Source organism: Streptomyces sp. NPDC056734, from assembly GCF_042790455.1.
GTDB lineage: Bacteria > Actinomycetota > Actinomycetes > Streptomycetales > Streptomycetaceae > Streptomyces.
This window is the reverse complement of the sequence record NZ_JBHTZD010000031.1, coordinates 1-52,711: the sequence shown is the minus strand read 5'-3', so window position 1 is coordinate 52,711 and position 52,711 is coordinate 1. Positions and strand designations below refer to the sequence as shown.

Annotated in this window: 41 protein-coding genes, 2 tRNA genes and 1 pseudogene; 37 read left to right on the top strand and 7 right to left on the bottom strand. The window is 72.2% G+C overall.

What is annotated here, in order from left to right:
• Positions 1 to 330: 330 nt before the first annotated feature.
• The 5 genes from proB (at position 331) to ACFRFC_RS33815 (ending at position 5,710) form a co-directional block, all read left to right on the top strand.
• Positions 331 to 1,437 (top strand): glutamate 5-kinase, encoded by a 1,107-nt coding sequence (proB, locus tag ACFRFC_RS33835; RefSeq protein ID WP_382689228.1) that lies wholly within the window; start codon positions 331 to 333, stop codon positions 1,435 to 1,437.
• A gap of 347 nt (positions 1,438 to 1,784) precedes the next feature.
• A complete protein-coding gene (locus tag ACFRFC_RS33830; protein WP_382688944.1) occupies positions 1,785 to 2,279 on the top strand; it encodes a hypothetical protein in 495 nt (164 codons plus the stop codon).
• Between the two features lie 269 nt (positions 2,280 to 2,548).
• Positions 2,549 to 3,835: a glutamate-5-semialdehyde dehydrogenase gene (locus tag ACFRFC_RS33825; RefSeq protein ID WP_382688947.1), complete on the top strand. Its 1,287-nt coding sequence runs from the start codon at positions 2,549 to 2,551 to the stop codon at positions 3,833 to 3,835.
• Between the two features lie 14 nt (positions 3,836 to 3,849).
• Positions 3,850 to 4,479 carry a hypothetical protein gene (locus tag ACFRFC_RS33820; protein WP_382688950.1) on the top strand — a complete coding sequence of 210 codons (630 nt, stop codon included), beginning with the start codon at positions 3,850 to 3,852 and terminating at the stop codon, positions 4,477 to 4,479.
• A gap of 154 nt (positions 4,480 to 4,633) precedes the next feature.
• Entirely contained in the window at positions 4,634 to 5,710 is a 1,077-nt protein-coding gene (locus ACFRFC_RS33815; protein WP_382688953.1) for a hypothetical protein, read from the top strand.
• Positions 5,711 to 6,606: 896 nt separating this feature from the next.
• On the opposite strand, the gene ACFRFC_RS33810 is transcribed toward ACFRFC_RS33815, so the two are convergent.
• The gene (locus ACFRFC_RS33810) at positions 6,607 to 7,743 is read right to left on the bottom strand and encodes a M48 family metallopeptidase (RefSeq protein WP_382688956.1); all 1,137 of its coding nucleotides are present in this window, start codon (positions 7,741 to 7,743) and stop codon (positions 6,607 to 6,609) included.
• 105 nt (positions 7,744 to 7,848) lie between these two features.
• Here ACFRFC_RS33810 and ACFRFC_RS33805 point away from each other — a divergent pair, with 105 nt between their 5' ends.
• From ACFRFC_RS33805 to ACFRFC_RS33765, 9 genes are all read left to right on the top strand, one after another.
• Entirely contained in the window at positions 7,849 to 8,010 is a 162-nt protein-coding gene (locus tag ACFRFC_RS33805) for a hypothetical protein (RefSeq protein WP_382688959.1), read from the top strand.
• Positions 8,011 to 8,140: 130 nt separating this feature from the next.
• On the top strand, positions 8,141 to 8,305 hold the full coding sequence (locus ACFRFC_RS33800; protein WP_382688962.1) for a hypothetical protein: 165 nt from the start codon (positions 8,141 to 8,143) through the stop codon (positions 8,303 to 8,305).
• Positions 8,306 to 8,349: 44 nt separating this feature from the next.
• Complete coding sequence (gene nadD / locus ACFRFC_RS33795; protein WP_382688965.1) at positions 8,350 to 8,976, top strand: nicotinate-nucleotide adenylyltransferase; 627 nt, start codon at positions 8,350 to 8,352, stop codon at positions 8,974 to 8,976.
• Between the two features lie 16 nt (positions 8,977 to 8,992).
• The gene (locus tag ACFRFC_RS33790; RefSeq protein ID WP_382688968.1) at positions 8,993 to 10,726 is read left to right on the top strand and encodes a LytR C-terminal domain-containing protein; all 1,734 of its coding nucleotides are present in this window, start codon (positions 8,993 to 8,995) and stop codon (positions 10,724 to 10,726) included.
• Between the two features lie 300 nt (positions 10,727 to 11,026).
• Positions 11,027 to 11,470: a ribosome silencing factor gene (rsfS, locus tag ACFRFC_RS33785; RefSeq protein WP_382688971.1), complete on the top strand. Its 444-nt coding sequence runs from the start codon at positions 11,027 to 11,029 to the stop codon at positions 11,468 to 11,470.
• Entirely contained in the window at positions 11,461 to 12,150 is a 690-nt protein-coding gene (locus ACFRFC_RS33780; RefSeq protein ID WP_382688973.1) for a histidine phosphatase family protein, read from the top strand. The genes rsfS and ACFRFC_RS33780 overlap by 10 nt, the downstream gene beginning before the upstream one ends.
• Positions 12,151 to 12,267: 117 nt before the next feature.
• A tRNA-Ala gene (locus ACFRFC_RS33775) sits at positions 12,268 to 12,340 on the top strand.
• Positions 12,341 to 12,591: 251 nt separating this feature from the next.
• Positions 12,592 to 12,768 carry a hypothetical protein gene (locus ACFRFC_RS33770; protein WP_382688976.1) on the top strand — a complete coding sequence of 59 codons (177 nt, stop codon included), beginning with the start codon at positions 12,592 to 12,594 and terminating at the stop codon, positions 12,766 to 12,768.
• Positions 12,769 to 12,771: 3 nt separating this feature from the next.
• Positions 12,772 to 13,005 (top strand): hypothetical protein, encoded by a 234-nt coding sequence (locus tag ACFRFC_RS33765; RefSeq protein WP_003976229.1) that lies wholly within the window; start codon positions 12,772 to 12,774, stop codon positions 13,003 to 13,005.
• Here ACFRFC_RS33765 and ACFRFC_RS33760 read toward each other — a convergent pair.
• A complete protein-coding gene (locus ACFRFC_RS33760) occupies positions 12,984 to 14,240 on the bottom strand; it encodes a glycosyltransferase 87 family protein (RefSeq protein WP_382688979.1) in 1,257 nt (418 codons plus the stop codon). The genes ACFRFC_RS33765 and ACFRFC_RS33760 overlap by 22 nt on opposite strands.
• A 140-nt stretch (positions 14,241 to 14,380) precedes the next feature.
• Here ACFRFC_RS33760 and ACFRFC_RS33755 point away from each other — a divergent pair.
• A tRNA-Ala gene (locus ACFRFC_RS33755) sits at positions 14,381 to 14,453 on the top strand.
• A gap of 106 nt (positions 14,454 to 14,559) precedes the next feature.
• Here ACFRFC_RS33755 and ACFRFC_RS33750 read toward each other — a convergent pair.
• Positions 14,560 to 16,170: an NADH-ubiquinone oxidoreductase-F iron-sulfur binding region domain-containing protein gene (locus ACFRFC_RS33750; protein WP_382688982.1), complete on the bottom strand. Its 1,611-nt coding sequence runs from the start codon at positions 16,168 to 16,170 to the stop codon at positions 14,560 to 14,562.
• Positions 16,167 to 17,447 (bottom strand): cytochrome b/b6 domain-containing protein, encoded by a 1,281-nt coding sequence (locus ACFRFC_RS33745; RefSeq protein ID WP_382688984.1) that lies wholly within the window; start codon positions 17,445 to 17,447, stop codon positions 16,167 to 16,169. Before ACFRFC_RS33745 ends, ACFRFC_RS33750 begins: the two co-directional genes overlap by 4 nt.
• Positions 17,448 to 17,895: 448 nt before the next feature.
• Between ACFRFC_RS33745 and leuS the strand changes: the two genes are divergently transcribed.
• From leuS to ACFRFC_RS33695, 10 genes are all read left to right on the top strand, one after another.
• Positions 17,896 to 20,769, top strand: coding sequence for a leucine--tRNA ligase (gene leuS, locus ACFRFC_RS33740; RefSeq protein ID WP_382688987.1), 2,874 nt, complete (start codon positions 17,896 to 17,898; stop codon positions 20,767 to 20,769).
• A 334-nt stretch (positions 20,770 to 21,103) separates the two neighbouring features.
• Positions 21,104 to 21,862: a hypothetical protein gene (locus ACFRFC_RS33735; protein ID WP_382688990.1), complete on the top strand. Its 759-nt coding sequence runs from the start codon at positions 21,104 to 21,106 to the stop codon at positions 21,860 to 21,862.
• A 72-nt stretch (positions 21,863 to 21,934) separates the two neighbouring features.
• Positions 21,935 to 22,780 (top strand): DegV family protein, encoded by an 846-nt coding sequence (locus ACFRFC_RS33730; RefSeq protein ID WP_382688993.1) that lies wholly within the window; start codon positions 21,935 to 21,937, stop codon positions 22,778 to 22,780.
• A 107-nt stretch (positions 22,781 to 22,887) separates the two neighbouring features.
• Positions 22,888 to 23,970, top strand: coding sequence for a ComEA family DNA-binding protein (locus tag ACFRFC_RS33725; RefSeq protein ID WP_382688995.1), 1,083 nt, complete (start codon positions 22,888 to 22,890; stop codon positions 23,968 to 23,970).
• Positions 23,967 to 26,483 carry a ComEC/Rec2 family competence protein gene (locus tag ACFRFC_RS33720; RefSeq protein ID WP_382688998.1) on the top strand — a complete coding sequence of 839 codons (2,517 nt, stop codon included), beginning with the start codon at positions 23,967 to 23,969 and terminating at the stop codon, positions 26,481 to 26,483. The genes ACFRFC_RS33725 and ACFRFC_RS33720 overlap by 4 nt, the downstream gene beginning before the upstream one ends.
• A gap of 4 nt (positions 26,484 to 26,487) precedes the next feature.
• A complete protein-coding gene (locus ACFRFC_RS33715; protein WP_382689000.1) occupies positions 26,488 to 27,321 on the top strand; it encodes an arylamine N-acetyltransferase in 834 nt (277 codons plus the stop codon).
• Between the two features lie 266 nt (positions 27,322 to 27,587).
• On the top strand, positions 27,588 to 28,475 hold the full coding sequence (locus ACFRFC_RS33710) for a YceI family protein (RefSeq protein ID WP_382689231.1): 888 nt from the start codon (positions 27,588 to 27,590) through the stop codon (positions 28,473 to 28,475).
• 87 nt (positions 28,476 to 28,562) lie between these two features.
• Positions 28,563 to 28,808 carry a hypothetical protein gene (locus ACFRFC_RS33705; RefSeq protein WP_382689001.1) on the top strand — a complete coding sequence of 82 codons (246 nt, stop codon included), beginning with the start codon at positions 28,563 to 28,565 and terminating at the stop codon, positions 28,806 to 28,808.
• A 78-nt stretch (positions 28,809 to 28,886) separates the two neighbouring features.
• The gene (holA, locus tag ACFRFC_RS33700) at positions 28,887 to 29,873 is read left to right on the top strand and encodes a DNA polymerase III subunit delta (RefSeq protein WP_382689003.1); all 987 of its coding nucleotides are present in this window, start codon (positions 28,887 to 28,889) and stop codon (positions 29,871 to 29,873) included.
• Between the two features lie 353 nt (positions 29,874 to 30,226).
• A complete protein-coding gene (locus tag ACFRFC_RS33695; protein WP_382689005.1) occupies positions 30,227 to 31,153 on the top strand; it encodes an RNA polymerase sigma-70 factor in 927 nt (308 codons plus the stop codon).
• Positions 31,154 to 32,401: 1,248 nt separating this feature from the next.
• On the opposite strand, the gene rpsT is transcribed toward ACFRFC_RS33695, so the two are convergent.
• Complete coding sequence (gene rpsT / locus ACFRFC_RS33690) at positions 32,402 to 32,668, bottom strand: 30S ribosomal protein S20 (protein WP_382689008.1); 267 nt, start codon at positions 32,666 to 32,668, stop codon at positions 32,402 to 32,404.
• A gap of 448 nt (positions 32,669 to 33,116) precedes the next feature.
• Between rpsT and lepA the strand changes: the two genes are divergently transcribed.
• The 5 genes from lepA (at position 33,117) to ACFRFC_RS33665 (ending at position 41,664) form a co-directional block, all read left to right on the top strand.
• Entirely contained in the window at positions 33,117 to 34,979 is a 1,863-nt protein-coding gene (gene lepA / locus ACFRFC_RS33685; RefSeq protein WP_382689010.1) for a translation elongation factor 4, read from the top strand.
• Between the two features lie 265 nt (positions 34,980 to 35,244).
• Positions 35,245 to 37,119: an AMP-dependent synthetase/ligase gene (locus ACFRFC_RS33680; RefSeq protein WP_382689013.1), complete on the top strand. Its 1,875-nt coding sequence runs from the start codon at positions 35,245 to 35,247 to the stop codon at positions 37,117 to 37,119.
• Positions 37,120 to 37,454: 335 nt separating this feature from the next.
• On the top strand, positions 37,455 to 39,362 hold the full coding sequence (locus tag ACFRFC_RS33675) for a SpoIIE family protein phosphatase (protein WP_382689016.1): 1,908 nt from the start codon (positions 37,455 to 37,457) through the stop codon (positions 39,360 to 39,362).
• Between the two features lie 370 nt (positions 39,363 to 39,732).
• Positions 39,733 to 40,965 (top strand): radical SAM family heme chaperone HemW, encoded by a 1,233-nt coding sequence (gene hemW, locus ACFRFC_RS33670; protein ID WP_382689019.1) that lies wholly within the window; start codon positions 39,733 to 39,735, stop codon positions 40,963 to 40,965.
• 120 nt (positions 40,966 to 41,085) lie between these two features.
• Entirely contained in the window at positions 41,086 to 41,664 is a 579-nt protein-coding gene (locus ACFRFC_RS33665; protein ID WP_382689022.1) for a Uma2 family endonuclease, read from the top strand.
• Here ACFRFC_RS33665 and ACFRFC_RS33660 read toward each other — a convergent pair.
• A complete protein-coding gene (locus ACFRFC_RS33660) occupies positions 41,642 to 42,460 on the bottom strand; it encodes a DUF3097 domain-containing protein (RefSeq protein ID WP_382689024.1) in 819 nt (272 codons plus the stop codon). The two genes, ACFRFC_RS33665 and ACFRFC_RS33660, sit on opposite strands and share 23 nt — an antisense overlap.
• Before the next feature lie 42 nt (positions 42,461 to 42,502).
• On the bottom strand, positions 42,503 to 43,234 hold the full coding sequence (locus tag ACFRFC_RS33655; RefSeq protein ID WP_382689027.1) for an MBL fold metallo-hydrolase: 732 nt from the start codon (positions 43,232 to 43,234) through the stop codon (positions 42,503 to 42,505).
• Positions 43,235 to 43,411: 177 nt separating this feature from the next.
• Here ACFRFC_RS33655 and hrcA point away from each other — a divergent pair, with 177 nt between their 5' ends.
• The 7 genes and pseudogenes from hrcA (at position 43,412) to ACFRFC_RS33620 (ending at position 52,299) form a co-directional block, all read left to right on the top strand.
• Positions 43,412 to 44,428 carry a heat-inducible transcriptional repressor HrcA gene (hrcA, locus tag ACFRFC_RS33650; protein WP_382689029.1) on the top strand — a complete coding sequence of 339 codons (1,017 nt, stop codon included), beginning with the start codon at positions 43,412 to 43,414 and terminating at the stop codon, positions 44,426 to 44,428.
• The gene (gene dnaJ / locus ACFRFC_RS33645) at positions 44,429 to 45,562 is read left to right on the top strand and encodes a molecular chaperone DnaJ (RefSeq protein WP_382689031.1); all 1,134 of its coding nucleotides are present in this window, start codon (positions 44,429 to 44,431) and stop codon (positions 45,560 to 45,562) included.
• A gap of 557 nt (positions 45,563 to 46,119) precedes the next feature.
• Positions 46,120 to 47,196, top strand: coding sequence for a nitronate monooxygenase (locus tag ACFRFC_RS33640; protein ID WP_382689033.1), 1,077 nt, complete (start codon positions 46,120 to 46,122; stop codon positions 47,194 to 47,196).
• Positions 47,193 to 47,936 carry a 16S rRNA (uracil(1498)-N(3))-methyltransferase gene (locus ACFRFC_RS33635; RefSeq protein ID WP_382689035.1) on the top strand — a complete coding sequence of 248 codons (744 nt, stop codon included), beginning with the start codon at positions 47,193 to 47,195 and terminating at the stop codon, positions 47,934 to 47,936. Before ACFRFC_RS33640 ends, ACFRFC_RS33635 begins: the two co-directional genes overlap by 4 nt.
• Positions 47,937 to 47,956: 20 nt before the next feature.
• Positions 47,957 to 48,346: pseudogene (locus ACFRFC_RS33630) on the top strand (VOC family protein).
• Between the two features lie 112 nt (positions 48,347 to 48,458).
• Positions 48,459 to 49,031, top strand: coding sequence for a hypothetical protein (locus ACFRFC_RS33625; RefSeq protein ID WP_382689038.1), 573 nt, complete (start codon positions 48,459 to 48,461; stop codon positions 49,029 to 49,031).
• Positions 49,032 to 49,122: 91 nt separating this feature from the next.
• A complete protein-coding gene (locus ACFRFC_RS33620; RefSeq protein ID WP_382689040.1) occupies positions 49,123 to 52,299 on the top strand; it encodes a S41 family peptidase in 3,177 nt (1,058 codons plus the stop codon).
• The last annotated feature ends 412 nt before the right edge of the window (positions 52,300 to 52,711 follow it).

The window sequence follows — 52,711 nt, the reverse complement described above, 5'->3', positions numbered from 1 at the left end:
CGGCGTGCGGGTGGGCTCGCCCTCGGTGTGTGGCGGGTGCGGTGGTCCGGGGGTGCCTGGGGATGCGTGCGGGTGGGCTCGCCCTCGGTGTGTGGCGGGTGCGGTGGTCCGGGGGTGCCGGGGGATGCGTGCGGGTGGGCTCGCCCTCGGCGTGTGCCGGCCGCGGCGGTCCGGGGTGCCGGAGGCCGGAGGTGCCGCCCGGCCGCCGCCCGCCCCGTCCGCTGCGTGAAATCGATGCGCGGCACACCAACCCCTTCGCGTAGATTGCCGGGCGAGGCAGCGGGAGCTACGCGAGAGGCGATCACCAACGTGGCAGGGGCAAGGCAGGCCGTGCGCGAGGCCCGCAGGATCGTCGTCAAGGTGGGTTCCTCGTCGCTGACCACGGCGGCGGGCGGACTGGACGCCGACCGCGTCGACGCCCTGGTCGACGTGCTGGCGAAGGCCCGCAGCGGGGGAGAGAAGGAGATCGTGCTGGTCTCCTCCGGAGCCATCGCCGCCGGACTGGCCCCGCTGGGCCTGCGCCGCCGCCCCAAGGACCTCGCCCGCCAGCAGGCCGCCGCCAGCGTCGGCCAGGGCCTGCTGGTCGCCCGCTACACCGCCTCCTTCGCCCGCCACGGCGTCCGCGTCGGCCAGGTGCTGCTCACCTCCTACGACATGAGCCGCCGCGCCCACCACCGCAACGCCTCACGCGCCCTCGACAAACTGCTCGCGATGGGCGCCCTCCCGGTGGTCAACGAGAACGACACCGTCGCCACCGACGAGATCCGCTTCGGCGACAACGACCGGCTCGCCGCCCTCGTCGCCCACCTCGTCCGCGCCGACCTGCTGGTACTGCTCTCCGACGTCGACGGGGTCTACGACGGCGACCCCGGCAGGCCCGGCACCGCGCGGATCGCCGAGGTCAGCGGCCCGCACGATCTCGCCCACGTCGAGACCGGCAGCGTGAGCAGGGCGGGCGTCGGCACGGGCGGCATGACCACCAAGATCGAGGCCGCCGGGATCGCCGCCGCGGCCGGTATCCCCGTGGTGCTGACCAGCGCGATCCACGCCGCCGACGCCCTCACCGGGCAGGACACCGGCACCTACTTCCGTCCCACCGGCAAACGCTCCGCCGACCGTCTCCTGTGGCTCCAGCACGCCTCCACCCCCCAGGGCGCCCTGATCCTGGACGACGGCGCGGTACGGGCGGTGGTCGAACGCCGCAAGTCGCTGCTGCCGGCCGGGATCGCCGCCGTCGAGGGCGAGTTCAGCGCCGGCGACCCGGTCGAACTGCGGGACACCAGCGGCCACGCCGTCGCCCGTGGCCTGGTCAATTTCGACGCCAGGGAGATCCCGCGGCTGATCGGCCACTCCACCCGCGAACTCGCCCGTGAGCTGGGCCCGGCGTACGAACGGGAGGTCGTACACAGGGACGACCTGGTCGTCCTGCATCCGTAAAAGAGCTGATTCATCCGCCACCGGTGGGGGACGTTCCGTAAAACGGCCCCATGGAGCCTTGCGGCCTGCTCAACTTTGTCAGGGCGACACATTCGCAAGAGCACTGCGTAAGCCACGACCACCGCGTCAGCCACGAGCACAGCACGGGCCGGGAGCAGTGCGTCACCCGGCAGTACCGCGTCAGCGGGCAGTACCGCGTAAGTCGGCAGTACCGCGTAAGTCGGCAGTACTGCGTACGTCAGCAGCACTGGTATGCCACACAGCACTGGGTAGGCCGCGCGGCCCTGGAGCCGCGCGACCACGTAGCCGGACCCGGACGACGGGACCGAGGCACTGAGGAGGCCGCCGTGAGACGAGTGCGTCCTGGGACAGCGGCGTCCCGCGCCGGTGCCGCCGGGGCGGCCTCCCGCCCGGCTGGCGAGGAGCGCGCCCTGACCAGCGTCGCGGCCGGCGACCGCTACCAGCGCGAGAGCGAGCACGAGGGCGAGCGCCCCGGCGACGCACCGCGCCTGTGGCACGTCACCCTCAGCGTCTCCGGCGAGGCCGCCGAGCTGAAGGAGGTCCGCCGCGCGCTCTCGCAGCTCGCCCACGACCACCCCTTCCTGCTGACCAGCCGCTATGCCGTCGATCACGCCGAGATCCGGTACTGGGAGGAGGCCCGCGACCTCCACGACGCCGCCGCCGTCGCCCTGCGCCTGTGGGGCGAACACCGCCAGACGGCCGGCCTCCCGCCCTGGGAGATCGTCGGCCTTGAGGTCATCGACCGCGAGACCTATCACCAGCGCATCGCCGAGGGCTACGGCCCGCCTCCGGCGTCGCCGGTGGGGGTGCATCCGTTCTGAGGGCGGGGCCCGGGGGAGATGCCCGGGTGGCGGGCGAGCCATGGCCTGCGCGAGCCCATTGGCCCGGGCGGCTGGTGCGGTCCCCGCGGTCCAGGTGACGGATGTGACAGGTGCGACAGGTGAGACAGGTGGCACAGGTGTGACGCGTGACGCGCGTGACCGGTGTGACCCCCGTGCCGCCCGGGGCGCCCCCCGGCCCCGTCCGGGTGGATGTCTCGCGGTTCGGGACAAGCGCCGAAACGGTACGCCGGGCGCACTACCCTGCCCTTATGACCACGCTCTCTCCGTACGACTCGATGTCCCCGGTCACCGAGGCCGCCTACCGGGCGAAGGCCGCCGCCGCCGACCTCGCCCCGCAGCCGCGGGCCGCGAAGGACGACGCGCTGCTCGCCATCGCGGACGCCCTGGAGGTCCGTACGGCGGAGATCATCGAGGCCAACGCCAAGGACATCGCCAAGGCCCGCGAGGCCGGCACCAGCGAGGCGATCATCGACCGGCTCACCCTCACCCCGGAGCGGGTGCGGGCGATCGCCGCCGACGTCCGGGACGTGGTCGCGCTGCCCGACCCGGTCGGCGAGGTGGTCCGCGGCTCGACCCTGCCCAACGGCATCGACCTGCGCCAGGTCCGCGTCCCGCTCGGCGTCGTCGGCATCATCTACGAGGCCCGCCCCAACGTCACCGTCGACGCCGCCGCCCTCTGCCTGAAGTCCGGCAACGCGGTGCTGCTGCGCGGCTCCGGCTCCGCCTACGAGTCGAACACCGCCCTCGTGAGGGTGATCCGGGACGCGGTCGGCGGCGCCGGGCTGCCCGCCGACGCCGTCCAGCTGGTGCCCGGCGAGAGCCGGGAGAGCGTGCGTGAGCTGATGCGGGCCCGCGGTCTGGTCGACGTCCTCATCCCGCGCGGCGGCGCCTCCCTCATCCGGACGGTCGTCGCCGAGTCCACCGTCCCGGTGATCGAGACCGGCACCGGCAACTGCCATGTCTACGTCGACGCCCGGGCCGACCTCGACATGGCCGTGGAGATCCTGATCAACTCCAAGGCCCACCGGGTCAGCGTCTGCAACGCCGCCGAGACCCTGCTGGTCCACCAGGACATCGCCGCCGACTTCCTGCCCCGCGCGCTGGACGCCCTCGCCGAGGCCGGGGTGACCGTGCACGCCGACGAACGGGTGATGGCGTACGCCAAGGACTCCCGCGCGACCGTCGTCGAGGCGACGGCCGAGGACTGGGAGACGGAGTACCTGTCGTACGACATCGCCGCCGCGGTCGTGGACTCCCTGGACAAGGCCGTCGAACACATCCGGCTGTGGACCTCCGGCCACACCGAGGCCATCGTCACCACCTCCCAGCAGGCCGCCCGCCGTTTCACCCAACTGGTCGATTCGACCACGGTCGCCGTGAACGCCTCCACCCGCTTCACCGACGGCGGCCAGTTCGGCTTCGGCGCCGAGATCGGCATCTCCACCCAGAAGCTGCACGCCCGGGGCCCGATGGGCCTGCCCGAGCTGACCAGCACGAAGTACATCGTGACGGGGGACGGGCACGTACGGCGCTGACGGGCGCGTACGGCATGACGTCTCGGCAGACGGATGAATTTCCATACGGTCTGCCCAAATTGACCCCCCAGGTCTACTCTGGACATGTGCCGGACGACGTGGGGGGCACGCCGTTCCCGGACGGCTGGATGCCCGACGACCACGACCGCGGAATGTCGGACGAAGAGTTCGCCGCCGTGGTCTTCGACGAGGCCTTCATCAAGGCGGCGGCGGTCCATGAGCCGACCGCGGTCGAACGCCTGCTGGCCGCCGCGCAGGCGAGAGCGGAGGCGTCCGAGGCCGAGGCCCGCCGCGCCCACGCCAGAGGCGAGCACTACGACGACCCCTACGGCGACGGCCGAGAATTCGGCCGCGACCCCGAGCTGGACTACCTCGACGACCTGGACGACGACTACGGCCCGACGGGCTACGGCAAGCAGATCCGCTGGCACCGCGCCGTCGCCTGGCTGCTCGCCCTCGTGATGGGCATCGGCATGGTCGCGCTGGCCTTCGCCGCGGTCTACCGGGGCGCCTCCTCCAGCCGCCAGGACCCGGTCCCGCCACCGGCCACCACCGGAGTCGAACAGGGCGGCCGGGCAGCGGCCCCCTCGGCCTCCGCCTACCACCTCCAGCCCACCGCCTCGGCCGTTCCCCGCACCCCCTGAGGGCCCGCACCGGCGATCCGGTCCACCCCCGAGGGTGACTCTCCGGCACCCTCCCCGTTATGCGGAACGCCCCGACGCATTTTGGTGAGGACCTGTCAGAAGTTGGCGCGTAGCAGGGCGTTTACCGAAGCGCCGGGAGACCTACCCTGAAGATATGGGCGGACCTGGAGACCCACCGCCGGGGACACCCGAAGGCGCCCCCGGCGGTGCGGACGACGAATACCGATCCGTCGTGTTCGACGAGTCGTTCGTCCGGGCTGCCCGGCTCCAGGAGTTCTCCGCGCAGGAGCGGATGGGCGACGACGCCCCCGCCGTCCGCCGCCGCCCGCCCATGCGCCGGGGCCTGCCCCGGCAGGCGCTGATCCTGGTCCTGCTGATCGCGCTCGCCTTCGGCACGGCGGTCTACATGGGCGTCCGCAGCCCCTACGGCAACCAGGCCACGACCGTCGACGACCCCGTCGAGCCACTGCGGATGACCGTCGTCCCGCTCACCCCGACCGGCGAGGTCCCCGGCACCACCGACACCGCCCGGCTGTACGAGAGCAGCCCGGCCGCCGAGTTCCGTGTCGGCGCCGAGGGGATACCGCTGCCGGCCACCCGAAGCACCGAACACTTCTCGGACAGCCAGGTCGTCACCGCCCTGACCACCGCCAAGGACTACCTCGTCCGCTCCTCGCTCTACCCCGAGGTGCTCACCGGCGAGGAGGTGCGGCCCGTACGCGTGATGCTCGACCCGGACCAACTCGACCAGTTCGACGAGAGCTTCGACCGGCCCGCCGCCGACGGCCGGCACGCCGCGACCGGCTGGCTGGTCCGCTTCGACACCGAGGCCGTCGAACTCGCCGACCCCCAGATCCGCGTCCAGGGCACCCTCCGGGCCACCGAGACCGACTCCACCACCCTGGAGGTCGTCTCGGACCACATCTTCGTCTACGCGCTGCGCCCGGCCGGCGCGGCCGCGGACGCCGAGGCGTCGCTGTTCACCGTCCGGCGCGAGCTGCGCTTCAGCTTCGACCTCGACGATCTGCGCCTGCACCAGGCCCGGCTCCAGACGTCGTACGCCCAGGCCGGACCCCTCTCCTGCGCCGACGACTCGGCAAGCCTGCTCCGCCCCCTGCTCGCCGGCCAGACACCCAGGACCGGCGGCCCCGCAGGCACCGACCCCTACGCCACCGGCAGCCCCACGGCCCTGTGCGGCACCTTGGCGGAGCAGACACTGCCGAGGGTTTGAGGGTGGGGTGGGTTTCGCCGGAGGACGGCCGGGGTGGGTGACGCGGATGGATGAGCGGGGTGGGTGACGCGGGTGGGTGACCGGGGTGGGTGGTGCGGGTGAGTGACCGGGGCGTGCGGCGGGGGCAGCGACCGGTCTGTGACCGGGACCGGGCGGGGTAGGGGCGACGGCGGTATGGGGGCGGCGGCATTGTGAAGGGCTGCGGCACGTACGACGGCCGCGACATCGGCGGGACCCGGGGCGGGGCACTGTCCGAGCCCTCACCCGCCTCCGTCTCGCGCCCCCGTCACGACCTCGGTCTCCGGTCCCTGCCCCAGTCACAGCCCCGGGCCACAGACCCCCGCCACACATCCAGGTCTCAGGCCCAGGTCTCAGGCCCCGTCATCGCCCCCGCCGCACAGACCAGCCGCTGGCCCGCCCCAGTGGCGGGACGGAGGAACCCGTCGCTGGTGGACCGCGCCACCGACGGCCCGGTTCGCGAGGTGCTGAGGGCCGCCGCCGTAGCACTGCGGGCCGCCCCTGTCCGCTCCGGCCACCGGGCCTGGTGGGGTCACCCGGCGCTTCCCGGCCCGGCGGGACACCGTGCCGCTTCCGGGCCCGGCGGGACACCGCGCCAGTTCGGCCCGTACTACCTGCTGGCCCGTACTGCCCGCTGGCCCGTGCCGTGCGCCGGACCGCGCTGCCCGTCAGTTCCTTGGCCGGCGAACCCGTTGCCGGGTTGCCGCAGTCCGCGTAGCCGCTCTCCGAGAAGGCCGACAGGCCCTCGCACGCCGCCGCCTCCCGCCGCCGTCAGTCCCTCCCGTCAGCGGCCCGTCACCAACCCGTCAGCCCCCCGTCCGCCAACGTCGCCTCTCCCGGCCCCTCCTCGTCACCCCTGTCCGCCCTCCCCGCTGGCGTCAGTTCTCGTCGCGCGGCGGGTCCTCCGTGCGGGTCGTGCCGTTGGGCGGGGTGTCCTTCGGCGCGGAGCCACCCGAGCCGCCCGAGTTGCCCGAGCCGGTGAAGCCGCCGAAGCCGCGCCGCACCCGGCCGCCCAGGTCGCCGGCGCCGCCCGCGATGTCGGTGACCAGCTTCATCAGCGGGTCCTTGGAGTCCTTCACCTGACTGGCGTAGCTCGTGGCCGACTCGCGGAAGGAGTCGGTGACGGACGTGTTCTTGTCCTCGCCGCGGCGCGGGTAGTGGCCGTCCATGATCCGCTGGTAGTCGCGGGACTCGGCCCACTTCTTCAGCTCGGCCGCGCGGACGGTGGTGAAGGGGTGGGTGCGGGGCAGCACGTTCAGAATCTTCAGTACGGAGTCGCGCAGGTCGCCGCCCGCCTCGTACTCCTCCGCCTGCTCCAGGAACGCGTCCACGTTCATCTCGTGCAGGTGGTTGCCGCCCGCGATCTTCATCAGGCCACGCATCGATGCCTTGAGGTCCTGCCCGACCAGCAGCCCGGCCCGGTCGGCGGACAGCTCCGACTTGCGGAACCACTCGCGCAGGGCCGTCACGATCGCCATGATCGCGACATTGCCGAGCGGGATCCACGCCACGCGCAGCGCCAGATTGGTCAGGAACAGCAGGATCGTGCGGTACACGGAGTGGCCGGAGAGGGCGTGACCCACCTCGTGGCCGACGACCGCGCGCATCTCCTCCTCGTCGAGCAGCTCGACCAGGCCGGTGGTGACCACGATGATCGGCTCGTCCAGGCCGATGCACATCGCGTTGGGCTGCGGGTCCTGGTTGACATACATCGGCGGGACCTTCTCCAGGTCCAGGATGTAACAGGCGTCGCGCAGCATGTCGTTGAGATGGGCGAACTGCCGCTCGGAGACCCGCACCGAGTCGGAGAGGAACAGCAATCTGAGACTGCGCTCGGGCAGCAGGCCGCTGAGGGCCTTGAACACCGTGTCGAAACCGCTCAGCTTGCGCAGCGCGACCAGCGCCGAGCGGTCGGCCGGATGCTCGTACGCCCGCGAGGAGATCCCCGGAAAGCGCGTTCGCTGCCTGCTCGGCACGTTCTCGTGCCCGTCGTTCTGGTGGCCTTCGTCGGACATGTCTTCCCCCATGTGCGTCTGATCGCCCCTGTGCGCCCCCGAAGCGGAGCCCAGCCTGGGCGGGGTTACCGTGGACGGGCACTACAGCGTAAGGAGTCCCCCGTCATGGACCGCATTCCCGCAGCCGCTTGGCTCACCGAGGCCGCGAGCGCCGCCGAGCAGCAGGGTGCGGGCAACCTGCTCAGAGTCGTGCTGATCGTGATGGTCGTGGGCTGTGTGCTGACTGCGTGGATCCTGTTGCGTGGCTACAAGCGGAAAGACGACTGAGCGCCGCCGAAGGTTCCCCCGCCGCCGTGCGGGGTCCCCAACGGCGGAGTCGGCGTGATCGGCGAACGGGCGCCCGCTTACCATGAGCCGACGTCTTTATCCCGCCCACACCGGATAGGTTCTGCCGAAGATGACTTTCCACAGCGCCGCTGCCCAGTTGGTCACCCTTGCCGCCGAAGGCGGGGAGCACGGCGGCAACCACCAGAGCCTGAACCCGTACTTCGTGGGCGGCTGCGCCTTCGTCATCCTGCTGCTTCTGCTGTGGATCACGACTCGTTTCAACCGCGACCGCTGAACCCGGCGGGGGCTTCCCAGGCGGGGCCGGTAGGGTCTGCACGCATGGGAGAGCAGGGCATGCCTACCGGTCCGGCACACACCGGCAAGCGCCGTCTCGGCGTCATGGGCGGAACGTTCGACCCGATCCACCACGGGCACCTGGTGGCGGCCAGCGAGGTGGCCGCCGCCTTCCATCTCGACCAGGTGGTGTTCGTGCCCACCGGGCAGCCCTGGCAGAAGACCCACCGCGCGGTCTCCCCGGCCGAGGACCGCTATCTGATGACGGTCATCGCCACCGCCGAGAATCCGCAGTTCTCCGTCAGCCGTATCGACATCGACCGCGGCGGTCCCACGTACACCGCGGACACCTTGCGGGACCTGCGTGCCATCAACCCGGACACCGACCTGTTCTTCATCACCGGTGCCGATGCCCTCGGCCAGATCCTCACCTGGCGTGACACCGAGGAACTGTTCTCCCTGGCACACTTCATCGGGGTCACCCGGCCCGGCCACGTCCTCGCCGATCCCGGTCTCCCGGAGGGCGGGGTCTCGCTGGTCGAGGTTCCCGCGCTGGCCATCTCGTCCACGGACTGCCGTGCGAGAGTCGCCAAGGGAGACCCGGTCTGGTATCTGGTGCCCGACGGGGTCGTGCGCTACATCGCGAAACGAGAGCTGTACCGCGGCGAGTGAGCCGAGAGGGGCACCGGTGAACGACCGATACGACGCGGGGTACGAGGGCCAGTACGAACTTGTCGGCTACGACGAGTACGGGCAGCCCGTGTACCGGCAGATCCCGTCACAGCAGCCCCAGCAGCAGCCCTACGACCCTTACGCACAGCAGACCTACGGCTACGAACCGTACGCGCCCGGCCAGCAGCAGCCCGCGCCCGTCTATGACGCCTACGGCACCGGTCAGCAGCCCGCGGCCCCGCAGCAGGGCGGTGGCTACGACAGCACCGGCACCTATCCCGGGTACGACGCCTACGACCCGTACGGCCAGACCGCCGCCGCTGGGCAGCAGCCGCAGGTCGCCGAGCAGACCGCCTACATCCCGCAGCAGGCGGGCCCCCCCGAACCGGCCCCCGACCAGCAGCCCGGCGCGCAGGACACCGGCGTGCAGGACTCCGGCACGCAGGACACCGGCGCACGGGGGCCGCGCGAGGACCGCGACTACCGCACCGAGCAGTTCGCCTTCGTCGAGGAGCCCGACGGCGACTCCGAGGACGTCATCGACTGGCTCGCCTTCACGGAGAACCGCACCGAGCGCCGTGAGGAGGCCAAGCGCCGCGCGCGCGGGCGCCTGATCGCCCTGGTCGTCGCCCTGGCGGTGTTCGTGGCCGGCGGCGTCGGCTACCTCTGGTGGGCCGGAAAACTCCCGGGCGTGTCGTCCTCGGACAACGGCGGTGGTACGACGACGGCGGGCGCCCAGAAGCGGAACGTCATCGTCGTCCATCTGCACGACACCCAGGGCGGCGCCACCTCCACCGCCCTGCTGGTCGACAACACCACCACCAAGCAGGGCACGACCGTGCTGCTGCCCAACGCGCTCGCCCTGACCGGCGACGACGGCGCGACCACCCTCACCAAGTCCGTCGAGGACGACGGCTCCTCCGGCACCCGTGAGGCCCTCGACACGGCCCTGGGCACCTCTATCCAGGGCACCTGGCGGCTCGACACGCCGTATCTCCAGAACCTGGTCGACCTCGTGGGCAACATCGAGGTCGACACGGACGCCGATGTCCCCGACCCGGACGCCGAGGAGGGCGCGGCGCCCCTGGTCCGCAAGGGCTCCCAGCAGACCCTCAGCGGCAAGATGGCGGTCGCGTATGCCACCTACAAGGCGTCCGGCGAGACCCAGGAAGTCCAGCTGGAGCGGTTCGGGCAGGTCGTGCAGAGCGTGCTGCGCAAGATGTCGTCCGACCCGCAGGCCGCCACGACCACCGTGCAGACCCTCGCGCAGATCCTCGACCCGTCCCTCACCGACAGCGACCTCGGCGCCTTCCTCGCGGCCCTGTCCGACCTCGCCAAGAGCGGCGAGTACAAGACCGAGCTGCTGCCCCTGGAGACCGACGGCACACTGAACGCGCAGGCCAGCGCCGGTGTCGTCAAGGACGTCCTGGGCGGCACGGCCGAGAACCCCGACGACAGCACCGCCGTCCGCGTCTCCGTCCAGAACGCCACCGGCGTCGAGGACCGCACCGAGGACGCGCGCGTGACCCTCCTCAACGGCGGCTTCACGTTCCTGGAGGGCGGCACCGCCTCCGCCGCCGAGGCCACCACGGAGATCACCTACGCGGACGACGCCGAGAAGGAGAACGCCACCGAGGTCGCCAAGACCCTGGGACTGCCCACCGAAGCGGTCACCAAGGGCGAGGTCTCCTCGAACGCGGACGTGACGGTGATCCTCGGCCAGGACTACGAACCGGCGGGGGCGAGCTAGGGCCTGTCGTTCGGATCATCCTGGCGGTGGGGCTACGTGGCCTTTCGGCCGGCCCGAGCGGGGTGTGGTGCGTGCGGCTGCAAGGCGGAGGAGAGCGTCGACGCGATGGGGGTGCTGCCCCCGCGCGAGCGCAGCCGAGCGTGGGGGAGTCGGCGACCGACGACAACGCGCAGATGCGCGTGCCAGACCCCGCGAAGCGCCCGGATGATCCAAACGACAGGCAGGCCCTAATCGCGTGGGGCGCTGTCGGTGGTCCGTGAGACCCTTGGAGGCAAGTGACCGTCTACGGAAAGCCTTGTAGTGACCGCTACCGACCGCTCCCTGGAGCTCATCAACTCCGCCGCGCAGGCCGCCGCCGACAAGCTGGCCCATGACGTCATCGCGTACGACGTCAGCGATGTCCTGTCGATCACCGACGCCTTCCTGCTCGCCTCGGCGCCCAACGACCGTCAGGTCAAGTCGATCGTCGACGAGATCGAGGAGCGGCTCCAGAAGGAGCTGGGCGTCAAGCCCGTGCGCCGCGAGGGCGACCGCGAAGCGCGCTGGATCCTCCTCGACTACGTCGACATCGTCGTCCATGTGCAGCACAGCGAGGAGCGGGTCTTCTACGCCCTGGAGCGGCTGTGGAAGGACTGCCCCGAGATCGAGCTGCCCGCCGACGCCCGCGCCACCCGCGGCAAGGCGCAGGAACACGCCAGGCACGAGGCCGCCGAGGAGGCCGAGAAGGCGGGTGAGTGGCGTTGAGTGCCGCCGGTGAGGCCGCCGCGGGGTTCTCGTTCGCCGGCGCCCCGCGCGGGCGCCGGCTCATCCTGTGGCGGCACGGCCAGACCGCGTGGAACGTGGAGCGCCGATTCCAGGGCACCACGGACGTCGACCTGACCGAGACCGGCGTCGCCCAGGCCCGGCGTGCCGCCCGGCTGCTGGCCTCGCTCCAGCCCGACGCGATCGTCGCCTCCGACCTCAAGCGGGCCGCGGAGACGGCAGCCGAGCTGGCCGCCCTCACCGGCCTGCCCGTGAGCCGTGACGAAGCACTGCGCGAGACCTACGCGGGCGTCTGGCAGGGCCTGACCCACGAAGAGATCATCGAGCGCTACGGCGACCAGTACGCGGCCTGGAAGCGCGGCGAGCCGGTGCGCCGCGGCGGGGGCGAACTGGAGACCGAGGTCGCCGACCGCGCCGCCCCCGTGGTGCTGCGGCACGCCGAGAAGCTGCCCCCCGAGGGCACGCTCGTCGTGGTCAGCCATGGCGGCACGATCCGCACCACGATCGGCCGGCTGCTGGGCCTGGAGGCCCAGCACTGGGAGAGCCTTGGCGGCCTGTCCAATTGCTGCTGGTCCGTCCTGGGCGAGGGCGCGCGGGGCTGGCGCCTGCTGGAGCACAACGCCGGCACGCTGCCCGAGCCGGTCCTCGGCGACGACACCTGAGCCCCCGGCGGCGCCCGGACCCGCCGGTCGCGGCACCGCCGGGCCCGGATTTCACTTTCCGGCAGGTCGCAGGCTAAAGTTCTTCTTGTTCGCCCCGCCCGGCGGGGGAGAACGCGAGGGGCTATAGCTCAGTTGGTAGAGCGCTTGCATGGCATGCAAGAGGTCAGGAGTTCAATTCTCCTTAGCTCCACAGGATCAAGATCCCGTCCCGCGAGGGGCGGGATTTTTTCGTGTGAGGATTCCCGATCCGGCTTGAGTCACCAGGGGCCCGTGGGGCGTATAGGTCGGTGGAGGCGCTGCGGGCGGGCGCGTGTGCGTCGGCCGGGTGGAACACCGTCTGTCGTGGCCGTACTGGTACCCGGGCGTCGCTGACCGTATTGGTCCGGCCGTGGCAGAATCAAACGGCCGGAAGGGGGCGCGGCCCGACGGGAGGGAGTAGCGATGCCTGCGAGCATCACCGGGGAGGTCGGCCACCTCCTTGGCGAAGCGGCGTTGATACGGGGCACGGCCACCCGGCTCAGCTGCCCTTCCTGCGGTTCCGGGCATGTGGCCCAAGTCCTCGGCGACAACGGCGGGATCTCGTACGTGTGCACGGCCTGCGGCCACAGCTGGAGCTGATCGATGGGTGCACACAGGCGAAAGTGCGACTGGTGCGGCAGTGGTACGCCGATCGTCCGCGACATGGAACCGGTGAACCCCGACTACCAGTACTGGTGCGAGGAATGCGCGCGGGCGCTGATCATAAAGGGCGACCCGATCGAGACGTATCGGGAACTTGAGGGCGAGCCGATCTACGGCCGTCTCCTCGAAGAGCACTGCACTCTCAAGCGTTTCTACTCCTTCGTCACGGCCTGACGCCCCGTGAGGACACCGCTGTGCGGGGGGTCCTCACGGCGTGTCACCTCACGCCCCAGGGCCGCCAGGGCCAGGAAGGCGCAGCCGGCCGCCGGATAGAGGGCGGACAGCGCCAACTCGACGCCGTTCTGATGCAGTTCGGGCCGGTGCGTACCGTGCGGCACCCACCACAGGGCGTACGAGCAGAACACCAGCGGCAGGGCCAGGGCGCCCGCGCGGCGGACGGCCGACCCCATGAGGCGGGCCCGTGAACCGACGAGCAGGATCAGCGGCACGCACCACACCCAGTGGTGCGACCAGGAAACCGGGCTGACGAGCAGTGCCGTCACCGCCACCGCGCACACCGCTGCGGCCCGCCGCCCCCGCAACTCCGCCGCGACCGCCACCGCGAGCCCGGCCAGCCCGGTGAGCGCCGCCGCGACCAGCCACCAGCCGCCCGGCTCCGCGGTGTGCAGCAGACGCGCGAGAACGCCCCGCAGGGCCTGGTTCGCGGTGTCCTCCGCATGGCCGACCCGCCCCGCGCGGAACACCATCGCGGACCAGAAACGCCAGGAGTCCCGCGGCAGGACGGCCGCCGCCAGCAGGGTCGCGCCGCAGAACGCGAGGACCGCCCCGCGCGCGTGCCGCAGCCAGGGGCCGCCCGAGCCGTGGCGCAGGTGCGCGGCCACGCCGGTGGCGAGCAGGAAGACCATGAACAGGGCGGGCGTGAGCTTCACGGCCGCCGCGAGGCCGATGCCGACCCCGGCCCAGCGTGCTCCCGCGCGGCGGGACAGATCCCACAGGACCAGCACCGCGAGCAGCAGATTGATCTGCCCGTAGCGCAGCGTCGTCCACACCGGCTCGCACCACACCATCACCGCCGCCACCCACCACACCGTCCGCACGCGCGCGTGCCCGACGAGCAGCAGCGACAGCCGCACGAACACCACCAGCAGGGCGAGGTTCCCGGCCGTCGCCAGGGTGCGCATCGCCGCCGTATCGAGCAGGGTGAGCGGGGTGAACAGCAGGGCGGCGAACGGCGGATAGGTGGTGGGCAGTTGCGCCGCCGTCGTACGCAGCGCGTACAGATCGCCGCCCGCGCGGACGGTGGCGCCCTCCGCGCGGTACACCATCAGGTCGATCATCGAGACGTCCGCGGCGCGCTGCGCCAGCCAGAACGCCGTGAACGACAGCAGGCAGGTCCCCAGCGCGACCGGGGCACGGCGCTGGACTCCGGAGAACGCGATCACGGTCACGGGGGCCGACACTAGCCCCCTTATCGGGACAGAACGGAATTGATTTGGTGGTGTACCCGGTCGAGCGTGTAATGTTGGCGTCGCCGCCGGGCGACCGGGGCGACTCCCAGTAGAAGCGCGGGTCCACCGCGTGGGCGCGCGGGGCTATAGCTCAGTTGGTAGAGCGCTTGCATGGCATGCAAGAGGTCAGGAGTTCAATTCTCCTTAGCTCCACAATCAGCTCGACAGTATGAAGATCCCGCCGGATCAGGACGATCCGGCGGGATCTTCTGTTTGGTTCACCGCCCGGCGGCGGCCGGCCCCCTGGAGGGCCGGAGCCTCAGCGGCCCAGGGCGCGGCGGCCGCGGCCCTGGGAGAGCACCGGGAGATTGCGGGCGGGCGCCTGGGCGCGGGCGTCCTCCTCGATGCGCAGGGCGAGCGCGGGGCAGCGGCGCACCGCGCGCAGGGCCTTGGCCTCGGCGTAGCGCGGCACCTCGGCCTGGGCGACGGTCGGGAACCCGTCGGCACCGAGTTCGAAGACCTCCGGGAGGATGTCCGCGCACAGGCCGTGGCCGCGGCACAGCGTCCAGTCGACGTAGATCTTCTGGCGGCTGGGGCCGTTCTCCCCGGATGCGCCGCCGCCGGGGATGCCGGTCGGGGTCCCGCCGCCCTCCAAGAGCGGCAGGACGCCCGTCACGGGCCGTCCGCAGCCGTTTCCCAGGACATGCGCGGCGAGGTCGTCGGTGAACGCCTTGAGGGTCGACTCCAGGAACATCGCGGAGCCGTCCGGGTGCGAGCACGCGCCGCGCCGCTTGACGTTCCTGGCGACCTGCTTGACCGCCTCCAGGGCGGCCGGGCCGCCGCCGCCCAGGATCTCCTGGAGGCCCCGCGCGGCGGCGGGCAGCCCGAGGTAGCACGGACCGCACTGGCCCGCGCTCTCCTCGGCCAGCCACTGGGCGACCCGCAGCGACTCGCCCAGCGGGCAGGTGTCCTGGCCGATCGGCAGGATGGCGCCGGCGCCCAGCGAACCGCCCACCGCGTCCAGGGAGTTGCGGGAGACGATCGCCTCGTCGACGGTCGCCGCGTCGATCCACTTGCCGTGGTAGCCGCCGGTCAGCACCCCCTGCGGTACCGGCGGGGCGCCGGCCAGCTGGAGGACGTACCGCAGCGGCACCCCGGTGGGGACCTCGATCACCATGGGGCGGGCGACCGCGCCGGAGACCGTGAGCATGACGGTGCCGGGCTCGTCGTACAGGCCGGTGTTGCCGTAGCGCTCGGGGCCGATGCGGGCGGCGATGGCCAGCTGGGCGAAGGTCTCGGCGTTGGACAGCAGGGTGGGCGCGCCGCCGACGCCGCTCTGCGAGGCGCTGATCTTGCGGCCGGGCGGGATCGCCGGGCCGCCGTCGATCGAGCGGACCAGGGAGGCCGCCGCGCCGGTGACCATCCGGACCGGGTTGCGCTGCACGCGGGCGCGCAGGGCGGAGCGGCGGCCGTTGCTCAGGCCGCGCTCGGCGAGGGCGGCCTCCATGGAGCGCTGGGTGGACTCACGGGTGACCCCCACCACGAGCGTGCGGGCACCGAGAGCCTCGGCGCACAGCAGCGCGCCGTCCAGGATGAGGTGCGGGGCGCGGTTGATGAGGACCGTGTCCTTGCGGCAGGCCGGTTCGTCCTCGCTGCCGTTGACGACGACGACCGGCCGGACTCCGCGCTTGATGGCCGCCTCGGCGACCGAGCGCAGCTTCTTGTGGAAGGGGAAGCCCGCACCGCCGCGGCCCTTGAGACGGATGTTCTCGGCGAGCTTGGCGAGTTGCTCGCCTCCCAGGGGTTCGAGCGGGCCGTGCACCTTGAGGTGCATGGGCAGATCGAGTCTTTCGACAAGGTCGAAGCCGGACGTGAGCTGGGGAAGCCCGACCACGCGGACTTCTGGGACGTCGGGCAGGGCCTCGTTCACCTGATGCCTCCGGAGGGCGTGTTCCAAGGTTCGCCCGAACCCGGCCCTTCGAAGTCGTAGGAGCCGGGCGTCGATTCAGTGGCGGGACCGCTGTTGTACGTGTCACCCGTGCTGTACGTGCCGTGGAGCGGGTTCGACTCACCGGTGTCGTACAGATCACGTCCGCCGTACCCGCCGGGGCCCGGATCGCCGTAGGCGGGGAGGGTGTGGCCCGTGTCCTGGAGCGGGTCGTACGCCGACGGGGGAGCCTCGCCGACCGGCCACGGGGACGGGACGGGCCAGGAGCCCGAGGCGGAGCCGCCGGTGTCCATGCGCGGGAGGGAGTCGGTGGCCTGGACGTCCCGCAGCTCCCTCGGCGCGGTGGGCCCGGCCGCGAAGGACCGGTCGTCGGGGCGGGCGGGCCGGGAGACGGCCCGGTAGGCGGCGGCGAAACCGGGGGCGGACTCGGCGGGGTTCGCCCGCGCGGGAGGGTCGTACGAGGGGGGTACCCGGCGTGTCGCGCGCTGCGGTTCGTAGCCGGGCAGGGGTGGCGCGGTGTTCTCGCGGGCGCGGGCGCGGGCGGCGTCCAGGTCCTCGCGGCCGGGCCTGCCGGTGGTCCCCAGCAGTGCGGTGATCCTGTCGGCGACCTTGCGCTTGACGGGGCGGGGCGCCGCGCGCAGTGCCAGGGCGCCCATGACGCCGGCCAGGGAGAGGCCGTACAGGAAGACGAAGAAGGGTTTGGCCTCGCGGCCCGCGTACAGGCCGTGGACCAGGGCGGCGCACCAGGCGGGGTAGGCCAGCATGTGCATCGCGCGCCAGCGGGCGGCGACCGGGGCGGGGGAGGCGAAGGCGCCGCGCAGGGCGCCGGTGATGCCCACGAAGACCATCAGCAGGCCGGCCAGGGAGCCGAGACCGACCAGGCCGGCGGTGCTGGTGAAGCCGAGCGAGAAGGGGATCACCGCGGCGATCAGCTCGGTGTGGCCGAGCACGATCTTGGTGGTGAGGTGCAGCAGCAGGAACGCGATGGAGGCGACCGCCGTAGTGCGGTGCACGGCCTGTCCGACGAGCCGCTGGCGCGCGTTCAGCACGATCCGGTCCTGGGCGACCAGGCCCCAGATCACCGAGCAGCTCAGACACACCAGGGACAGCACCCCCGCGCCGAAGTCGAGGAACTCGCGGAATGCCTCCCCTCCGACCAGGACGGCCACGGGGATGAGGATCAGGACGGCGGCGGTCGCCGCCCCGTGGGCCGAGCGGCCCGGCCTGGGCAGCGAGCTGTTACTACGTCGAGGGTTCATGGGGGCAACTCCGAGCGGTTCGGGAAAGCGGTCCCGCTGCCGCACTCTAAGTGGAGGCATACCGATGGGTAGGGGGTTTGAGTTATTGCGTTGTTATCAAAGGACCATGTGACCGCTGTGATGCCCCTTAGAGGTCGTTACGCGAAGTAATGCTTGAACCTTGTTCAGTTTTTGGTGGAGGTAGCCAGTGGTGGCGTGTGGGGTTGGTGAAGGAGGCGCCCGATGTCTGGACGGCACCGGAAGCCCGTCGCGGCCCGCTCGGGGGCTGCGGTACCCTGGCGCCATGCGTGCCGTACGCCTTCTGCTTAGCGGGCCGCGCTGATCAGTCCCGACCCACGGTGATCACCGTGAGCGGAATCGGCGCGGCGTCCCCTCCTGTGCGAGGGGATTTTTCGTTTCCCGGATGTCACAGCCGCAGGCAGAGACGATCGATGGAGCTTTGAGAATCATGAGCGAGACGAACCCCGCTGCCGCCGCCGAGGTGGTCGCGCCGCACCGCTACACGGCCGCTCTGGCAGCCGACATCGAGGCACGCTGGCAGGACTTCTGGGACGCCGAGGGCACCTATGAGGCGCCCAACCCGAGCGGCGACCTGGCGGGCGACCCCGCGACGGTCGCCGAGCCCAAGAAGTTCTTCATGGACATGTTCCCCTACCCCTCCGGCGCGGGCCTGCACGTCGGCCACCCCCTGGGGTACATCGCCACCGACGTCTACGCCCGCTTCCACCGCATGACGGGCCACAACGTCCTGCACACCCTGGGCTTCGACGCCTTCGGCCTGCCCGCCGAGCAGTACGCCGTGCAGACCGGCACGCACCCGCGCGTGTCCACCGAGGCCAACATCGGCAACATGAAGAGCCAGCTGCGCCGGCTGGGCCTGGGCCACGACAAGCGCCGGTCGTTCGCCACGATCGACCCGGACTACTACAAGTGGACCCAGTGGATCTTCCTGCGGATCTTCAACTCCTGGTACGACGACGAGGCCGGCAAGGCCCGCCCCATCGCCGAGCTGATCGCCCAGTTCGAGAGCGGTGAGCGTGCCGTACCGGGCCACACGCGCGCGTGGCCCGAACTGACCGCCACCGAGCGGGCCGACGTGCTGAGCGAGTACCGCCTGGCCTACGCCTCCGACGCGCCGGTCAACTGGAGCCCGGGCCTCGGCACCGTCCTGGCCAACGAGGAGGTCACCGCCGACGGCCGCTCCGAGCGCGGCAACTTCCCCGTCTTCAAGGCGAACCTGCGCCAGTGGAACATGCGCATCACCGCCTACGCCGACCGGCTGCTGGACGACCTGGCCGAGCTGGACTGGCCCGACGCCATCAAACTGGCCCAGCGCAACTGGATCGGCCGCTCCGAGGGCGCGCGCGTCGAGTTCCCCATCGACGGCGAGCACATCACCATCTTCACCACCCGCCAGGACACCCTGTTCGGCGCCACCTACATGGTGCTGGCGCCCGAGCACCCGCTGGTCGAGAAGTTCACCCCGGGCGCCTGGCCCGAGGGCACGCGCGCGGTGTGGACCGGCGGCCACGACACGCCCGCCGAGGCCGTCGCCGCCTACCGCGCGCAGGCCGCCGCCAAGTCCGACCTGGAGCGCCAGACCGAGGCCAAGGACAAGACCGGCGTCTTCACCGGCGCGTTCGCCACCAACCCGGTCAACGGCGAGCGGGTCCCGGTCTTCATCGCCGACTACGTCCTGATGGGCTATGGCACCGGCGCCATCATGGCCGTCCCCGCGCACGACACGCGCGACTTCGCCTTCGCCCGCGCCTTCGAACTGCCCATGCGGTGTGTCGTCGAGCCCTCGGACGACCGCGGCACCGACCCCTCGACCTGGGACGACGCCTTCGCCTCCTATGACGCGAAGATCGTCAACTCCGCGAGCGATTCCGTCTCCCTGGACGGACTGGGCGTCGCGGACGCCAAGGAGCGCGTCACCGAGTGGCTGGCCCGCAAGGGCATCGGCGAGGGCACCGTCAACTACCGCCTGCGCGACTGGCTGTTCAGCCGCCAGCGCTACTGGGGCGAGCCGTTCCCGATCGTCTACGACGAGGAGGGCGTCGCCCACGCGCTGCCCGAGCCGATGCTGCCGCTGGAGCTTCCCGAGGTCGAGGACTACAGCCCGCGCACCTTCGACCCCGACGACGCCGACACCGAGCCCGAGACGCCGCTGTCGCGTAACGCCGACTGGGTCAACGTCACCCTGGACCTGGGCGACGGGCCCAAGAAGTACCGCCGCGAGACCAACACCATGCCCAACTGGGCCGGTTCCTGCTGGTACGAGCTGCGTTACCTGGACCCGCACAACAGCGAGAAGCTGGTCGACCCCGAGATCGAGCGCTACTGGATGGGCCCGCGCGAGGGCATGCCGCACGGCGGCGTCGACCTGTACGTGGGCGGCCAGGAACACGCCGTACTGCACCTGCTGTATGCCCGCTTCTGGTCCAAGGTGCTGTACGACCTGGGGCATGTGTCCTCGGCCGAGCCGTTCCACCGGCTGTTCAACCAGGGCATGATCCAGGCCTACGTCTACCGCGACAGCCGCGGCATCGCCGTACCGGCCGCCGAGGTGGAGGAGCGCGACGGCGCCTACTACCACCAGGGCGAGCAGGTCTCCCGGCTGCTGGGCAAGATGGGCAAGTCCCTGAAGAACGCGGTCACCCCGGACGAGATCTTCGCCGAGTACGGCGCCGACACGCTGCGGCTGTACGAGATGGCGATGGGGCCGCTGGACGTGTCCCGGCCGTGGGACACCCGCGCGGTGGTCGGTCAGTTCCGGCTGTTGCAGCGGCTGTGGCGCAATGTCGTCGACGAGGAGACCGGCGCGGTCACCGTCGCCGACACCGAGCCCGACGACGAGACGCTGCGGGCGCTGCACAAGGCGATCGACGGGGTTCGCGGGGACCTGGCGGGCCTGCGGTTCAACACCGCCATCGCCAAGGTCACCGAGCTGAACAACCACCTGACCAAGGCAGGCGGCCCGGTCGCGCGCCCGGTCGCCGAGGCGCTGGTCCTGCTGATCGCCCCGCTGGCCCCGCACATCGCCGAGGAACTGTGGCGCAAGCTGGGCCACACCGACACGGTGGTCCACCGGGACTACCCGGTCGCCGACCCCGCGTACGTGGTGGACACGACGGTGACCTGCGTCATCCAGGTCAAGGGCAAGGTCAAGGCCCGCCTGGAGGTGCCGCCCGGCATCTCCGAGGAGGAACTGGAGAAGGTCGCCCTGGCCGACGAGAAGGTCGTCGCCGCGCTGGACGGGGCAGGGATCCGGAAGGTGATCGTGCGGGCGCCGAAGCTGGTGAACATCGTTCCGGCGTAGGGGTCGGTGGGGGCTGTGAGGGTTGTGGGGCCCCGGTGGCGGACACCGCCGACGGGGCCCTCGTTCGGGGATCTGGGGGGATCTGGCCTGCGAGCCCGGTTGGTTCGGTGACTCGCCGTATCGCCTTCGTGGCGGTGGGTCGGTGGGGCACGTCTTCGGGACCGGGGATTCCCGTCCCGGAACCGAGATCCCCGGGTGTGGCTGTCCCCTACGGGATCGGGTGGAGAGACTGCGGGGTGCTTCGGGGTTCTTCCGGAACTCGGGGACGGCCCGCAGCGTTTACCGTGGAGGGGGCGGCACGTGGTGTGCCGTGGCCCGCTGGAGGAGGAGCGTCGTGGAAGCCGTGATCGCAGTGGTCGCCCTGCTCGTCGTGCTCTTCCTGGCGGTGGGCGTCTGGGCCACGGTGAAGGTGGTCGGCGCCGCCAAGCGCGGCGTGGACCGCACCGTCGCACAGGCCCGCCGCACGGTCGAGGACCACACCCTGCGCGCCAAGTCCTTCGCCCAGCCCGGCCCGGTCGGCGAGCTGGCCCAGCTCAGACTGAAGCTGCGCACCTCGATGCGCGCGACCCAGGACGCGCTGCACGCGGGCGTCGACGAGGACGAGTCGCTCAAGGAGTCCCTCGGACTCTTCCAGCGCCTGAGCGCCCACGGCCATGAGCTGGACGCCGAGCTGCGCCGCCTGGAGTCCGAGCCCGACAGGAACACCCTCGCCGAGCGGCTGCCCGCCCTGCGCGAGCGCACCGAGCGCATCACCGCCTCGGCCGACTCCCTGCGCTGGGCCGCCCGCGACCGCGCCCGCCGCTTCGCCGACGACGACCTGGACTCGCTCAGCACCCAGATCGACCTGGAGGCCGGCGCCCTGCGCCACTGGGACGCCACCACCCCCGACCCGTCCACCACGGCCGGCGGCTCCAGTACGCCCCCGCCCTGGCCCGAAGCCCCGACCACCGCCGACGCGGCCGACGGGCAGACCTGGCCCGACGACGCCCGGTCCCGCACGGCCGAGGAGCCGACCCGGCCCGCGATCACCCCGCCCGCCCCGCGCCCCACGTACCCGTGGCAGAAGAGCACCCGGCCCGAGAGCACCACCTGATCACGCCGTCCCCGCGAGGGGTCCACCAGGCCGGGCTGCCGCACCGGCGCTACGCCAGGTAACCTCCAGCTCATGTCCCGCCATGTCGCGATCGTCACCGATTCAACGGCCTACCTGCCGCCCCGGACGATGGAGCGTCATGGCATCACCGCGGTACCCCTGATCGTGGTTCTCGGGGACCGCGCGCTGGAAGAGGGCACGGAGATCTCCACCCGTTCACTGGCCCAGGCGCTCCAGAAGCGACGGCCCGTCACCACCTCCCGGCCCAGCCCGCAGGTGTTCGCCGAGACCTACCGCAGGGCCGCCGAGTCCGGCGCCACCGGCATCGTCTCCCTCCACCTCTCCGCCGAACTCTCCGGCACCTACGACGCCGCGGTCACCGCCGCCCGTGAGGCGCCGGTGCCGGTACGGGTGGTCGACACCGGGATGATCGCGATGGCCCTCGGCTTCTGCGCACTCGCGGCGGCCGAGACGGCCGAGGCGGGCGGCACGGTGGACGAGGCCGTCACGGCGGCGGAGAAACGGGCCGCCGGCACCTCCGCCTATTTCTATGTCGACACCCTCGACTATCTGCGCCGGGGCGGCCGGATCGGCACCGCACAGGCCCTGTTCGGCTCCGCGCTCGCGGTCAAGCCGCTGCTGCAACTGCAAGGCGGCCGGATCGAGCCGCTGGAGAAGGTCCGTACGGCGTCCCGGGCCATCGCCCGCCTGGAGGAGCTGGTCGCGGAGCGCGCGGGCGCCGGACAGGTCGACATCGCCGTACACCATCTCTCCGCCCCCGAACGGGCGTCGGCGCTCGCCGACCGGCTGCGGGAGCGGGTGCCCGGGATCGCGGATCTGCATGTGAGCGAGGTCGGGGCCGTCATCGGGGCGCACACCGGGCCCGGGTTGCTGGGGGTCGTGGTGTCCCCTCGCTGAGGGCGGCTTCACTCGTGTGGGTGGCGGAGTTATCCACAATCGGGCCGTGATCCCCGGGAATTGAGCAAGATCATCGCCGTTCGGCCGGAGTGTTCCATCCTCGGCGCATGGCACTTCGATCACGTATCCACAGCAGGCCCGCGACCAGTGGTCCCGGGCGTCCTCCTGGCTCCGACGGCCGTGGCCGTCATCGCCCTCGACCGGTGCGGGCGCGGGTTCGGCACCGGCCTGCCTCGGCGCAGGAGTTGCGGCGCCGGGCCGAGCTGATCTTCGGGGAGGCGGGGGTCGCCGAGGAGAGGGGAGTCGTCAGGGAGCGGGGGGTGGGGCCGCCGGGGGCCGGGGATCCGGACGAGGGCGGGGACTTGGCGGGCGGGGGCGGAGGCGGGGACTCGGCGGACGGCGTTCGGGATCCGGTGGCGGCGGAGGAGGCTTCCGAGGGGGTGGTCGGCAGGCCGGTCGAGGAGCCCGGTGGGGGGTCCGTCGAGCGGCCGTGGGGGCGGGGTGTGGCGGCGCTGCGGGAGCGGCTGCCGGTGTGGTTGCAGGCCAGGGTGGGGCTGGAGCGCAGGAGTGTGGTGGCGCTGACGGTCGTTCTGGTGCTGGCGGCCGGTCTCGCCGTGCATCACTACTGGACAGGGCGGCCACAGGCCGTGCGGGCGCCGGAGGTGGTCGAGGCCGCCGTGCCCTTCGGGGAGACGGAGGCGACGCCTCGCGCGGTGTCGGCGTCGGCGGCACCCGGTGGTGCGGGCGGTACGGCCGGAGGTGTCGTCGTGGTCGATGTCGGCGGCAAGGTGCGCGAGCCGGGGGTGCATCGGCTGCCGGTCGGATCGCGGGTGGCGGACGCGTTGCAGGCGGCCGGCGGGGTGCGTCCGGGGACGAAGCTGGACGGGCTCAATCGGGCGCGGGTGCTGGTCGACGGTGAGCACGTGGTGGTGGGAGGACCGGCCGCGCCGGGCCCGCAGGTCGCGGTGGAGGGCGTGCCCGGTGCGGGCGCTTCCTCCGCTCCCGTCTCCCTCAACTCGGCCACGCCGGAGCAACTCGACGCCCTGCCCGGCGTCGGACCCGTGCTGGCCCGCCACATCGTGGACTACCGCACACAGCACGGCGGTTTCCGGTCGGTGGACGAGCTGCGGGAGGTGAACGGGATCGGGGACCGCCGGTTCGCCGATCTGCGGGAACTGGTCCGGCCATGAGGACGGCGGCGGTACGTGACCCCGTGGCCCGGCGCGGGGCGCAGGCGCACGCGGGAGGGCGGCTCGGCGACGCCCATCCACGGCAGGAGGGGCCGACGGATCTACGGCTCGTGCCGCCCGCGCTGGCCGCCTGGGTGACGGCGGCGCTGGCCCTGGACGTCTCGCCGGGGTGGGTTCTCGGGGTGACCGTGGTGTCCCTCATGGGCGCCGGTCTGCTGCTGGTGCCCTGGCCGTGGCGGCGGCGGGGGCGCGGGCTGCGGATCGCGGGCGCGGCGGTGCTGCTGTGTGTCGCGGCCGCCGGGGCGTCGGCCGGGCTGCACGGCGCGGATCTGCGCAGCGGGCCGGTGCCGGAGCTGGCCGGGCGGTTCGCCACGGTGACGGCCGAGGTGGAGGTGACCGCCGACCCACGGCTGTCCCGGCCGCGTGTGAGCGGCGATCACGCCGTACCGGCGTCGGTGCTGCTGTCCGCCGAGGTGACGCAGGTGCAGGCGGGCGGTGGTGCGGGGGCGGTCCGGACGCGGACGCCGGTGCTGGTGATCGTGGATTCCGGGGCGCGCGGGGGCGGGGCGGCGGCGGCTTCGCCGTGGCTCGGGCTGCTGCCCTCGACGCGGGTACGGGTGGAGGGGCGGCTGGCACCGGTGACGGCGGGGGGCGGGCGGATCGCGGCGGTGCTGCGGGTGCGGGATCCGGGGGTGCCCGCGCTGGTGGCGGAGCCCACGGCGACCCAGCGGTTCGCGGGGAGACTGCGGGCCGGGCTGCGGGAGGCGACCGACGGGCTCCCGGCGGACGCGCGGGCGCTGCTGCCGGGGCTGGTCGTCGGGGACACCTCGCGGATCACGCCGGAACTGGACGAGGCGTTCAAGGAGACGGATCTGGCCCACCTGCTGGCGGTCTCCGGCAGCAACCTCACCATCATCCTGGCCCTGCTGCTCGGCCCGCCCGGCCTGGCCCAGCGCACGGAGCGCCGGGGTGCCGCGCCCCGGTTCGGGATCTCGCTGCGGACCACGGCGGTGTGCGGCGGGGTGCTCACGCTGGCCTTCGTGGTGGTGTGCCGGCCCGACCCGAGCGTGCTGCGCGCCGCCGCCTGCGGGGCGGTCGTCCTGCTCGCCCTGGCCACCGGGCGCCGCAGAGCACTGATCCCGGCACTGGCGACAGCCGTACTCGTGCTGGTGCTGTACGACCCGTGGCTGGCGCGGAGTTACGGATTCCTGCTGTCGGTGCTGGCCACCGGGGCCCTGCTCACGCTGGCGCCGAGGTGGAGCGCGGCGCTGCGGCGGCGCGGGGTTCCGGGGCGGCTCGCGGAGGCGCTGGCGGCGGCGGGCGCGGCGCAGGCGCTGTGCGCGCCGGTGGTGACCGTGCTGTCGGCCCGGGTGAGCCTGGTGGCCGTGCCGTGCAATCTGCTGGCGGAGTTCTCGGTGGCACCGGCCACCGTGCTCGGGTTCGCGGCGCTGGCGGTGGCACCGGTGGCGATGCCGGTGGCCGAGCTGCTGGCGTGGGGCGCGGGCTGGCCGACCGGCTGGATCGCCCAGGTCGCGCGGACCGGGGCGGCCCTGCCGGGAGCCGGGGTGGACTGGCCGGGGAGCTGGACCGGGGCGGCGCTGCTGGCGCTGGTGACGGCGGGAGTGCTGTACGTCGGGCGGCGGCTCTTGGTACGGCCGTGGCTGTGCGGGGCGTGTGCGCTGCTGCTGGCGCTGGTCGTGGTGCAGCCGGCCCCGCTGACCAGGGTGATCACGGGCTGGCCGCCGCCGGGATGGCGGCTGGCGATGTGCGATGTCGGGCAGGGGGACGCGACCGTGCTCGCGGCCGGGGACGGCAGTGGGGTGGTCGTGGACGCGGGGCCGGATCCACGGGCGGTCGACCGCTGTCTGCGGGCGCTCGGCATCAGCCGCGTCCCGCTGGTCGTCCTCACCCACTTCCACGCCGACCATGTCGCCGGACTGCCCGGGGTGCTGCGCGGGCGGGCCGTGGGGGCGATCGAGACGACGGGGTACGCGGAACCGGCCGATCAGGCGGCGTTCGTACGGCGCGAGGCGGCGGCCCGGGGCGTTCCCGTGCGGCGGGCGGTCGCCGGGCAGGAGCGCAGCAGCAGCGGCGGGCTCAGCTGGCGGGTGCTGTGGCCGCCGGAAGAGCCGGTGCGGGGCGCGGAGGGGGCGAACGACGCCAGTGTGACGATGCTGGTCCGCTCGGGCGGGCTGCGGATGCTCCTGCTCGGGGATCTCGAACCTCCGGCGCAGCAGGCGCTGTTGAGAACGCCGGAGGCGGCGCTGCTGGGCAAGGTGGACGTCCTGAAGGTGGCTCATCACGGCTCGGCGTACCAGGATCCCGGGCTGCTCCGCGCGGTGGCGCCGAGAGTGGCGCTGATCTCGTGCGGGCGGGGCAATACGTACGGGCATCCGGCGCCCAGTACGGTCGCGGCGCTCAGGGCGGCGGGGGCGCTGGTGAAGCGCACGGACCAGGACGGGGCGCTGGCGGTGACGGGTGGGGGCGGAGGGCTGCGGGTGGCGGGAGACTGAGGGCATGAATTCCGCACAGGTTGATGCGTATCTCCGCCGTCTGGGCGTCGGACACCCGGCGTGGCCCACCGTCCAGGTCCTGCGCGAGCTGCAACTGCGCCACCTTCAGACCGTGCCTTTCGAGAATCTGTCGCAGCATCTGGGGGAGCCGATCGTCCTGGAGGAGAAGCGGCTGGTGGACAAGCTGGTGGGCGCGGGCAGGGGAGGGTTCTGCTACGAACTGAACGGGGCGTTCGCCGCCCTGCTGAAGGCGCTCGGGTTCGATGTCACGCTGCTCGCCGGGCGGGTGTACGGGAAGGAGGGGCGGACCGGGATTCCGTACGACCATCTCGCGCTGCGGGTGCGGACGGTGGACGGGGGCGAGTGGCTGGCCGATGTCGGCTTCGGGGCGTTCAGTCACGGGCCGCTGGCGTTCGGGGAGCGGGGTGAGCAGGTGGATGCCGGGGGCGTGTTCCGGATCGTCGAGGCGGGGCCGGACCGGGCGGGGGTGCGGGGCGGGTCGGCGTCGGCGGACGGTGATCTGGACGTCATCATGGACGGCAGCCCGCGGTACCGGCTGGAGACGCGGCCACGGGTGCTCGGGGACTTCGCGGCCGGGGCCTGGTGGCACAGCACCTCGCCGGAGTCGCGTTTCATGCGGTCGCTGGTGTGCTCGCGGGTCACCGACGAGGGCGGCCGGATCACGCTCGCCGGGCGGGATCTGACGGTGACGGGGCCCGACGGGACGCGTGAGGTGCGGGAGCTGGGGGCGGACGGGGAGGTGCTGGAGGTGTACCGGGAGCGTTTCGGGGTGGTGCTGGAAGAGGTGCCGAGGGTGCCCCCGGTGCCGGGTGGGTGACGGGGGCTTTCGTCCGGCGGGCGGTTGGGAGATGGGGGCGGTAGGGGGCGCTGGGGGGCGGTGGGCTGAAGGTTCGGTTGGCTGAGGGCCGTTCAGTAGCTTTCTGTGTGTTATCTGTGCAAAGAGTGTGTATGGGGCTACTCGGCTGTAGTCCCGGCACACGTGCTGGTTTCCAGTGATGTGGACTCGTGTTGCCTCGAAAGCCACATCGGTGGTCGAATGCTTCTTCGGTAACGGGGACGTCGAGTGGTGCAGAGGTGTCGCAGATGATCGGCCGCTGGCTGGGAAGCCGGACGAAGCGAGTGCAACGGACGAGTCCGCTGGCGGCGGTCCGGACCCCACAACAGGCGGGAGTGCTCAGCTGTCGGGTGATCGACCCGGTCAACGAGCCGGTGCGCAACGCTGAGTTCGTGGTCAGCGACGCCATGGGGCGCACGGTGGTGAGCGGGGGCACGGATCCCTTCGGGTCGTTCATCACGGCGGTCCCGGCCGGGGAGTACCGGCTGGCGGTGTCGGCGGACGGGTTCACACCGTTCCGGGGCAGCGCGACCGTCGCCGAGGACGCGCTCGCCTCGCTGGGCGATGTGACGCTCCAGGTCGCGGCGCCGCCCGGGCTGCCGGCCCCCGGCGACTGGGAGGTGGAGCCGATGCACTCCTCCATCGCCTTCACCGCACGGCACATCGGACTGGCCCGGATCCATGGGCGGTTCAACGCGTTCGCCGGGGCGGTGCGGATCGCCGACCGGATGGAGCAGTCGGCGATGCATGTGGTGATCGACGCGGCGTCCATCGACACGAATGTGCGGATGCGGGACGACCATCTGCGGTCGGCGGACTTTCTGGACGTGGAGCGGTTCCCGACGCTTGAGTTCTACAGCGACCGGTTCACACACCGGGGCGGGAACAAATGGGCGGTCACCGGGGCGCTGTCGCTGCACGGTGTGACGCGGACGGTCACCCTCGAAACGGAGTATCTGGGCCAGGGCAACGGCATGGAGGGCGAGGTGCGTGCCGCGTGCCGCGCCACCACCGAACTGCATCGGGACGACTTCACCGTGAGCTGGCAGACGATGCTGGCGCGCGGGATCGCTGTGGTGGGGCCGAGCATTCGGATCGCGCTGGATGTGCAGATCGTGCCGCAGCAAGGAGGCTGAGGGGCGGCGGGGCGCGGCACGGCCGGGCTCGTTCTGGGCGAGTGCCGGTCGGTCGGGGCCGGGGCTCGGGTGTCGGAAAATGGTGCCGTGAGTGATGTGAGGCATGTGCTGGTGCTGCCCGATCGCGAGGCCGCGGAGGACGCCGCCGAGGCGCTCGGGGAGCGGTTCGGGATCGCCGAGGAGCCGCGGCTGGTGCGGGACGCGCTGGCCGGTGAGGACGATGCCGAGGACGCGCAGTGGCTGCTGGTCCTGCGGGACGAGGACGGGCGGCTCGACGCCGCCGAGCTGGACGCGTTCGCGGGGGAGTGGGACGGGTGGCGGGAGGAGCCGTAGGGGCTGCGCCCGGCTGACCTCGGCCTGGGGGTGGCGGGCCGGGCGGCGTTGTCAGTGGTGCGTGCCATGCTTGTCGCGATGGCCAAGAAGACTGCACACGACGACCCTCTCGCCCCGGTGACCCTTGCCGTGGGCCAGGAGGACCTTCTGCTCGACCGTGCCGTGCAGGAGGTGGTGGCCGCCGCCAGGGCCGCCGACGCGGACACGGACGTACGGGATCTGGCTTCGGACCAGGTGCAGCCCGGCACGCTCGCCGAGCTGACCAGTCCCTCGCTCTTCGCGGAGCGCAAGGTCGTGGTCGTACGCAACGCGCAGGATCTCTCGGCCGACACGATCAAGGACGTCAAGAGGTATCTCGGGGCTCCCGCCGAGGAGATCACGCTGGTGCTGCTGCACGCCGGTGCGGCCAAGGGCAAGGCCCTGCTGGACGCGGCACGCAAGGCCGGGGCGCGGGAGGTGGCGTGCCCGAGGATGACGAAGCCGGCGGATCGGCTGGCGTTCGTCAGAGGTGAGTTCCGGGCGCTCGGGCGGTCGGCCACCCCGGAGGCGTGTCAGGCGCTGGTCGATGCCCTCGGGAGTGATCTGCGGGAGCTGGCGTCCGCCGCGGCGCAGCTGGTCGCGGATATCGAGGGGACGATCGACGAGGCGGTCGTCGGGCGGTATTACACGGGGCGGGCGGAGGCGTCCAGCTTCACCGTCGCCGATCGGGCGGTGGAGGGGCGGGCCGCGGAGGCGCTGGAGGCGCTGCGGTGGTCGTTGGCCACGGGGGTGGCGCCGGTGCTGATCACCAGTGCGCTGGCGCAGGGGGTGCGGGCGATCGGGAAGCTGTCGTCGGCCCGGGGCGGGCGGCCGGGGGATCTCGCGCGGGAGTTGGGGATGCCGCCATGGAAGATCGATCGGGTGCGGCAGCAGATGCGGGGATGGACGCCGGATGGGGTGTCCGTGGCGTTGCGGGCTGTCGCGGAGGCGGATGCGGGGGTGAAGGGGGGCGGGGATGACCCCGGGTATGCGCTGGAGAAGGCTGTGGTGGCGGTTGCGCGGGCTGCGCGGAGTCGGGGGCGGTAGGTCGGTGGCGGTAGGTCGGTGGCGGGTGGGGGGGGGATTCGGGGCTGGGGGTGAGGGGGCTTGCCGTGGAGGTGTCGCCCCCGCCGCCCCTACCCGTCCCGTCCCCAGGGGCTCCGCCCCTTCGGCCCTGCCAAGGGCTGTGCCCTGGACCCCCTCTCGGCCCCGAAAGGGCCTCGTCCTCGAACGCCGGACGGGCTGGATTTGCCGGCCGGAAGCTCAAGTGCGGGGCGCTCCGGCGTTGGGCGGGTCTTGTGTGGGTGTCGTGTCACAGTGAGCCTGGGCTGTCTCGTCTCCAAGGGGAGATGCGTTCTTCCGAGGGAGCGCACCCTGAGGAAGTCGGAGGCGTCGGGGCTGTGAGGGACGATTTCGAGGAGTTCGAGGAACTGCGGCCGTTGCTGTTCTCCATCGCGTACCGGATCCTCGGCAGCGTGGCGGAGGCCGAGGACGCGGTGCAGGAGACATGGCTGCGTCTTGAGGGTGCCGAGACACGTCCGCGGTCGGTGAGGGCCTATCTCTCGACCGTCGTCACCCGGATCTCGGTCGACGTGCTGCGGTCGGCGCGGGTACGGCGGGAGGCGTACGTCGGGCCGTGGTTCCCGGAGCCGCTGCTGAGTGATCCCTACGAGGATCCCGAGCGGTCGGCGGAGCTGGCGGACTCCCTCTCGATGGCGGCGTTGCTGCTGCTGGAGCGGCTGAGTCCGCTGGAGCGGGCCGTGTTCGTGCTGCGGGAGGTGTTCGGGTTCGGGTTTCCGGAGGTCGCCTCGGCCGTGGGGCGTTCCGAGGCCGCCTGCCGGCAGCTGGCGGTACGGGCGCGGCGGCACATGGCGGAGGGGCGGCCCCGGTTCGACGCCGACCGGCAGGAGCGGGAGGAACTGGCGGGGCGATTCTTCGACGCCTTTCGGGAGGGGGACGTCGATGGGCTGCGGGAGCTGCTCGCCGCGGATGTCGTGGTGGTCGGGGACGGGGGCGGCAAGGCACCGCAGTTCGCCAAGCCGGTCCTCGGCGCGGAGAACGCCGCGCGGGTGCTGGCCTGGTTCGCGCCGCTGCTCGGCTCGGTCGGGGTGGTGATCGAGCCGCGGGCGGTGAACGCCCAGCCGGGGGCGGTGCTGCGCGACCGGGACGGCAAGGTGTTCGGCACGCTGGTGCTGGAGATCCTCGACGGGCGGATCCAGACCGTCCGCTCGGTGATCAACCCCGACAAGCTGGCCCACATGGGCCCCGTGGCCGACGCCTGGGCGCTCAAGCGCGCCGCCCATGAGGCCCGGCGATCTGCGCGCTGAATCGGGCGTGGTTGTGGAGTCGGGGTCGGCTGTTGATTTTGGTTGTTGTGGCGGTTGACTCCGTCGGGTGGATTGGCTTCGGGGGCTGTGTGCGTGGTGGCCGTGGACCCGATGGAGCGTTGGTCATGGGCCGGAGCCCTGGCCGCCGGAGCCTGGCCGTCGACCGGGCGTTGCCCTGTGGACCGGAGTCTCGGCCAATGCCCCGGCCCCTGCCCCCGCCCCGGCCTCGTCCGCGTGGCGGCTCCCGCCCATTTGGCTGGGCTCTGTTCGCCGTGCCGGGGCCCGTGTACGCGCTTTGGTCCCGCCCGCGTGCCGGGTCTGGCTCACGCTGACGGGGCCCCGCGTATCGGTTCCCGCCCTTGCGCCGGGCCCTGCTCGCCGTGCCGGCCTCCCGCGTGCCGCTCTCGCCCACCTGCCGCGCTCCCACGCACCGTCTCGGGCCCGCCCGCGTCCGGGCCTCGCCCACGTGCGGCGGGGTGAGGCGTGGGGGAGGCGGGGGGAATGGTTGGGGTTCGGGGTGGGGGTCGAGGCCGGACTGGGGGTGGGAGTGGGCCGGGTTTTGGGCGGGGCCCGAGGCTGTGGCTGGGGCACCCCACCCCGCCCCATCGGAAAGAACCCGAAGAACCCCAAAAGGCCCCGCCCGCCACCCTGAATCGGGCGACAGCCGGGGCCTTCGGTTACGTAGATGAGGTCTCGCCCGCGTGGCGAACGCAGGCCGCGCGAAACCTCGGGGGTGCCGGTCGGGGGCGGATGAGAGAGGGCCCGCCCTCGTCCTTCCGGCGGCCGGGATCCAATGGAGGATCCCGATGGACCCTGTGGGCCCGGGTGGATCTTGCGACCCGGTAAGGGGCCGGAGACCCGGCGGAGCTGAAGCCTTGGCGGAGCTGGTGACCTGGCGGAGCTGAAGTCCCGGCAAGGGTCCGGAGACCCAGTAGGACCGGAGCCCCGGCCAGGATCTGGAGATCAGTAGGACCGGAGACCCGCGAGAGGTCCCCGAGACCGATCAGAGGTCCCGTTGGTCAGACCCACAACCAGATCCCACCGGACCCGATCTCTGTCGACCCGATCCCTGGAGACCGGATCCCACCTGACCGGATCCCCTGTAGACCGAATCCCGCTGGCCGGACCCAAAAACAGATCCCGCTATGCGGCCCCACAACAGGTCCCACTACACAGACCCTCAGACTCCACAACCAGGCCCCGAAACCCCAAAAGTCGGGTTCAAGGTCCGGCAGATCAAGAGGGCGTTCAGCCCTTGAGGGCCGAGACCTTCGTCGCCAGGGCCGACTTCTTGTTGGCGGCCTGGTTCTTGTGGATGACGCCCTTGGAGACGGCCTTGTCGAGCTGGCGCGCGGCGGCGCGCTGGTACTCGGTGGCCTTCTCGACGTCACCCGCGGCAGCGGCCTCGCGGGCCTTGCGGACCGCGGTCTTCAGGGAGGACTTCACGGCCTTGTTGCGCAGCCGGGCCTTCTCGTTGGTCTTGATCCGCTTGATCTGGGACTTGATGTTCGCCACGAAGAGCCTTCTCAGGTTCTGGCCCGGGACCGCACGGGTCCCACGCCGGTGATGTACCGGTGGTGTGCCGGTGATTTCTTGGGGAGTGCCTCCTGCGGAGAGGGCATGAGACACAGCCGCCCATGCTACCAGCGGGCCCACGAGCGGCCCAAACCGGTCTCCGGCCGCCGCCCGAGGCCTCCTGGAAGGGGCGCCGGTCGATGCCCCGAGGCCCCCTGGAAGGGTCGCCGGTCGATGCCCCGAGGAACCCTGGAAGGGCGCAGGGTCGGTGCCAGGTGCTCCGAGACACCCGGAACCGTCGCCGGTCCCCGCCCCGAGGCACTCGAAATCGTCACCGATCCCCGCCCGAGGGACCACGGAAGCGTCGCCGGTCGGTGCCCATGGGACCATGGAACCTACGTATCGATCCGACCCGAGGCACAAGGCGCCTCAAGAGACAGGACCCTGCGTGCCCGCGACCCCTAACCATGTGCCCGAGCCGAGCCGTACCGACCCGGCTCTGATCCGCAACTTCTGCATCATCGCGCACATCGACCACGGCAAGTCCACGCTCGCCGACCGGATGCTCCAGCTCACCGGGGTGGTCGAGCAGCGGCAGATGCGTGCTCAGTACCTCGACCGGATGGACATCGAGCGCGAGCGCGGCATCACGATCAAGTCCCAGGCGGTGCGACTGCCGTGGGCCCCCACCCACGACAAGAGCAACACGCACATCCTCAACATGATCGACACTCCGGGGCACGTCGACTTCACCTATGAGGTCTCGCGGTCCCTCGCCGCGTGCGAGGGCACGGTCCTCCTCGTCGACGCCGCCCAGGGCATCGAGGCCCAGACCCTCGCCAATCTCTACCTGGCGATGGAGAACGACCTCACCATCATCCCCGTACTCAACAAGATCGACCTGCCCGCCGCGCAGCCCGAGAAGTTCGCGGAGGAGCTGGCCAATCTGGTCGGGTGCGAGCCGGGTGATGTGCTCAAGGTGTCCGCCAAGACCGGGCTCGGTGTCGAGGCACTGCTGGACAAGGTGGTCGCCGAGGTGCCGGCGCCGGTCGGGGTCAAGGACGCGCCCGCCCGCGCCATGATCTTCGACTCGGTGTACGACTCCTACCGCGGGGTCGTGACGTACGTCCGGGTCATCGACGGCCAGCTCAGCCGGCGTGAGCGGATCCGGATGATGTCCACCGGCGCCACGCACGAACTGCTGGAGATCGGCGTCAGCTCGCCCGAGATGCTGCCCGGCGACGGGATCGGCGTCGGCGAGGTGGGCTATCTGATCACCGGCGTGAAGGACGTCCGCCAGTCCAAGGTCGGTGACACCGTCACCAGCCAGCACAAGGGGGCCACCGAGGCGCTCGGCGGGTACAAGGACCCCAAGCCCATGGTCTTCTCCGGGCTCTATCCGCTCGACGGGTCCGACTACCCCGAGCTGCGCGAGGCCCTCGACAAGCTCCAGCTCAACGACGCGGCCCTGGTGTACGAGCCGGAGACCTCCGCCGCCCTCGGCTTCGGCTTCCGCGTCGGCTTCCTGGGGCTGCTGCACCTCGATGTGGTCCGGGAGCGGCTGGAGCGCGAGTTCGGGCTCGATCTCATCGCCACCGCGCCCAATGTGGTGTATCGCGTGATCCTGGAGGACCGTACCGAGATCGTCGTCACCAATCCCAGCGAGTTCCCCGAGGGGAAGATCGACGAGGTCTTCGAGCCGATGGTGCGGGCCACCATCCTGGCGCCCACCGAGTTCATCGGCGCGATCATGGAGCTGTGCCAGACCCGGCGCGGCACCCTGCTCGGCATGGACTATCTCTCCGAGGACCGGGTGGAGATCCGCTACACCCTCCCCCTCGCGGAGATCGTCTTCGACTTCTTCGACCAGCTGAAGTCCAAGACCCGCGGCTATGCCTCCCTGGACTACGAGCCCACGGGCGAGCAGGCCGGTTCCCTCGTCAAGGTCGACATCCTGCTGCACGGCGACAAGGTGGACGCCTTCTCGGCGATCACCCACAAGGACCAGGCGTACGCGTACGGCGTCCGGCTCGTCGCCAAGCTCAAGGAGCTGATCCCGCGGCAGAACTTCGAGGTGCCGGTGCAGGCCGCGATCGGCTCCCGGGTGATCGCCCGCGAGACCATCCGCGCCATCCGCAAGGACGTCCTCGCCAAGTGCTACGGCGGTGACATCTCGCGTAAGCGCAAGCTGCTGGAGAAGCAGAAAGAAGGCAAGAAGCGGATGAAGATGGTGGGGGCCGTGGAGGTACCCCAGGAGGCCTTCATCGCGGTGCTCTCCAGCGACGACAGCTCCCCCAAGAGCAAGAAGTAGCAGAAGTAGCAGGAAGTAGTGAGCAGCAGAAGGAAGTAGCAAGACGCAGCGCGCCGGGAGCGATCTTTCCCGGCCCTCGGGTCCGCCGCTCACCGGTGCGGTGAGCCCGAGGGACGGGCAGGTCCGAAGTGGCGGGGCGCGGAGTCTTACGCACCGGGCGGTCGGGCTCTACTCTGTCCCTGCCCGCTGGTTACTCGCGAGTTAAACAAGAGCGCGTGGGTAGGAACGGGCGCAGCGAGTGACAACAGCCGCCCCGGAGGATGTCGTGACCGACACACAGAGTTTGATCGAGAACCGGCCGCCGTCCGTCGCGGGTCTCTTCCTGGAACGCGTGTCCGCCACACCGGACGCCGAGGCGTACCGCTACCCCGTGCCGTCCGCCTCCGGACAGGGCCCGGACGACTGGAAGTCGCTGACCTGGGCGCAGGCCGCCGAGCGGGTCTACGCGATGGCGGCCGGGCTGATCGAGCTGGGCGTCGGGCCCGAGGAGCGGGTCGCGCTGGCCTCCGCCACCCGGATCGAATGGATGCTCGCCGACCTCGGCATCATGTGCGCGGGCGCCGCCACCACCACCGTCTATCCGCAGACCAACGCCGATGAATCGGCGTACATCCTCTCCGACTCCGGCAGCCGGGTGCTGATCGCGGAGAACGCCGAGCAGGCCGCCAAGGCCCTCGCCAAGCGGGCCGAGCTGCCCGAACTGACCCATGTCGTGGTGATCGACGCGCAGGGCGTGGAGACCGGCGACCAGGTGCTCACCCTCGCCGAGCTGGAGGCACGCGGCGCCGCCCGGCTGGAGAAGGACCCCGACCTCATCAAGGAGCGGGTCGGGGCGATCACCAAGGACCAGCTCGCCACCCTGATCTACACCTCCGGTACCACCGGCCGCCCCAAGGGTGTCCGGCTGCCGCACGACAACTGGTCCTACATGGCGAAGGCCATCGCCGCGACCAGGCTGATCAGCAGCGAGGACGTGCAGTATCTGTGGCTGCCGCTCGCCCATGTCTTCGGCAAGGTGCTCACCTCGGGCCATATCGAGGTCGGGCACATCACCGCCGTCGACGGCCGGGTCGACAAGATCATCGAGAATCTGCCGGTGGTCCGGCCGACGTACATGGCGGCCGTGCCGCGGATCTTCGAGAAGGTCTACAACGGGGTCGCCGCCAAGGCCCGTGCGGGCGGGCCCGCCAAGTACAAGATCTTCCAGTGGGCGGCCGGTGTCGCCCGCGAGTACGCCAAGGTCTCGCAGGACAACTTCCGGCGGACCGGGTCGGCGAACGTACCGTTCAAACTCGGCGCCCAGCACAAGGTGGCCGACGCGCTCGTCTACTCCAAGCTGCGGGACGCCTTCGGCGGGCGGCTGCGGGCCTGCGTGTCCGGCTCGGTCGCGCTGGCCCCGGAGATCGGCTACTTCTTCGCCGGCGCCGGCATCCACATCCTGGAGGGGTACGGGCTCACCGAGTCCTCCGCCGCGTCCTTCGTGAACCCCGGCGAGGCGTACCGCACCGGCACGGTCGGCAAGCCGCTGCCCGGCACGGAGGTCCGGATCGCCGAGGACGGGGAGATCCTGCTGCGCAGCCCCGGGATCATGGAGGGCTACCACGGGCTGCCCGAGCAGACCGCGGAGGTGCTCGAAGCGGACGGGTGGCTGCACACCGGGGACATCGGGGAGCTGTCGCCCGACGGGTATCTGCGGATCACCGACCGCAAGAAGGACCTCTTCAAGACCTCGGGCGGCAAGTACATCGCGCCGACCGAGATCGAGGGGTCGTTCAAGTCGGTGTGCCCGTACGTCTCCAACATCCTCGTGCACGGGGCCGACCGGAACTACTGCACCGCGCTGATCGCCCTCGACGAGGTGTCGCTCACCCAGTGGGCCAAGGAGAACGGCCTGGACGGGCGGACGTACGCCGAGATCGTGGCCGCCCCGGCGACCGTGGCCATGGTCGAGGAGTACGTGCGGCAGCTCAACGCCGGGCTCCAGCGGTGGCAGACGATCAAGAAGTTCCGGCTGCTGCCGCGGGATCTGGACGTGGAGCACGGGGAGATCACGCCGAGTCTGAAGCTGAAGCGGCCGGTGGTGGAGCGGGAGTACCGGCATCTGCTGGAGGAGATGTACGAGGGCGCCCGCGAGAAGTAGGGGGCGGGTGGGGGGCTTTGGCTCGTTGGCGGGCGCGGGCTCGTCGTGGCTTGTCGCGCAGTTCCCCGCGCCCCTCTTAGGTCGGGCAGCCTGGCCCCCCCTTTCAGGTCGCGCGGACTGCCGTCGGCTCAAACCCTCGCGTGAGGGTGAACCTCGGACTTGGACACAGGACGTTGCTTTCGTGGTCGAATGCGTCCGCATTCGGGCACTCGGCTGGCACGGATCTCTCTCATCGCGGCCCACTTCGGTAACTCGGCGCTTATGGACGTGGTCGGTCTGTCACCCTGTCGGCATCGATCGCGGGGTTTTCGTCCGAGCCGTTCGGGGAGCTGCCCATGGGGGCCATTCCGGCGCAACGGGAGACCGCCGAAGGGGCCGTTTCCCTTGCCTCCGACGTGCCCGCGCCCGGCTTGGAGGGAGCCGGTGAGGACCCCGCTCTGCGGACCACCCTCTCCGGCGGCCCCCTCGCCCCCGGCACCGCCCGTGGGCTGGTCCGGGCCGCGCTGGCCGACTGGGGCGGACGCGAGCCGCCCGGCGGGCGGCAGCCCGGCGTCCGGCAGGTGGACGACACCCTCGCCGTGGTCAGCGAGCTGGTGACCAACGCCGTCGTCCACGCCCGTACCGACATCGAGCTGGGCTGCCGGCTCGACCTGCGCACCGGCGCCCTGCTCGTCGAGGTCGGCGACCACCACCCCTCACGCGCCCCGCGCGACGCCGGTACGGACACCGAAGCCGAGCCTCCCGACGACACCCCCGACGACACCCCCGAGTACGGCCGCGGCCTGCGCATGGTGGCCGCGCTGTCGCTGGAGTGGGGCGTCACCTACCGCCGGGGCGGCAAGACGGTCTGGGCCCGGCTGCCCGCCGAGGAGATCGAGCCGTACGACGATCCGCGCGGCCCCGGACTCGCCGCACTGCTCGCCCCCGAGACCCGGCGCGGGGACGGGGACCGCGACTGGCTGGGCCGGGGCGCGCTGACCTTTCTCGCCGAGGCGTCCGATCTGCTCGCCGGGCAGCTGGACGAGGATCTCGTCGCCGCGCTCACCGGACAGCTCCTGGTGCCGCGGCTCGCCGACTGGTGCGCGATCTGGCTGGAGGACGAGGCCATGGGCCGCGGCTGGGGTGCCGCCGCGCCCGGCGCCCGGCTCGCCCGTGTCTGGCACGGCAGCGAGGACCGGATCGAGGAACTCCGCCACGCCCTGGAGAAGGAGCCGCCGCACGGCAGCGAGGGCATATCGTCCGGCCCCGCGCCCTACCCCTGGCCGGGGCAGAGCCTCGGCGGACCCGGCGCGCAGGGGTCGGCGCTGGCCTACCGGCTGATCGCGGGCGGCCGGCCGCTGGGCACGCTGGTGATCGGGCGGTCCGGCGTGTCCCGCTTCCCGGACGAGGTGGTCGGACTGGTCGAGGACCTCAGCCGCCGGGTCGCCCTCGCCATCGGCGCCGCCCGGCAGTACGCCCGCCAGGCCACCATCAGCGCCGTCCTCCAGCGCGGACTGCTGCCCGGTGCCGTCGCCGAGATCCCCGGCGTGCGCAGCGCCCTCGTCTACGAGCCGTGCGACAAGGGCGGCCCCAGCGGCGACTTCTACGACCTCTTCCCGGCCGCCGACGGCCGCTGGTGCTTCGCCGTCGGCGATGTCCAGGGCAAGGGCCCGGAGGCGGCCGTCGTCATCGGCCTGGCCCGGCCCTGGCTGCGGCTGCTGGCCCGCGAGGGCTACCGCGTCGCCGATGTCCTCGACCGGCTCAACCAGCTCCTCCTCGACGACGCCACGGAGGCCGCCGACGCCGCCGCCCGCGCCCTCGCCGGTCCCGTCGCCCCCTTCGACGGCCCGCAGACCCGCTTCCTCTCCCTCCTCTACGGCGAGCTGACCCTCTTCGACGGCGGCGTCCGCTGCACCGTCGCCTCCGCCGGACATCCGCTGCCGCTGCTGCTCGGGTCCGACGGCAGCGTCCGTACGGCCGCCGCGCCGCAGACCCTGCTCGGGGTGGTCGAGGACGAGATGTACACCAGTGAGACCTTCGAGCTGCGGTCCGGCGACAGCCTGCTCTGCGTCACCGACGGAGTGACCGAGCGGCGCAGCGGATCACGCCAGTTCGACGACGGGGACGGGCTGGCCGCCGCGCTCGCGGGCTGCGCCGGGCTCAGCGCGGACCTGATCGCCGACCGGATCAGCCGACTCGTGCACGAGTTCGGCGGCGGCCCACCCGAGGACGACCTCGCCCTGCTGGTCCTCCAGGCGGAATAGGGCCCCGGTGGGCGGAGGAATAGGGTCCCGGGCCCGGCGGGTGGCGGAACAGGGTCCCGGGCGGGGGAGCGGGAACAGGCCCCCGGTAGGTGAGGGACCGGCCCGGTGGGGGGCCAGGGCCCGGAGCCGGAGCCGGGAGGGGAGATCAGGCCGGTCCGGGACACCGGGCCGGTGGGGGGAGCGGGTCTGGTGTGGGACGGCGGGCCGGTCCGGGACACCAGGCCGGTGCGGTACGACGGGCCGGTGTGCGAAGACGGGCCGGTCCAGGACACCAGCCCGGTCCAGGACACCAGCCCGGTCCAGGGCAACCCGCCGGTCCACGACAACGCGCCGGTCCGCGGCCACGCCCCGGTGCGGGACAATAGAACGCATGCCCTCCGCTCTCCCCGACGGCGACCCCGTCCCCGCCGACGGCTCGCTGCCCGCGTCCGCGCTCGCCGGGGCCGCGGACCGCCCCCTCGGCTTCTACCTCCACGTGCCGTACTGCGCGACCCGCTGCGGCTACTGCGACTTCAACACCTACACGGCGACCGAGCTGCGCGGCACCGGCGGCGTCCTCGCCTCCCGTGACAGCTACGCCGACACCCTGATCGACGAGATCCGCCTCGCCCGCAAGGTCCTGGGCGACGACCCCCGCCCGGTCCGTACGGTCTTCGTCGGCGGCGGTACGCCCACGCTGCTGGCCGCCGCCGATCTCGTACGGATGCTGGGGGCGGTCCGTGACGAGTTCGGGCTGGCGGCGGACGCGGAGGTCACCACCGAGGCGAACCCGGAGTCGGTCGATCCGGCGTATCTGGCCGAGCTGGGCGCGGGGGGCTTCAACCGGGTCTCCTTCGGTATGCAGAGCGCCCGGCAGCATGTCCTGAAGGTGCTCGACCGCACGCACACCCCCGGCCGTCCCGAGCGCTGCGTCGCGGAGGCCCGTGCGGCGGGCTTCGCGCACGTCAACCTCGATCTGATCTACGGCACGCCCGGCGAGTCCGACGACGACTGGCGGGCCTCGCTGGACGCCGCCCTGGGCGCCGGACCGGACCACATCAGCGCGTACGCCCTGATCGTGGAGGAGGGCACCCAGCTCGCCCGGCGGATCCGGCGCGGTGAGGTCCCGATGACCGACGACGACGTCCACGCGGACCGCTATCTGATCGCCGAGTCCGTGCTGTCGGCGGCCGGATTCGACTGGTACGAGGTGTCGAACTGGGCCACCTCCGACGCGGGCCGCTGTCTGCACAACGAGCTGTACTGGCGGGGCGCCGACTGGTGGGGCGCCGGGCCCGGGGCCCATTCCCACGTGGGCGGGGTGCGCTGGTGGAACGTGAAGCATCCGGGCGCGTACGCCTCCGCCCTGGCCGCGGGGCGCTCCCCGGGTGCCGGGCGGGAACTGCTGGCCGACGAGGACCGGCGGGTCGAGCGGATCCTGCTGGAGCTGCGGCTGCGGGAAGGGGTGCCGCTGGCGCTGCTGCGGGCACAGGGGCTCGCGGCCTCCCGCCGGGCCCTGGAGGAAGGGCTGCTGGACGAGGGGGCGTACGGGCAGGGGCGCGCGGTGCTGACGCTGCGGGGGCGGTTGCTGGCGGACGGGGTGGTCAGGGATCTGGTGGACTGATCACCCCGGGGCGTGGACTGATCACTCCGGCGAGTGAATCGGTGCGGAACGAGGGTTCGGTGCCTAACCTGATCCCTAAGCTGCCGCGGACAGTACGCGGCGAATGTGGAGGCCACGGAGATGACCGCTGTGGACGAACGTGGAGTCGCAGAGTTCCTCGCGCGATTTGAGCCGCCCGACGGACTCAAGGTGGAGCTTCTGCGGGGAGAAATCGTGATGAGGGCCAGCCCTGATCTGGTGCACAACCTGATCGTGCTCCTCACCGAGAGGCAGATCCCGCTGGATCGCTGGTATCCCCTGCAGACTCAGGACGTGGATGTACTCGACGAGGCGAGCGAGCCTGTTCCCGACCTGGTGGTCGTGGCGCGGGACGTCCTGCCCAGTTCCGGACGTCTCCTGCCGTGCCCGTTGATCACGATGGCCGTGGAGGTCGTCTCGAAGACCAGCGTCTACCGTGACTACGCCCTCAAACGATCCGTCTACGCGGCAGGCAAGGTGCCCGCCTATCTCGTCATCGACCCGATCATGGGGCAGTGCGTCCTGCTGACGAAGCCGGAGGGGAAGGGCGAGGCAGCCGACTACCGGGTACAGCACATCGCGAAGTTCGGCGAGGCGATGCCGCTCGACATCCTGGGCGTCGAGTTGGACACCAGCGAGTTCGGTACGTACCCCGATGTCAGGCCCCACCGCTATCCGTGACGAAATCGATCAGCTCCTCCACCCTCCCCAGCAACTCCGGCTCCAGATCCCGGTAGGACCCCACCCGCCCCAGGATCGCCTGCCACACCGCGCCCGTGTTCTGTGACGGCCAGCCCAGCGCCCGGCACACCCCCGTCTTCCAGTCCTGCCCGTGCGGGACGCGCGGCCACGCGGGGATCCCCAGGGCCGACGGCTTCACCGCCTCCCAGATGTCGATGTACGGATGCCCCACCACCAGCGCGTGCTCGCTGGTCACCGAGCCCGCGATCCGCCACTCCTTGGTGCCGGGCACCAGATGGTCCACCAGGACGCCCAGACGGGCATCGGGGCCGGGGCCGAAGGCCGACACGATCGACGGCAGGTCGTCCACGCCCTCCAGGTACTCCACGACGACGCCCTCGATCCGCAGATCGTCGCCCCACACCTTCTCGACCAGCTCGGCGTCGTGCCGGCCCTCCACATAGATGCGGCCCGCGCGGGCGACCCGGGCCCGCGCACCGGGCACGGCGACCGAACCGGAGGCGGTGCGGGAGGGACGTACCGGAGCACCGTCACCCGTGGGGCGTACGAGGGTGACGGGCCGGCCCTCCAGCAGGAAACCGCGCGGCTGGAGCGGGAAGACGCGGTGCTTGCCGAAGCGGTCCTCCAGGGTGACCGTGCCCGCCTCGCAGCGGATCACCGCGCCGCAGAAACCGGTGCCGGGCTCCTCCACCACCAGACCGGGCTCCGCCGGGACCTCGGGGGCGGGCCGCTGCTTCTTCCACGGCGGGGTCAGATCCGGAGAGTACGGGCGCATTCGCACGACGATAGGAGAAGCGGCCCCCCGACGGGTGCCCGCTCACCCCGACACGCCGAAACGCGCGGCCAGCGCGTCCCGCTGCTCCCGTACGAACGCCGCCCCCACCACCGCTCCGTGACCGGGCACGTACAGCGCGTCCTCGCCGCCCAGCGCCAGCAGCCGGTCCAGGGCGTCCGGCCAGCGCGACGGCACCGCGTCCGGGCCCGCCTGGGGTGGCCCCGACTCCTCGACCAGGTCGCCGCAGAACACCACCTCGCGCTCGCCGGGGACCAGGACGGCGAGGTCGTGGGCGGTGTGGCCGGGGCCGACGTTGGCCAGCAGCGCCTGCCGGCCGCCGCCGAGGTCCAGGGTCCACTCGCCGGTGACCTGACGGCCGGGCGCGGACAGCGCCCGCGCGGCCTGTGACGCGTCCGCCTCGGGCAGCCCGTGACGCACCGCGTCCGCGCGCAGCTCCTCGCGCGCGTGCCGTCCGGTCAGCGCCGGGCCCACACCGACCGCGCCGAACACGTCCGCGCCCGCGAAGGCCGCCGCGCCGAAGACATGGTCGAAGTGCGGGTGGGTGAGCGCGAGATGGGTCACACGGCGACCCGTGAGCGCCTGCGCGCGGGCCCGCAGCTCGGCGCCCTCGCGCAGGCTGGCCCCCGCGTCGATCAGCAGCACCGCCCCCTCGCCGGCCACCAGGCCGACCGTGCAGTCCCACCGCGGCAGCCGGCACCGCCCGACGCCGGGCCCCAGCCGCTCCCAGCCCAGCTCTTCCCAAGTCACCGTCATACGGCGACGCTAGCGGTAGCGACACGGGCGGTGTGCCCGCCGCGGGGCCCCGTCATGGCCGGTCTTGCCCCGGGCGCGCCGGACGGCCGTACACTGGCCGGGCAGGGCTGGCACTCGGGGGCGTCGAGTGCCAGGGAAGACGGCGAGCGGGACGACGACTGCTGGAGGTGTGCGCGGATGCTCAGTGAACGAAGACTTCAGGTACTGCGCGCCATCGTCCAGGACTACGTCGGCACCGAGGAGCCCGTCGGCTCCAAGGCGCTCACCGAGCGGCACAACCTGGGCGTCTCCCCGGCCACCGTGCGCAATGACATGGCGGCCCTGGAGGACGAGGGCTTCATCGCGCAGCCGCACACCTCCGCCGGGCGGATCCCGACGGACAAGGGCTACCGGCTGTTCGTCGACAAGCTCGCCGAGGTCAAGCCGATGTCCGGCGCCGAGCGGCGTGCGATCCAGAGCTTCCTGGACGGGGCGGTCGACCTCGACGACGTGGTGGGGCGGACGGTACGGCTGCTCGCCCAGCTCACCCGGCAGGTCGCCGTGGTGCAGTACCCGTCGCTGACCCGGTCCACCGTGCGCCATGTCGAGCTGCTGGCGCTGGCGCCCGCGCGGCTGATGCTGGTGCTGATCACCGACACCGGCCGGGTCGAGCAGCGGATGGTGGACTGCCCGGCGCCCTTCGGCGAGATCGCCCTCGCCGATCTGCGGGCCCGGCTGAACAGCCGGGTGGCCGGGCGCCGGTTCCCGGACGTGCCGCCGCTCGTCCAGGATCTGCCGGAGAGCTTCGACGCCGAGGACCGGGGTACGGTCCAGACGGTACTCTCCACACTTCTGGAGACGCTGGTGGAGCAGACCGAGGAGCGGCTGATGATCGGCGGCACCGCCAACATCACCCGCTTCGGACATGATTTCCCCCTCACCATCCGGCCCGTCCTGGAGGCGCTGGAGGAACAGGTCGTCCTCCTCAAGTTGCTCGGCGAGGCGAAGGATTCGGGCATGACCGTGCGGATCGGTCACGAGAACGCCCATGAGGGACTCAACTCCACGTCGGTCGTGTCCGTGGGCTACGGTTCGGGCGGCGAGGCGGTTGCCAAGCTCGGCGTGGTCGGACCGACCCGCATGGATTACCCGGGAACGATGGGAGCGGTACGGGCAGTGGCACGTTACGTCGGACAGATCCTGGCGGAGTCGTAAGTGGCCACGGACTATTACGCAGTTCTCGGTGTGCGTCGCGACGCGTCGCAGGATGAGATCAAGAAGGCGTTCCGGCGGCTCGCGCGCGAGCTGCATCCGGACGTCAACCCGGATCCGAAGACCCAGGAGCGGTTCAAGGAGATCAACGCCGCTTACGAGGTGCTGTCGGACCCGCAGAAGAAGCAGGTCTACGACCTCGGCGGCGACCCCCTCTCGCAGGCGGGCGGCGCGGGCGCGGGCTTCGGCGCCGGTGGCTTCGGGAACTTCTCGGACATCATGGACGCGTTCTTCGGCACGGCGTCGCAGCGCGGGCCGCGCTCGCGCACCCGCCGCGGCCAGGACGCCATGATCCGTATCGAGATCGAGCTGGACGAGGCCGCGTTCGGCACGACCAAGGACATCCAGGTCGACACGGCGATCGTCTGTGCCACCTGCAACGGCGAGGGCGCGGCCCCCGGCACCACGGCGCAGACCTGTGACATGTGCCGCGGCCGGGGTGAGGTCTCGCAGGTCACCCGGTCCTTCCTGGGCCAGGTCATGACCTCCCGGCCCTGTCCGCAGTGCCAGGGCTTCGGCACGGTCGTCCCCACCCCGTGCCCCGAGTGCGCCGGTGACGGCCGGGTCCGCTCGCGGCGCACGCTCACCGTGAAGATCCCGGCCGGTGTCGACAACGGCACCCGTATCCAGCTCGCGGGCGAGGGCGAGGTCGGGCCCGGCGGCGGACCCGCCGGTGACCTCTACGTCGAGATCCATGAACTGCCGCACGCGATGTTCCAGCGGCGCGGCGACGATCTGCACTGCACGGTCACCATCCCCATGACCGCGGCCGCCCTCGGCACCAAGGTGCCGCTGGAGACCCTCGACGGCATGGAGGAGGTCGACATCCGGCCCGGCACCCAGTCCGGCCAGTCGATCCCGCTGCACGGCCGGGGCGTCACGCATCTGCGCGGCGGCGGCCGGGGCGACCTGATCGTCCACGTCGAGGTGATGACCCCGACCAAACTCGACCCGGAGCAGGAACGCCTGCTGCGCGAACTGTCCAAGGCGCGTGGTGAGGAACGCCCCACGGGGCAGTTTCAGCCGGGGCAGCAGGGGTTGTTCTCGCGGTTGAAGGACGCGTTCAACGGGCGGTGAGCTGGCGCTGCCGCTGGGGTGCCGGTGAGCTGCCGCGGCGGGCCCGTCCGGGGAGGGGCCGAGGGGCCTCGGGGGTGCCGCCCCGGGGTGGCCCGAGGGGCGCGCTGGGGCTGCCCGGCCCGGGGGTTGTGAGCAGCGGGGTGCTGATCCTGGGTCGCCTGAGGGGGCTCAGGCGGCCCGCGCCTCTGAAGGACGACGCTCGGATCGCTCGCCCCAGGGGGGCCGATGGACATGGGCGTTCGCTGCTTCTGGGTGGGCTGGTGGGCTGGTTGCCGGTGGGCACCAAGGCCGCGTGGTCCGGAGGGGGGTCGGACATCGGACGCGGCGCTTCCCGCCCCCCGGGGTAGCCCGGTCGGTATCCGCATCCTGCCCCCCGGGGCCAGCCCGGTCGGCATCCGAGTCCCGCCCCCCCCGCGCACCCCGCCCGGTATCCACAGCCCCACCCCCGCAGCCCCGCGTACCGGCCTGCGTTGTCCCGATCCGTCCCTATGCCTGGGGACTATGCCAACCGTTAGGGTGGATTCGGACTTGTCCGAGCGACGTGACAACATGCGGTCATGTCCTCCGTGCTGACCGATCTCTTTCCGCACCCGATCGTGCAGGCCCCCATGGCGGGCGGCGTCTCCGTGCCGCATCTTGCGCTCGCCGTGTCCGAGGCCGGCGGGCTCGGGTTCCTCGCCGCCGGGTACAAGACGGCCGACGGCATGTATCAGGAGATCAAGCAGCTGCGGACGCTGACGAACAAGCCCTTCGGGGTCAACCTCTTCATGCCCCAGCCGGACACCGCCGACCCCGCCGCCGTCGATGTCTACGCCCATCAGCTGGCCGGCGAGGCCGCCTGGTACGAGGCCGAGCTGGGCGACCCCGAGAGCGGACGCGACGACGGCTACGACGCCAAGCTCGCCGTGCTCCTCGACAACCCCGTCCCCGTGGTCTCCTTCCACTTCGGCGTGCCCACCCCCGAGGTGCTGGAGTCGCTGCGCCGGGTCGGGACGCTCACCCTGGTCACCGTCACCACCCCCGAGGAGGCCCTCGCCGCGCAGCGGGCCGGTGCGGACGCGGTGATCGCGCAGGGCGTGGAGGCCGGCGGCCACCAGGGCACCCACCGCGACATACCCGAGAACGACGGATCGGGACTCGGCCTGCTGTCACTGGTCGCCCAGGTCCGAGAGGCCGTCGCCCTGCCGGTCGTCGCCGCCGGAGGCATCATGCGCGGCTCGCAGATCGCCGCCGTCCTCGCCGCCGGAGCCCAGGCAGCCCAGCTCGGCACCGCCTTCCTCATCACCCCCGAGTCCGGCGCCAACCCCCTGCACAAGCGGGCCCTGACCGACCCGCTGTTCGGCCGCACCCAGCTCACCCGCGCCTTCTCCGGCCGCCCCGCCCGCGGCCTGGTCAACCGCTTCCTGCGCGAGCACGGCCCGTACGCGCCCTCCGCCTACCCCGAGATCCACCACCTCACCGCACCGCTGCGCAAGGCCGCCGCCAAGGCCGGGGACGCCCAGGGCATGGCCCTGTGGGCCGGACAGGGCCACCGGCTGGCCCGTGAGATGCCCGCCGCGCAACTGGTCGAGGTGCTGGTCGCCGAACTCACCGCGACCGGGACGGCGCTGTCCGCCGGAGGGGACGCCCGATGACCGCCCCCGTCTTCGTCGTCGAGCACTTCCACGCCGGGGACGGCGGACGCTACGTCCTGGACGGGCCCGAGGGACGCCACGCGGTCTCCGTCAAGCGGCTGCGCCCCGGCGAGGACGTGATCCTCACCGACGGGGCCGGACGGTGGGCCGACTGCACGGTCCTCGGCACCGAGGGCAAGGACCGGCTGATCGTCCTCCTGGACAGCACCGCCGAGGAACCGGCCCCCGAGCCCCGCCTCACCGTCGTACAGGCCCTCCCCAAGGGCGACCGGGGAGAGGTCGCCGTCGAGACGATGACCGAGGTCGGCGTCGACGCGATCGTGCCCTGGGCAGCCGCCCGCTGTGTCACCCAGTGGAAGGGCGAGCGCGTCGCCAGAGGGCTGGCGAAGTGGCGCAACACGGCCCGCGAGGCCGGAAAACAGTCCCGCCGGGTGCGTTTTCCCGAGGTCACGGGCCTGATGTCCGGCAAGGAGGTCGCCGAGCTGCTCGCCACCGCCGACTTCGCCGCCGTACTCCACGAGAGCGGCGACGCGGGCCTGGCCGGGGCCGAACTGCCCGCCGAGGGTCATATCGTGCTGGTCGTCGGGCCCGAAGGAGGCGTGTCCCCCGAGGAACTGGCACTGTTCGACGCGGCCGGGGCGCGGGCGTACCGGCTCGGGCCGACCGTGCTGCGCACCTCGACCGCCGGCACCGCCGCCGCGGCACTGCTGCTGGGCCGCACCGGACGCTGGTCGTTCTGATCTCCACGCGGGAGGACGTCGTGGAACTCGCCCACGTCAGACTGCTGGTCACCGACTTCGCCGCCTGCTACCGCTTCTACGCCGACGTCCTCGGCCTCAAGCCACGGTCGGGGGCGACGACCGGGGGACCGTAAGAGAAACTCAGCCCCGCCGCCGGAGCCGCCAAAGTCACCGGAGCCGCCGCGATGGCCCCACTCCTCGTCGAGATGCGCGAACCGGCCACCGGGCACCGCCCGCTGGTCGTGCTGCGGGTGGACGATCCGGACGACTGCTGCGCCCGCACAGCGGCCCGCGGCGCCACCCTCCCGCACGGACCCGCCCCACAGGCCGAACGCATGCGCGTCGCCCATCTCAATGACCCCGAGGGCAACTTGGTGGAACTCCAGGAGTGGCGGTTGCTGGTCGGCTGAGCACGAGTACGAGCCCGAGCCGGCTCGCAACGCCCCCAGGTCTGCGCCAGGGCCGCCTTACGTGCCCCGATGCGTACTACCGCCACGGGCGCGACGATGGCACGCTGCCGTCATGGGGGCAGTACGGCAGACATCGCGGCCGGCATCGTGGCAGGCGTTACGGCGGGCAGGGCCGGGCGTCCGGGTGCGCAGGTCCGTCGGGGCCGTGGCGGGCGTGGTGCTCGCCGTGGGCGGGACGGCGGCCTGTGAACCGGGGACCACCGTGAGCACCGCGACCATCACCTTCACCACCGACCAACTCGTCACCCAGGAGCTGGAGCGGCAGAAAGCCCAGGTCCGGTGGCTCACCTGCACCGCCGACCTCGGTGACGGCGCCACCCCGAGCCCGTCCGCGAGCGAGAACACCGTCGCCGACGTCGACTGCGAGGGGCAGACCGACGACGGCAAGGACATCACCGTCACCGGGAAGGTCACCCGGGCCGTCAGCGGGGCCTGTGTGCGCGGCGATCTCACCGCGAAGATCGACGGCAAGGAGTGGTTCCAGGTCTCCGGGCTCGGCGACTGCGACGCCACCAGCGCGCCGCCCGTGAACCAGCCACCCGGCGCCGAACCGACCACGACGGTCACCGTCACCCGGACCGTCTACTGCCAGAGCGACCCCGAGTGCTGGCCCGAGGGGAAATGACCGCGTTCGCGTCAAGCACGCGGCAAGTGATCCCAAACCCCTGTGCGGAAACGCCCCGCCTGCATAGGGTGATCAGGTGATTCAGTCCCCAGTGCCTGCGTACCTCCGGTTTCCGCATGTCCAGGGCGAGTCGGTCGCCTTCGTCGCCGAGGACGACGTCTGGATCGCCCCGCTCGACGGCGGGCGGGCCTGGCGGGTCAGCGCCGACAACGTGCCCGCCACCATGCCGCGCATCTCGCCCGACGGCACCACGGTCGCCTGGACCTCCACCCGCGACGGCGCCCCCGAGGTGCACCTCGCCCCCGTCGACGGCGGCCCCTCCCGGCGGCTGACCCACTGGGGCAGCGCCCGCACCCAGGTCCGCGGCTGGACCTCCGACGGCCGGGTCCTCGCCCTGAGCACCCAGGGCCAGGCCACGCTCCGCCGCACCTGGGCCCACGCGATCCCGCTCGACGGCGGCCCCGCCGAGACCCTCCCGTACGGCCCCGTCGGCGCCGTCGCCCACGGCCCCGCCACCGTGCTGCTGTCCGCCCCGATGGGCCGCGAGGCGGCCTGGTGGAAGCGGTACCGGGGCGGTACGGCGGGCAAGCTGTGGATCGACCCCGACGGCGACGGCGAATTCGTACGGCTGCACGAAGGGCTGGACGGCAACCTGGAGTGCCCCGTGTGGGCGGGCGAGCGGATCGCCTTCCTCTGCGACCACGAGGGCACCGGCGCCCTGTACTCCTCCCTCGCCGACGGCTCCGACCTGCGCCGACACACTCCACTGGACGGCTTCTACGCCCGTCAGGCGTCCGGTGACGGCACGCGTGTCGTGTACGCGTCCGCGGGCGAACTGTGGCTGCTGGACGACCTCGACACCGCCGAGCCGCGCCGCCTCGACATCCGCCTCGGCGGCCAGCGCACCGACCGCCAGCCCTACCCGGTGAACGCCGCGCGCTGGTTCGGCGCCGCCGCCCCCGACCACACCGCGCGCGGCAGCGCGGTCGCCGTGCGCGGCGCCGTCCACTGGGTCACCCACCGCTCCGGCCCGGCCCGCGCGCTCGCCGCCGAGCCGGGGGTACGGGCCCGGCTGCCGCGCACCTTCCGCGCGGACGGCGAGGAATGGGTGGTGTGGGTGACGGACGCCGAGGGCGCCGACGCCCTGGAGTTCGCGCCCGCCACCGGCCCCGCCGCCTCCCCCCGCCGGATCGCCGCCGGCCGGCTCGGCCGGGTCCTGGAACTGGCCATGGCCCCCGACGGCAGCCGTGCCGCCGTCGCCTCCCACGACGGCCGGCTGCTGCTCGTCGATCGCGAGACGGGCGAGGTCCGCGAGGTCGACCGCAGCGAGGACGGCGACGTCAGCGATCTCGCCTTCTCGCCCGACTCCGGCTGGCTGGCCTGGTCCCACCCCGGCGCCCGCCCGCTCAGCCAGCTCCGCCTCGCCCACACCACCGATCTGACGGTCACCGAGGCGACCCCGCTGCGCTTCCAGGACTACGCGCCCGCCTTCACCCCCGACGGCAAGCACCTCGCCTTCCTCTCCAACCGCTCCTTCGACCCCGTCTATGACGAACACGTATTCGACCTGGCCTTCGTGGTCGGTGACCGACCGCACCTGATCACCCTGGCGGCGACCACCCCGTCCCCCTTCGGCCCGCAGCGCCACGGACGGGCCTTCGAGGCGCCGGACAAGGACGAGACACCGGACGGCGAGGGCACCCCGGCGACCCGTATCGACCTCGACGGACTCGCCGACCGGATCGTGCCCTTCCCGGTGGAGGCGGGCCGCTACTCCAACCTCCGGGCCGCCAAGGACGGCGTCCTGTGGCTGCGCCACCCCGTCCAGGGCGTCCTCGGCGCCTCCCGGGCCACACCCGACGACCCCGACCCCAAGACCGAGCTGGAGCGCTACGACCTCGCCCAGCAGCGCATCGAGCATCTCGCCGCCGACGCCGACCACTTCGAGGTCAGCGGCGACGGCAAACGGGTCCTGCTGTGGACGGACGGCCGCCTGAAGGTCGTCCCCAGCGACCGGCGGGCCTCCAACGACGACGACAGCGACACCAACATCTCCGTCGACCTCTCCCGCATCCGCCAGACCGTCGACCCCGGCGCCGAGTGGCGGCAGATGTACGACGAGACCGGCCGGATCATGCGGGAGAACTTCTGGCGGCCCGACATGAACGGCGTCGACTGGGACGCCGTCCTTACCCGCTACCGCCCCCTGGTCGACCGGATCGCCACCCACGACGACCTGGTCGACCTGCTCTGGGAGGTCCAGGGCGAGCTGGGCACGTCCCACGCGTACGTCATTCCGCGCGGGTACGGGGGTGGGGGCGCCCGGCAGGGGCTGCTCGGCGCGGACCTCTCCCGCCACGAGGACGGCACCTGGCGGGTCGACCGGATCCTCCCCTCGGAGACCTCCGACCCCGACGCCCGCTCCCCGCTGGCCGCGCCCGGGGTCGCCGTGCGCGCCGGGGACGCGATCGTCGCCGTCGGCGGCCGGGCGGTGGACCCGGTGACCGGGCCCGGACCGCTGCTGGTCGGTACGGCGGGCAAGGTGATCGAGCTGACCATCTCCCCGGCGGGCGGCGGCGATCTGCGGCACGCGGTCGTCGTGCCGGTCGCGGACGAGGAGCCGTTGCGCTACCACGCGTGGGTCGCGGACCGCCGGGCGCATGTCCACGCCCGCTCCGGCGGGCGGCTCGGCTACCTCCACGTGCCGGACATGCAGGCTCCCGGCTGGGCGCAGATCCACCGTGACCTGCGGGTGGAGGTGGCGAGGGAGGGCCTGGTCGTCGACATCCGCGAGAACCGGGGCGGACACACCTCGCAGCTGGTGGTGGAGAAGCTCGCCCGGCGGATCGTGGGGTGGGCGGTGCCGCGCGGGATGCGGCCCCACAGCTACCCGCGGGACGCTCCGCGCGGGCCGGTGATCGCCGTGGCGAACGAGTTCTCCGGCTCGGACGGGGACATCGTGAACGCCGCGATACGGGCCCTCGGCATCGGCCCCGTCGTCGGCACCCGCACCTGGGGCGGCGTGATCGGCATCGACAACCGCTACCGGCTGGTCGACCGCACGCTGATCACCCAGCCGAAGTACGCGTTCTGGCTCGAAGGGTACGAGTGGGGGGTCGAGAACCACGGCGTCGACCCCGACGTGGAGGTCGTCCACCGCCCCCAGGACTGGGCGACCGGCTCGGACCCCCAACTCGACGAGGCAGTACGCCTGGCACTCGCGACCCTGGACCAAACCCCAGCGAAGACACCACCACCTCTGCCGTGAGGGCGCGCCGGACATCGCGTCCCCCGCGCGGCCGGACAAGGCCCTGGGGGCGGGCCGAGTGGCAGAAGGTGCGGTCGGTTGCGGCCGGCGGCGGGGCGTGTCGCTGAGCCGCGCTTGCGGGGTGCCGCCGCGCCCACCCGTGCCGCCCCAGCGGCACGACTGCCCGCAGCTAGGGGGGCGGGGGAGCGCCGCGGCTAGGGGGCAGGGGAGTGCCCGCCGCTACGACGGTCGGAGTCACCTCGACCTGATCACGCAGGCCAGCGGCAACCCCCCAGGGGCGCGGGGAACTGCGCGACCAGCCCCCACCGGCGGAAACCCGGCAACGAAACGCCGCACCTCGCAAGCGGCGCCACCGCCCACGCAGGCCAGCGGCACCCCCCCCAGGGGCGCGGGGAACTGCGCGACCAGCCCC

What these genes read in the sequence shown, in the direction of transcription:
- ACFRFC_RS33765 (WP_003976229.1), top strand. Translation starts at nt 12,772, where the DNA reads ATGGGTGCACACAGGCGAAAGTGCGACTGGTGCGGCAGTGGTACGCCG.
- nadD (WP_382688965.1), top strand. Translation starts at nt 8,350, where the DNA reads ATGGGAGAGCAGGGCATGCCTACCGGTCCGGCACACACCGGCAAGCGC.
- ACFRFC_RS33675 (WP_382689016.1), top strand. Translation starts at nt 37,455, where the DNA reads ATGGGGGCCATTCCGGCGCAACGGGAGACCGCCGAAGGGGCCGTTTCC.
- ACFRFC_RS33725 (WP_382688995.1), top strand. Translation starts at nt 22,888, where the DNA reads ATGGCACTTCGATCACGTATCCACAGCAGGCCCGCGACCAGTGGTCCC.
- ACFRFC_RS33720 (WP_382688998.1), top strand. Translation starts at nt 23,967, where the DNA reads ATGAGGACGGCGGCGGTACGTGACCCCGTGGCCCGGCGCGGGGCGCAG.
- leuS (WP_382688987.1), top strand. Translation starts at nt 17,896, where the DNA reads ATGAGCGAGACGAACCCCGCTGCCGCCGCCGAGGTGGTCGCGCCGCAC.
- ACFRFC_RS33625 (WP_382689038.1), top strand. Translation starts at nt 48,459, where the DNA reads ATGGGGGCAGTACGGCAGACATCGCGGCCGGCATCGTGGCAGGCGTTA.
- hemW (WP_382689019.1), top strand. Translation starts at nt 39,733, where the DNA reads ATGCCCTCCGCTCTCCCCGACGGCGACCCCGTCCCCGCCGACGGCTCG.
- ACFRFC_RS33730 (WP_382688993.1), top strand. Translation starts at nt 21,935, where the DNA reads ATGTCCCGCCATGTCGCGATCGTCACCGATTCAACGGCCTACCTGCCG.
- ACFRFC_RS33635 (WP_382689035.1), top strand. Translation starts at nt 47,193, where the DNA reads ATGACCGCCCCCGTCTTCGTCGTCGAGCACTTCCACGCCGGGGACGGC.
- ACFRFC_RS33810 (WP_382688956.1), bottom strand. Translation starts at nt 7,743, where the DNA reads ATGTCCGACGAAGGCCACCAGAACGACGGGCACGAGAACGTGCCGAGC.
- hrcA (WP_382689029.1), top strand. Translation starts at nt 43,412, where the DNA reads ATGCTCAGTGAACGAAGACTTCAGGTACTGCGCGCCATCGTCCAGGAC.
- ACFRFC_RS33715 (WP_382689000.1), top strand. Translation starts at nt 26,488, where the DNA reads ATGAATTCCGCACAGGTTGATGCGTATCTCCGCCGTCTGGGCGTCGGA.
- ACFRFC_RS33745 (WP_382688984.1), bottom strand. Translation starts at nt 17,447, where the DNA reads ATGAACCCTCGACGTAGTAACAGCTCGCTGCCCAGGCCGGGCCGCTCG.
- ACFRFC_RS33805 (WP_382688959.1), top strand. Translation starts at nt 7,849, where the DNA reads ATGGACCGCATTCCCGCAGCCGCTTGGCTCACCGAGGCCGCGAGCGCC.
- ACFRFC_RS33665 (WP_382689022.1), top strand. Translation starts at nt 41,086, where the DNA reads ATGACCGCTGTGGACGAACGTGGAGTCGCAGAGTTCCTCGCGCGATTT.
- ACFRFC_RS33640 (WP_382689033.1), top strand. Translation starts at nt 46,120, where the DNA reads ATGTCCTCCGTGCTGACCGATCTCTTTCCGCACCCGATCGTGCAGGCC.
- holA (WP_382689003.1), top strand. Translation starts at nt 28,887, where the DNA reads ATGGCCAAGAAGACTGCACACGACGACCCTCTCGCCCCGGTGACCCTT.
- ACFRFC_RS33770 (WP_382688976.1), top strand. Translation starts at nt 12,592, where the DNA reads ATGCCTGCGAGCATCACCGGGGAGGTCGGCCACCTCCTTGGCGAAGCG.
- ACFRFC_RS33655 (WP_382689027.1), bottom strand. Translation starts at nt 43,234, where the DNA reads ATGACGGTGACTTGGGAAGAGCTGGGCTGGGAGCGGCTGGGGCCCGGC.
- ACFRFC_RS33820 (WP_382688950.1), top strand. Translation starts at nt 3,850, where the DNA reads ATGACGTCTCGGCAGACGGATGAATTTCCATACGGTCTGCCCAAATTG.
- ACFRFC_RS33800 (WP_382688962.1), top strand. Translation starts at nt 8,141, where the DNA reads ATGACTTTCCACAGCGCCGCTGCCCAGTTGGTCACCCTTGCCGCCGAA.
- ACFRFC_RS33825 (WP_382688947.1), top strand. Translation starts at nt 2,549, where the DNA reads ATGACCACGCTCTCTCCGTACGACTCGATGTCCCCGGTCACCGAGGCC.
- ACFRFC_RS33660 (WP_382689024.1), bottom strand. Translation starts at nt 42,460, where the DNA reads ATGCGCCCGTACTCTCCGGATCTGACCCCGCCGTGGAAGAAGCAGCGG.
- ACFRFC_RS33815 (WP_382688953.1), top strand. Translation starts at nt 4,634, where the DNA reads ATGGGCGGACCTGGAGACCCACCGCCGGGGACACCCGAAGGCGCCCCC.
- ACFRFC_RS33710 (WP_382689231.1), top strand. Translation starts at nt 27,588, where the DNA reads ATGATCGGCCGCTGGCTGGGAAGCCGGACGAAGCGAGTGCAACGGACG.